At 45.6% G+C, this 57,671-nt stretch carries 43 protein-coding genes (1 of these 43 cut by a window edge); 42 read left to right on the top strand and 1 reads right to left on the bottom strand.

Annotation, left to right across the window (positions count from 1 at the left end; translation table 11 throughout):
* Positions 1–125: 125 nt before the first annotated feature.
* The 30 genes from spoIID (at position 126) to MHB49_RS31080 (ending at position 43,802) form a co-directional block, all read left to right on the top strand.
* Positions 126–1,472, top strand: coding sequence for a stage II sporulation protein D (spoIID, locus tag MHB49_RS31225; protein ID WP_405154169.1), 1,347 nt, complete (start codon positions 126–128; stop codon positions 1,470–1,472).
* A gap of 586 nt (positions 1,473–2,058) precedes the next feature.
* Positions 2,059–2,799 carry a M23 family metallopeptidase gene (locus MHB49_RS31220; protein WP_110000743.1) on the top strand — a complete coding sequence of 247 codons (741 nt, stop codon included), beginning with the start codon at positions 2,059–2,061 and terminating at the stop codon, positions 2,797–2,799.
* 171 nt (positions 2,800–2,970) lie between these two features.
* Positions 2,971–3,258: a sporulation transcriptional regulator SpoIIID gene (spoIIID, locus tag MHB49_RS31215; protein WP_024632710.1), complete on the top strand. Its 288-nt coding sequence runs from the start codon at positions 2,971–2,973 to the stop codon at positions 3,256–3,258.
* Between the two features lie 219 nt (positions 3,259–3,477).
* Entirely contained in the window at positions 3,478–4,476 is a 999-nt protein-coding gene (locus MHB49_RS31210; protein WP_076287598.1) for a rod shape-determining protein, read from the top strand.
* A gap of 103 nt (positions 4,477–4,579) precedes the next feature.
* Positions 4,580–5,464 carry a flagellar hook-basal body protein gene (locus MHB49_RS31205; protein WP_405154168.1) on the top strand — a complete coding sequence of 295 codons (885 nt, stop codon included), beginning with the start codon at positions 4,580–4,582 and terminating at the stop codon, positions 5,462–5,464.
* Between the two features lie 414 nt (positions 5,465–5,878).
* Positions 5,879–6,718: a flagellar hook-basal body protein gene (locus MHB49_RS31200; RefSeq protein WP_405154167.1), complete on the top strand. Its 840-nt coding sequence runs from the start codon at positions 5,879–5,881 to the stop codon at positions 6,716–6,718.
* A gap of 12 nt (positions 6,719–6,730) precedes the next feature.
* Positions 6,731–6,952, top strand: a complete 222-nt coding sequence (locus tag MHB49_RS31195; RefSeq protein WP_301880107.1) for a DNA-directed RNA polymerase subunit beta — start codon at positions 6,731–6,733, stop codon at positions 6,950–6,952.
* Between the two features lie 491 nt (positions 6,953–7,443).
* Entirely contained in the window at positions 7,444–7,875 is a 432-nt protein-coding gene (gene fabZ, locus MHB49_RS31190; RefSeq protein ID WP_024632705.1) for a 3-hydroxyacyl-ACP dehydratase FabZ, read from the top strand.
* Positions 7,876–7,932: 57 nt separating this feature from the next.
* Complete coding sequence (locus tag MHB49_RS31185; RefSeq protein WP_405154166.1) at positions 7,933–9,654, top strand: phospho-sugar mutase; 1,722 nt, start codon at positions 7,933–7,935, stop codon at positions 9,652–9,654.
* A gap of 238 nt (positions 9,655–9,892) precedes the next feature.
* Entirely contained in the window at positions 9,893–11,914 is a 2,022-nt protein-coding gene (locus MHB49_RS31180) for a DUF5693 family protein (protein ID WP_405154165.1), read from the top strand.
* Positions 11,890–13,044, top strand: a complete 1,155-nt coding sequence (csaB, locus tag MHB49_RS31175; RefSeq protein WP_405154164.1) for a polysaccharide pyruvyl transferase CsaB — start codon at positions 11,890–11,892, stop codon at positions 13,042–13,044. The genes MHB49_RS31180 and csaB overlap by 25 nt, the downstream gene beginning before the upstream one ends.
* A 6-nt stretch (positions 13,045–13,050) precedes the next feature.
* Complete coding sequence (locus MHB49_RS31170; protein WP_405154163.1) at positions 13,051–13,809, top strand: WecB/TagA/CpsF family glycosyltransferase; 759 nt, start codon at positions 13,051–13,053, stop codon at positions 13,807–13,809.
* Positions 13,810–14,221: 412 nt separating this feature from the next.
* Entirely contained in the window at positions 14,222–15,349 is a 1,128-nt protein-coding gene (locus tag MHB49_RS31165) for a glycosyltransferase family 4 protein (protein ID WP_247899608.1), read from the top strand.
* Positions 15,350–15,510: 161 nt separating this feature from the next.
* A complete protein-coding gene (locus MHB49_RS31160; RefSeq protein WP_405154162.1) occupies positions 15,511–19,401 on the top strand; it encodes an S-layer homology domain-containing protein in 3,891 nt (1,296 codons plus the stop codon).
* 207 nt (positions 19,402–19,608) lie between these two features.
* On the top strand, positions 19,609–19,950 hold the full coding sequence (locus MHB49_RS31155; protein WP_405154161.1) for a hypothetical protein: 342 nt from the start codon (positions 19,609–19,611) through the stop codon (positions 19,948–19,950).
* A gap of 516 nt (positions 19,951–20,466) precedes the next feature.
* Positions 20,467–23,556 carry an S-layer homology domain-containing protein gene (locus tag MHB49_RS31150; RefSeq protein ID WP_405154160.1) on the top strand — a complete coding sequence of 1,030 codons (3,090 nt, stop codon included), beginning with the start codon at positions 20,467–20,469 and terminating at the stop codon, positions 23,554–23,556.
* A gap of 131 nt (positions 23,557–23,687) precedes the next feature.
* A complete protein-coding gene (locus tag MHB49_RS31145; protein ID WP_405154159.1) occupies positions 23,688–26,330 on the top strand; it encodes a hypothetical protein in 2,643 nt (880 codons plus the stop codon).
* A gap of 166 nt (positions 26,331–26,496) precedes the next feature.
* Positions 26,497–27,090 carry a hypothetical protein gene (locus tag MHB49_RS31140; protein ID WP_405154158.1) on the top strand — a complete coding sequence of 198 codons (594 nt, stop codon included), beginning with the start codon at positions 26,497–26,499 and terminating at the stop codon, positions 27,088–27,090.
* A 146-nt stretch (positions 27,091–27,236) separates the two neighbouring features.
* Positions 27,237–27,509 carry an alpha/beta-type small acid-soluble spore protein gene (locus MHB49_RS31135; RefSeq protein WP_090903534.1) on the top strand — a complete coding sequence of 91 codons (273 nt, stop codon included), beginning with the start codon at positions 27,237–27,239 and terminating at the stop codon, positions 27,507–27,509.
* 257 nt (positions 27,510–27,766) lie between these two features.
* Positions 27,767–28,969, top strand: coding sequence for a methionine adenosyltransferase (gene metK / locus MHB49_RS31130; protein ID WP_405154157.1), 1,203 nt, complete (start codon positions 27,767–27,769; stop codon positions 28,967–28,969).
* A gap of 205 nt (positions 28,970–29,174) precedes the next feature.
* Entirely contained in the window at positions 29,175–32,972 is a 3,798-nt protein-coding gene (locus tag MHB49_RS31125; RefSeq protein ID WP_405154156.1) for an S-layer homology domain-containing protein, read from the top strand.
* 239 nt (positions 32,973–33,211) lie between these two features.
* The gene (locus MHB49_RS31120; RefSeq protein ID WP_405154155.1) at positions 33,212–33,613 is read left to right on the top strand and encodes a hypothetical protein; all 402 of its coding nucleotides are present in this window, start codon (positions 33,212–33,214) and stop codon (positions 33,611–33,613) included.
* A 324-nt stretch (positions 33,614–33,937) separates the two neighbouring features.
* A complete protein-coding gene (locus MHB49_RS31115) occupies positions 33,938–36,661 on the top strand; it encodes a stalk domain-containing protein (RefSeq protein WP_405154154.1) in 2,724 nt (907 codons plus the stop codon).
* Between the two features lie 47 nt (positions 36,662–36,708).
* On the top strand, positions 36,709–37,869 hold the full coding sequence (locus tag MHB49_RS31110) for a sensor histidine kinase (protein ID WP_062321763.1): 1,161 nt from the start codon (positions 36,709–36,711) through the stop codon (positions 37,867–37,869).
* Positions 37,870–37,873: 4 nt separating this feature from the next.
* Complete coding sequence (locus MHB49_RS31105) at positions 37,874–38,596, top strand: response regulator transcription factor (RefSeq protein ID WP_063567747.1); 723 nt, start codon at positions 37,874–37,876, stop codon at positions 38,594–38,596.
* Between the two features lie 325 nt (positions 38,597–38,921).
* Positions 38,922–39,302, top strand: a complete 381-nt coding sequence (locus MHB49_RS31100) for a hypothetical protein (RefSeq protein ID WP_405154153.1) — start codon at positions 38,922–38,924, stop codon at positions 39,300–39,302.
* 526 nt (positions 39,303–39,828) lie between these two features.
* On the top strand, positions 39,829–41,199 hold the full coding sequence (locus MHB49_RS31095) for an XRE family transcriptional regulator (protein WP_405154152.1): 1,371 nt from the start codon (positions 39,829–39,831) through the stop codon (positions 41,197–41,199).
* Positions 41,196–41,351, top strand: coding sequence for a hypothetical protein (locus MHB49_RS31090; RefSeq protein ID WP_247899597.1), 156 nt, complete (start codon positions 41,196–41,198; stop codon positions 41,349–41,351). Before MHB49_RS31095 ends, MHB49_RS31090 begins: the two co-directional genes overlap by 4 nt.
* Before the next feature lie 116 nt (positions 41,352–41,467).
* The gene (locus MHB49_RS31085; RefSeq protein WP_247899596.1) at positions 41,468–41,653 is read left to right on the top strand and encodes an aspartyl-phosphate phosphatase Spo0E family protein; all 186 of its coding nucleotides are present in this window, start codon (positions 41,468–41,470) and stop codon (positions 41,651–41,653) included.
* Between the two features lie 256 nt (positions 41,654–41,909).
* Positions 41,910–43,802, top strand: a complete 1,893-nt coding sequence (locus MHB49_RS31080; protein WP_405154151.1) for a helicase-related protein — start codon at positions 41,910–41,912, stop codon at positions 43,800–43,802.
* Between the two features lie 38 nt (positions 43,803–43,840).
* Here the strand turns inward: MHB49_RS31080 and MHB49_RS31075 are convergent, their stop codons facing one another.
* Complete coding sequence (locus MHB49_RS31075) at positions 43,841–44,062, bottom strand: hypothetical protein (protein ID WP_405154150.1); 222 nt, start codon at positions 44,060–44,062, stop codon at positions 43,841–43,843.
* Between MHB49_RS31075 and MHB49_RS31070 the strand changes: the two genes are divergently transcribed.
* From MHB49_RS31070 to MHB49_RS31015, 12 genes are all read left to right on the top strand, one after another.
* Complete coding sequence (locus MHB49_RS31070) at positions 44,063–44,821, top strand: ComF family protein (protein WP_405154149.1); 759 nt, start codon at positions 44,063–44,065, stop codon at positions 44,819–44,821.
* 328 nt (positions 44,822–45,149) lie between these two features.
* The gene (locus tag MHB49_RS31065) at positions 45,150–50,141 is read left to right on the top strand and encodes a fibronectin type III domain-containing protein (protein WP_405154148.1); all 4,992 of its coding nucleotides are present in this window, start codon (positions 45,150–45,152) and stop codon (positions 50,139–50,141) included.
* Between the two features lie 149 nt (positions 50,142–50,290).
* Positions 50,291–50,698, top strand: coding sequence for a TIGR03826 family flagellar region protein (locus MHB49_RS31060; protein WP_405154147.1), 408 nt, complete (start codon positions 50,291–50,293; stop codon positions 50,696–50,698).
* Between the two features lie 152 nt (positions 50,699–50,850).
* Positions 50,851–51,135 (top strand): flagellar biosynthesis anti-sigma factor FlgM, encoded by a 285-nt coding sequence (flgM, locus tag MHB49_RS31055; protein ID WP_405154146.1) that lies wholly within the window; start codon positions 50,851–50,853, stop codon positions 51,133–51,135.
* 11 nt (positions 51,136–51,146) lie between these two features.
* Positions 51,147–51,650, top strand: coding sequence for a flagellar protein FlgN (locus MHB49_RS31050; RefSeq protein ID WP_405154145.1), 504 nt, complete (start codon positions 51,147–51,149; stop codon positions 51,648–51,650).
* 19 nt (positions 51,651–51,669) lie between these two features.
* On the top strand, positions 51,670–53,226 hold the full coding sequence (gene flgK / locus MHB49_RS31045; protein ID WP_405154144.1) for a flagellar hook-associated protein FlgK: 1,557 nt from the start codon (positions 51,670–51,672) through the stop codon (positions 53,224–53,226).
* 25 nt (positions 53,227–53,251) lie between these two features.
* Positions 53,252–54,172 (top strand): flagellar hook-associated protein FlgL, encoded by a 921-nt coding sequence (flgL, locus tag MHB49_RS31040; protein ID WP_405154143.1) that lies wholly within the window; start codon positions 53,252–53,254, stop codon positions 54,170–54,172.
* A gap of 17 nt (positions 54,173–54,189) precedes the next feature.
* On the top strand, positions 54,190–54,759 hold the full coding sequence (locus MHB49_RS31035; RefSeq protein WP_379384292.1) for a DUF6470 family protein: 570 nt from the start codon (positions 54,190–54,192) through the stop codon (positions 54,757–54,759).
* Between the two features lie 103 nt (positions 54,760–54,862).
* Complete coding sequence (fliW, locus tag MHB49_RS31030) at positions 54,863–55,291, top strand: flagellar assembly protein FliW (RefSeq protein ID WP_405154142.1); 429 nt, start codon at positions 54,863–54,865, stop codon at positions 55,289–55,291.
* Between the two features lies 1 nt (position 55,292).
* On the top strand, positions 55,293–55,538 hold the full coding sequence (gene csrA / locus MHB49_RS31025) for a carbon storage regulator CsrA (RefSeq protein ID WP_405154141.1): 246 nt from the start codon (positions 55,293–55,295) through the stop codon (positions 55,536–55,538).
* A 143-nt stretch (positions 55,539–55,681) separates the two neighbouring features.
* Complete coding sequence (gene hag / locus MHB49_RS31020) at positions 55,682–56,503, top strand: flagellin Hag (protein WP_405154140.1); 822 nt, start codon at positions 55,682–55,684, stop codon at positions 56,501–56,503.
* A gap of 178 nt (positions 56,504–56,681) precedes the next feature.
* Positions 56,682–57,671, top strand: partial view of a glycosyltransferase gene (locus tag MHB49_RS31015; protein ID WP_405154139.1) — the 5' portion only. It continues 885 nt past the right edge of the window; only the first 990 of its 1,875 coding nucleotides appear in the window; it begins with the start codon at positions 56,682–56,684; its stop codon lies off the right edge, out of view.

Below are 57,671 nucleotides of genomic sequence, written 5' to 3'. Positions count from 1 at the left end.
TATGAATGCCTTCGTTTCTCTTAAATTAGGTTCTATCAGATCCACTAAGCTCATACCCTAAACTATGGATTTGAACAAAAGGACCGGCGCTTGACCGGCCATGGACAACGGAGGGTTATATTAAAATGAAAGAAGCCCGTGTGCAGGTTAAGGTACCTCTTGTCCCTCGTCCACTAGTGAAGGAGCCAGAAGAGGTCACTGGTTTTGGTGTGGAAAAAGACAAGCTATCTTCAACGAACATTAGAACTGTTCCAGATGAACCCATAAGAACATCTCCTGGACGGCCTGGCTCCAATCAGGAGTCAGCTCAAAGCACTGCGGCACGTATACACATACCTGTCATTGAATTAGACCAGTTTCGTCGTGTGAAGCGCCGCCGAATGCGTACGTTCGGCCGAGGGCGCAGATGGGGCAAGAAGAGCACTCGTTGGCAGCCTGCAGCGGCTGTATCCTCAGTACTGGCGCTTGCCTTGCTGATCCCAGCCATTCTGGTCTGGCCGCGTACGGATGATCCTGTCAAACCGATCCCTGTCCCTCCAGGTACAGGCAGTGTAACGACCCCTGCACCTTCTCCAGCTGTACCTGTTACCTACCCTGAACCTCAAGTAAGGGTGTACCTGTCTGCAAGCGGTACAACGATGAATCTTCCCCTTGAAGATTATGTTACCGGAGTAGTTGCTGCCGAAATGCCGGCTGAGTTCAGATTGGAGGCCCTGAAAGCACAAGCCATTGCTGCAAGGACATTTATTGTAAGGAGACTGGCAGCCAACGATACAAGTGGCATACCTTCAGGAGAAGCCGATGTAACGGATACGGTAAGTCATCAGGTATTTATACCACCGGAACAAGTAAAAGCGGACTGGACGCGTCTGGGGAAAGCGAAGGAATGGGAGAAGCTGCAGCAGGCTGTCCGCGAAAGCAAGGATGCCGTCATGACATATCAAGGCAAAGCGATTACCGCATCCTTTTTCTCTACAAGTAATGGATATACGGAGAATGCTGAGGATGTATGGGGGAACGCGGTTCCTTATCTGAAAAGTGTAGATAGCCCCTGGGACAAAAGTCTGGCTCCGGGCTTTAAGGAAACCATCACGTTGAAACGCAGTGAGATTCTCCAAAAGTTGAATCTGGGGGCGAATGCCATCCCTGTAAGTGCGCAGCAGAGCGGTGGCTGGATGGAAGTATTGTCAACTACACAAGGCCATCGAATCAAGGAGATGCAGATTGCTGGTAAAACGTTTAGTGGGCCGGAGGTTCGAAAGCTGCTTGGGCTGAGATCCAGCCAGTTCAGCTGGAAGACTGATGGAGATGAGGTTCAGATTACAACGTATGGATACGGTCACGGAGTCGGCATGAGCCAGTGGGGAGCCAACGGCATGGCACAAGAGGGTCACACCGCAACCCAGATTCTCAAACACTACTATACCGGTATCTCCTTTGGACAGGCATCCAAGATGCTGGCATCGAAGTAGTAGGGGAGATAAGTACTTATGGATAAATGGGAATTAACTCGAATGGATATAAATGCGTGTGTGAATATTTCATTATCTAATCAATCATGATGATAGATGGAACAGTCATTAGTGGCGTGCATCGCCAATCTCTAATCTCACATCTCGCTTTAACGAGCATAGAGCACCTTAAATCTGCATTTTCTAGTCACATCCTACATCATTTCGCTCTCAGCCGATAAATGCACTTCATAGAAGGATTGGCATCTACAGCCAATCCAGGCTTTACTACCATCCCCCATTCGGGAGCTTTCGAGATTCGGCTATATATGCCATAGAGTGCTAGCGTATGGGGAGCGCAGGGGACAGAAAAGGCCTGTAGAAGCGTAAGCGTCCGCCTTTACTCCCGGATTTCACCTTTGAAGAAGGTGATAGAAGAAATCTGGGAGTAACAGCCGGTCGAAAGGTTTTCTGGCCCCGAAGCGGCGCACACACTAAGCACATCCCCCGCATATATAGCACTCTTTGAAAGTTCCGTGAAAATAATTAGAGTCGCGCGTGTATAAAAGAGTTGCACCCGGTAACACTTGTTACTGAGGTGATCAAGATGAATGAACAAAACAAGAAAACAGTCCAAGAAGAAACTCCTAAAACAACTCAAGGAGTACCGGCTAGCCAGCCCTCTTCATGGAAAAGAGCAATGTCCAAACGCTGGGTCTTCCCGGCAGCCTACATCGCAGCAGCAGGCATTATACTAACCTTAGTGTGGGTCTATCAGGGCACAGGCGACAAAACGCTGAACTCGGACCCTGCTAACGGGGTAGTAGAAACAGGTGCATCGGCGGGTACAGAAGGAACAGCGGTTAACGGAGAACAGGAAAGTGTGGAAGTTGTTGCAAAGTCGGAGAATTTTGTATGGCCGGTAGCGGTGCCGTCCGAAATTTCGGTAGTCAAACCTTTCTATGACAACGAAGCTTCAACCGAGGAACATGAAGCAGCGATGGTGCAGTACAATGACACATTTATTCCGAACACGGGTGTAGACTTGGCACGCGGTGATAACAAAACGTTCGAAGTCAAAGCAGCCCTCGGCGGCAAAGTGACCCGCGTTGAACAAAACCCGCTGACAGGTCAGGTTGTGGAAATCACACATAGTGATAACCTCAAAACCGTATACCAAAGTCTGGCTGACGTTAAAGTAAAACAGGATGATGAAGTGAAGCAAGGAGATGCAATTGCATCAGCTGGCGTTAACGAACTTGAAAAAACGCTGGGCAACCACCTTCACTTTGAAGTTTACGAAGACGGACAACCGGTTAACCCGCAAGGATATCTTCCGGAAAAATAAATGATTTTTACCGCAGCAACATGACGGGCAGAGGGAAATCTCCTCTGCTCTTTTTGTGCTTTTCAGAAAATAATGGGACCTTCGAAGCTTGTCACACCTTTAAACCGCGAATATATAGGCATGCTCCTCATATAATGTACCAAACTATCCACACAGTAGGGAGGCGGGAGCGTGCACGATTACATCAAGGAACGGACCATCAAAATTGGTCGCTGCATTGTAGAGACGAGGAATACGGTCCGTACCATAGCCAAGGAATTCGGCGTGTCAAAGAGTACTGTGCATAAGGATCTGACGGAGCGTCTGCCGGAAATTAACCCTGATCTTGCTGACCAGGTGAAACACATTCTGGAGTATCACAAGTCCATCCGTCATTTGCGGGGCGGTGAAGCGACCAAAATTAAATACAAAAAAACAAGTGGTAAAAAACGCGAGGTGCTGGCTTCCGCTAAATCGTAGGGACCTGCGGAAAGACGTAGGCCAAAAAGCTCACACATGCATTGAATCCCTCCCCTGAAGTATGATATGTTAAAAGCTGGTACAGGATCGAATTATGACATCTTATCAGCCCGATTTTTACATATATATGTTGCACTTTGTCGAACGAGCGGTGACGTGATAAGGGACTCTTTTTCACAGGATACGCTGACCAAATAATATCACTTTGGGGGCTCTTTTATGTTTAGCAAGGATATCGGTATTGATCTTGGCACGGCGAACGTGCTTATTCACGTGAAAGGAAGTGGGGTTGTCCTCGATGAACCTTCCGTCGTGACCATTGAAAGCGATACGAAGCGGGTCCTTGCTGTTGGGGAAGAAGCGCGTCGTATGGTGGGGCGTACTCCAGGTAACATTGTTGCCATTAGACCGCTGCGTGACGGTGTTATTGCGGACTTCGAGATTACGGAAGCAATGCTTAGACATTTCATTAATCGTGTGGGGGCAAGAAGCTGGTACAGCCACCCGCGTATTCTGATCTGTGCACCAACCAACATTACTTCCGTGGAGCAGAAGGCTATCCGTGAAGCTGCTGAGCGCAGCGGTGCCAAAGAAGTATTTCTGGAAGAAGAGCCGAAAGCGGCAGCGATCGGTGCGGGAATGGATATTTTTCAGCCGAGCGGCAATATGGTCGTGGATATCGGCGGCGGAACGACTGACGTTGCAGTCCTGTCTATGGGCGACGTAGTCACCGCCTCTTCTATTAAAGTCGCAGGGGACAAGTTCGACGAAGCAATTATCAAGTTTATCAAAGCCAAATACAAGCTCATGATTGGTGAACGTACAGCCGAAGATCTCAAGATTGCGATTGGTTCCGTGCATCCGGGCGGGCGTCAGACGGAGATGGACATTCGTGGTCGGGATATGGTATCCGGTCTGCCTGTTACCGTAACGGTGTCGGGGAATGAAGTGCAGGAGGCGCTATGGGATTCCGTGCAATCCATCATCGTTGCAGCCAAGTCGGTATTGGAGCGGACGCCACCGGAATTGTCGGCGGACATTATTGATCGAGGTGTCGTGTTGACAGGGGGAGGCGCTTTGCTGAACGGACTGGACGAACTGTTGTCCAATGAACTGCATGTACCGGTATGGGTTGCAGAGGATCCGATGCATTGTGTCGTGAAGGGAACAGGCATTATGCTGAATAATTTGGACCAGGTAGTTAAGAAAAAGTTCTAATCTGCCGATATAAAAAGCAAAGGTTCGCCCAAGCTCGGGAAGCAGAACGGACAAGCAGCCATCCTGCAATGCAGGACAAGCGCTTGAGGAGAGGGGTTAATACATGTTAAGAGGTCTGTACACCGCTACCGCGGGAATGATTACGCAGCAACGCCGCCATGACACTGCAACACAGAATATCGTAAATATGAACACAACGGGATATAAACAAGTGAACAGCGTAAGCCGTTCTTTCCCGGAAATGCTCATTACTTTGGTAGGCGGAGATGCCAATGTTCCAACGAAGCGGCTGGGCAAGCTGAACACAGGTGTGTTCGCAGAGGAAAGTTTGTCCATGAATTTGCAGGGAACCATTATGGAAACTGGGCAAAAGAGTGATTTTGCCATTTCGTCCAATCTGGCCGTGAATGATCCACAGACAGGACAACCTGTCCCATTTGACGGCTCGGGCAAATTTGTACGGGCTGATGGCACGGTAACCTACCAGCCTCAGGCGTATTTTACAGTACAGGATGCAGCGGGCAACACAAGATATACACGTGATGGCCACTTCGAGGTTACAGGAACTGGACAGCTGCTCAGTTCAACAGGTTCACAGGTTCTGGATAATAATGGACGACCTGTTGTGTTGACAGGCTCGGTCGACCAATTTAAAGTGGATGATCAAGGACGTCTTGTCAATGCAGAGACTGGCGCACCGACAGGTGTTACATTGGGAATCAGTGTCATCGATCAGCCCAACCAACTGGTACGCCAAGGCGATGGTAATTTCAGCCTGAATGATCAGAACGGAGCAACGGCTCGTATGCTGGCTGCAGGTGATAATGTGCAAATCCGTCAGGGCTACCTGGAAGGTTCGAATGTGGATGCTTCACAGGCAACTGTAGATATGAACGCAGCATTCCGTGCATATGAAGCGAACCAGAAGGTCGTACAATTCTACGACCGCAGTCTGGATAAAGCCGTCAATGAAGTTGGGCGTGTATAACGCCAACGTATAATATAGCCGTGTAGCGGAGAGCCAAACGCCCTTTGCGAAGCAAAGCAGAGAGGTTCACGCGGAGCGCAAGCCTAAACGCAACCGAGCTTATGCGAGGATTGCGGAGCATTACCTCAAGCGCAGCGACGGTCTCGACAGCCCTTTGCGAAGCAAAGCAGGGAGAGACCACGCGGAGCTACCCGCCGCACAAAGAGCGTGCCCAGCTAATATTCAGCCATGTGGGAACCATGGCGTAAATATTAGCTGGGCAGTCGCGGCGCACACACACCACCGTCACTTAGCAAGATCGTACCCCACGCACCCTCTCCGCCTGTTTTCGGGAGTCCAGAGGGCAGCGCCATCTGGGGCCCTCCCTACCAGGGAGGGTTTGGGAGGGTAGAACCAGGGGAGGGTAAACACCGAATGAATAATTCCATGATTAGTGCAATGGTCTCCATGACCGGAATACAGCAGCGTCTGGATGTCATTTCCGATAATATTGCCAACGTGAATACGGCAGGCTATAAGAGTAAGCAAGCAGCTTTCGAGGATGTGCTGACCCGAGTGCAGCAGCAGCCGGACAAGTACAAGCTGGATGGACGCTCGACTCCGATGGGTTACAACCTCGGATTTGGCGCGCGTTTGGCTGATGTGACGAAGGATATGTCTCAGGGTTCGTTCAATGAGACAGGCAATCCAACAGATCTGGCCATTGAAGGTAATGCGATGTTTGCCGTAGAAGCAAATGGTGAGAAAATGTGGACGCGTCAGGGTGCATTCCATTTTATCCCTGACACGAGACCCAAAACGAATCCCAATGCACCAGACATGATGGTATTGGTCAATGGCGAAGGCCACTTTGCATTGGATCGTCAGGGCAATCGCATTACGGCACCGAATAACAGCAAAGTAGCTTTTGATGAAAAAGGCAATCTGTTGATCCGTCGCGGAAATGCGGCTAATGCAACAATTGGAGCCCAACTGCAGCTCGTAGATATCGAACGCCCGGAGGGGCTTGTGCAGTATGCAGATAACCTGTTTGGTCTGGGTGCCGGTCTGACTGAGAATGATGTATTTGGAGCCAACGCAGCTACACGTGAAGCCACTGCCATGATTCGTACCGGTTACCTGGAGCAATCCAATGTGGATTTGACACAGGAGATGGCTTTGCTGATGCAAGGACAGCGGACTTACCAATTGGCGGCACGTGCGCTGACATCCAGTGATTCCATGGCGGGTCTTGCCAACAATATGAGAGCATAAAAGGTGAATGTGATGACAGATACACAGCAGCAGAACAGCAAGCCGGATAAGACGAAAGTCAAGAAGAAGAGTGGATGGCGCATCGCGAGATGGTTTTTGGTTCCGGTCCTGCTTGTTCTTGCCCTCGCTGGCGGATTGGTGGCTGGCTACGTGGTACTGGGCAAACAGGATATCGGTTCCGTATTGCAGTGGAGTACATGGGAACATGTATATGATCTGGTGTTCGCTCCGTAGATAAACGATATATGCGATATGCGAAAACTCCTGCACAGGCAGGAGTTTTCTTTTTGGCGTTGAAAACAGTATAATGATGGATGACGTTTGACGTCAAAAGAGGCCTCCCCTGCGAAAGACATTCGTCATCGCGAAGAGAGACCCCTTATCTCAACCTTCACTACTGCAGTCATGAAGGATATAACTAGTGTTAACCGAAAATATGTTTTTCATACAAAATTAAAAATTAAAAACCCTTTTATATGAGGTTTTGACTTTGTCATGTTGAGGTTGACCTTGCAGCACGGAAGTAAGTGGAGGGAACGGAAACGTTCAGAAGAAGCGAAGCGCTCGCCTTTGTCACCGAATTTAGACCTCTTTGAGGTTGATCAAAAAAATTCGGGGACAACAGCGATCAGAAGGACGATCCGTAACCGTAACGACATCGTAGCGATAAGAGTCAATCCATGATGAAAAGTTCTCATATAAACATCCCGAGAGGAGATTACACTGTGCTCGATATCAAACAGATTCAAGAAATTATTCCGCACCGTCCCCCGTTTCTGCTGGTGGACAAGATTGTAGAGTTAGAGGATGGCAAACGTGCCGTTGGATTAAAAAATGTAACCATTAATGAACCTTTCTTCATTGGTCATTTTCCAGAGTATCCGGTTATGCCAGGAGTATTGATTACAGAAGCACTTGCACAGGTTGGTGCTGTAGCCATTCTTAATCTGGAAGGCAACAAAGGTAAAATCGGCTTTTTGGCGGGACTGGACAACTTCCGATTCCGTGGGCAAGTTGTGCCTGGAGATACATTGATGCTGGAAGTGGAGATTACACGCCTCAAAGGTTCAATTGGTAAAGGCAAAGCTACAGCCAGAGTGGGCGACAAAGTGGTAGCTGAAGGCGAGATCATGTTTGCACTGTCTGACCCAAGCTAAATATTGTTTAGTTCAGTACTTGATTGAATTTTATATAGAAGGAAGGGGCTTGCAGGAATGGAACAGTTAAGCACAGCAGCAGCACAAACATTGCAGCAGTGGTTGGAGGATGCTTCGATTGATGAAGCGACGAAACAGGAGCTTCGTGATTTGCAGGATCAGCCGAAAGAGCTGGAGGATCGGTTTTACAGAAATCTGGAGTTTGGTACTGGTGGACTGCGTGGTGTGATCGGAGCGGGAAGCAACCGGATGAACCGTTATACCGTGGGTCGTGCAACACAAGGCTTTGCGCGTTATTTGCTGGAGCAGCATGGCGACAAAGAAGGTAAACCTTCTGTAGTGATCGCGCATGATTCCCGTCATTTCTCACCTGAATTCACATTGGATGCGGCCCTGGTTCTGGCTGGGAATGGCATTGTGGCTAAGCTGTTTACTTCCCTGCGTCCTACGCCTCAGCTTTCCTTCAGTGTACGTCATCTGCAAGCAACCGGTGGTATTGTGGTGACCGCGAGTCATAATCCACCTGAATACAATGGCTACAAAGTGTACAACCACGAGGGTGGCCAACTGGTACCACATGAAGCGGAGAAAGTCATTCAATACATTCAGGAAGTTCCATCCCTCGCAGATGTGAAAAAGCTGACGCAAGAAGAAGCCGAAGCCCAAGGATTGCTCGTATGGCTTGGGGAAGAGGAAGATCAGGCATTTGTTGATACAGTTGCCAGCCTGAGTCTCAGTCGTGATCTGATTCAATCCGGCGTTGGCCGTGATTTCAAAATCGTATTTACTCCACTGCACGGAACAGGAAATGTGCCTGTACGCCGTGTGTTGGAACAGATCGGTTTTGAGCAGGTTCACATTGTGTCAGAACAAGAACAACCTGATGCTGAATTCTCCACAGTGAAATCCCCTAACCCGGAAGAGCGCGAAGCATTCACACTTGCAATGAAGCTGGGTGAATCCGTGGGTGCGGATATTCTGATCGGTACAGATCCGGATGCAGACCGCATGGGTGCGGTAGTGAAAAACAATGATGGCAAGTATTTCGTACTATCTGGTAACCAATCCGGAGCTATCATGGTGCATTATGTGTTGAGCCGCTTGCAAGAGACAGGCAAACTGCCGAAAAATAGCGCGGTTATCAAAACGATTGTAACAAGCGAGATGGGCGCGGTCATTGCCGAGCATTACGGTGCAGAAGTGATGAACACCCTGACAGGCTTTAAATATATCGGTGAAAAAATGAACCAGTTCGAAGCAACCGGCAGTCACACGTTCTTGTTCGGTTATGAGGAAAGTTATGGTTACCTGGCAGGCAGCTACGCACGTGACAAGGATGCAGTTCTGGCGGCAATGCTGATTGCTGAAGCAGCTGCTTATTATAAGAACCAAGGCAAAACGCTCTATGATGTCCTGCAGGGGCTGTACAGCCAATTCGGATATTTCCTGGAGAAGCTGGAGTCACGTACGCTCAAAGGCAAGGATGGCGTAGCTCAGATTCAGGCGAAAATGACCGACTGGCGTTCTAATCCGCCACAAGAAGTAGCCGGCATCGCTGTACAAGATGTGCTGGATTACTCCCTTGGCTTGGATGGCTTGCCGAAAGAGAATGTTCTGAAATTTATTTTGGCAGACGGATCATGGTTCTGCCTACGTCCTTCGGGAACAGAACCGAAGATCAAAGTATACTTCGCCGTGCGTGGAGAGAACTTGGAAGACGCCGAAAGCCGTATCGAACGTTTGGCTACTACGGTAATGACGCGTGTAGACGCACAATAAATACGAATGCAGTACTGAGCAAGAACATGAGAAAGCCTCTCCGCACCGTAAGGTTGGTTGGCGGAGGGGCTTTTCTTTTAGGTAAAAGGGTGAATTCCTACGTCTATTTTGGATGAATTGCGGATAGATGCACGTTTGTTGACACAAGCTGTGTGTATCCGGTATTTATTCACTATTATGCAATGAAAATCATGAGCTGAACGTGCATTTGGTTCCAACACTTGAGGAGGTACATGTAGTGCGTCAAAAATGGCTTTATTGGAATACCGCTTCACGGAAGTGGCTGTGGATTGTTGTCATTATCGGTTTGATTGCTTCCATCCCTGTTATCAGTGATCGGGTGCAGACGGAATCTTCCGCCAAAAAGGTGGAGCTTGTCTTCAATTATCGGGGTCTATTGGATATCTCGGCTTATCAGGCCCATCCCCAAGATTTCATGAATGAACAACTGACTCGTTTGAAAGATGCCGGAGTGACAACCATGGCGGTGTTCGAAAGTACACTGGATGAGTTGAAGAAGTCACGTCGACTAATGGTATATAGCGGGCAGGATCTTGCGAACATGACCAAAAATGTCATTCCTGCTAACGATAATTACACGTATGTGCTGTTCACAAATGAAGAAAATGCACAAACGTATACCCCTATCATTGAACAAACGTTCGCCGATCGGGAGATTCCTGTGCTTCCATGGGAATACGAAGGTCGTAGCGGCTTAATATTGCAGACTCCACCGGAGAATGCGAACATGCAGCCTTTGCAGCCAGATCCGGTTGCCGTGAAGATGCTGCGTGATAAAGGATTTTACATTTTGCCACGGATCGCAGACAACGTTCCTTACAGTCAGGAATCCATGGAACGCCTGCTTACCTTCTTCGAAGAGAATGGGGTAAAGCGCATCTTGTTTGATGGTGATGCTGTGAAAGGGTACAATGATAATGCAGAGATGAGAAGTCTCGACCAGTTCGCCCAGTTGCTGAACAAGCATCATATAGGACTAGCGGCTATTGAGAATTTGAAGAAACCACAATCCGGTTTTGAGACTCTCTCCTATAAAATTGACTACAATGTAACTCGTCTGTACTCCTTAAGTGACGGGGATGCCAATCTGGATGTAGACACCATTGCTGACCGTTTTGTTTTGGCTACCAAAGACCGCAACATTCGGATGATTTATATTAATGCTTCGCCAAGTCGGAATACGGCCAAAGCCATGATCACCAATCCGATTGATAATCTGATCAACAGTTTGGGTGAGCCAGGTCATGCGATTGAACGTATGGGCAAACACGGCTTCGAACTGGGACAAGCTGAAGCGTTCACGGTGAAAGATTCCTCCATTCAGCGTTATGCCAAGTTGGTTGCCTTGATTGGTGCAATCGCAATGATTACGCTTATGGTTTCATATTTTGTTCCACTGCTGACATTGCTGGTATTTGCGCTGGCTCTGGTGGGCAGTGCTGGATTGTTCTTACTCAAACCGACGTTGCTTGAGCAGGGAATTGCCTTGCTGGTCGCAATTAGTGCGCCAACCATTGCGATGGTGCTGGCCGTTCGTACGGTGAACTATCAGCAGCAGCGTCAGCCAGACGCGCCTGCGGGTCGCCGGTTGGCACAAACGATATTCTTATATGTAAGAACATCAATTCTTTCGTTCCTGGCGGTGCCTTTTGTCATCGCACTGCTGAACAGCATCACGTACAGTCTGGTCATCAACCAGTTCCGAGGCGTGAGCCTATTGCACTTTGCACCTATGGCGCTGGTTGCGATTTATATCTTGTTTTACCGTGGTTCGGGTACGTTCTCTATTAAACAAATTAAGGATATTCTTCGTACTCCGATCACCGTTGTGATGGTTGTATTGGCACTTGTTGCTGCCGTTGTTGGGTATTACTATTTGAGTCGTACAGGCAACTCGGGTTCGGTTACGCCTTTCGAGATGTTCCTGCGTGTTGTGTTGGAAGACACGTTCGGCGTGCGGCCAAGATTCAAAGAATTTATGCTGGGACACCCGCTGTTTATCGTTGGCGTGTTCGCCGCTTTAAAATATCGTAAAGTCATCTTTGTGCTCATTATTGCAGCGATTGGACAATTGTCCATGGTGGATACGTTCGCGCATATCCATACGCCAGCTGTGTTGTCACTCATTCGTGGAGTGATGGGATTGGGACTTGGCTTAATCTTCGGTATCGTTGCTGTGGGTGTGTGGCAAGTAGCGGAAGGATGTTGGAAAAAATGGTCACCACTTCTCAAAAGTTAGTCATCTCGGGATATTACGGATTCAACAACAGCGGGGACGAAGCGGTATTAAAGTCAATTTTGACGGCGCTGGAAGAGGAGAGTCATCGGTCGAACATTACGATTGAACCGATTGTGCTCTCCGGTGACCCGGAGTGGACTACTTCAATGTACGGTGTACGTGCTGTACATCGTATGAAGTTGAAGGAGGTTCGCGAAGCGATCAAGGAAAGTGACGGTTTAATTAGCGGAGGAGGAAGTCTGCTGCAGGATGCAACCGGACTAAAATCCATCCCTTACTACCTGGGTGTCATCAAACTGGCCCAATGGTTAAAGAAACCAACATTTATCTATGCTCAGGGCATTGGACCTGTAAACCGCAAAATGTTCAACCCAATGATTCGTTCGGTCTTCAAGGCCTGCAAGTATGTATCCGTGCGTGATGAACAATCCGCTGAATATTTGCGCGGGCTCGGATTGCAGTGGAATCAGATTCATGTGGTCCCTGACCCGGTGATGGGTCTGCCGCTGCCTGAAGCCAAAGCGGAAGACGTAAGTTCAGTCGCGGTTAATGCTCAAACAGCAAACGTTCATACCGAACTCCCGGTGATCGGCGTATCCGTACGTTTCTGGGAGTCAGATCGTAAAGAACTTACAGCCATCGCTGCCGGATTGAAGAAGCTATGTTCCAAAAAGGCCGTTCACTTGCGTTTTTTACCCTTTCACTTACCTCTTGATGAGCAGGCTTCACGGTTTGTCATGGAAATGCTCGGTGATCTGGGTAACAAGGGCAGCGAAGTAAGCATTACCAAGGATCTTACCGATCCGCAGCTGATGCTGCAGGAAGTCAGCAATTGTGATGTCGTTATCGGCATGCGTCTGCACAGTCTGATCTATGCAGCTTCGCAGTATGTTCCTCCTGTTGGTATCTCGTATGATCCGAAGATTGATCAGTTCATGCTGCGTCTGGATAGTGAATGCGTGGGCAGTACAGATGCGCTGGATGGGGATAAACTGGCGAAGACGGTGGCTAACTTGTTGGATCAGCGTTCTCAGTGGTTGAAGGAGCATGAAGATAGCATTACTGAATTGAAGCAGGAAGCCAGAGTGCCTGCTCAGCAAATTATTAAATATTTAGGCCGCAAAGGGTGAAATAAGATGAATCAGACCGGACCAATACCTACCGTTTCGATCTATGGTATTCCTTTTTCCAAACTAACGATGAAAGAAACGGTGGAGGTTCTAACCGAAGCAGTACTCACAAAGCAGCCGCACCAGGTCATTACAGCCAATCCCATTATGGTTATGGCCGCGCTGGAGAATCCAGCGATGATGAAGGTTATGCAGTCTGCGGAGATGATCGTTCCCGATGGAACAGGCGTTGTATGGGCTGCCAATTATTGTGGGCAGCCTGTGGCAGAGCGGGTGCCTGGATTTGAGCTTTTACATGAATTGCTGCGTGTTGGAGAAAACTATCGGTGGGGCGTGTATCTGCTCGGTTCCACACCTGAGGTGATTCAAGAAACGGCAGTTCGGTTACAAGAGCAATATCCGGCGATTCGCATTGTAGGTTATCGCGACGGTTATTTTGGTCCGGCTGAGGACGAGCAGGTTGTCGCTTCCATCCGTGAAGCTGCACCTGACTTACTGTTTGTTGCACGTGGGGCAGACACGCAGGAACCGTGGATTCACAAGTACAAAGATGCGCTTCAAGTTCCCGTTACCATGGGGGTTGGAGGCAGCTTTGATGTGATTTCGGGGAAAACCAAACGTGCACCCAAACTGTTCCAAAAGTTAAGACTGGAATGGTTTTATCGCCTGCTTCGCGAACCTAGTCGGGCTGGCCGAATGCTTGCGCTTCCGAAATTCGCTGTCAAAGTGATGCGGGACAAAGAAAACGTGACTAAAGTCCGTTAAAATTAGGCTATTACGAGTAAAATGCACGTTTTTGCTAAAAATTGAGGTTGGCATTTCGCCTGTGATCAGCGTATAATTCATTCCGGATTACATGTGTCGTACTGCTTGAATTAAAACTTACACTGAACAACTACGATAGCAAGGCAACCTTTCGATTGCTGTTATCCCCAAATTTCTTTTATTTCCTTTATATAAAGGGTGAAATGTGGTGATAGCGTATGCTTTCGAAGTAGCTTTCTTTCAGAAAGCTTTTAGGCAACCGCTACGCTTCTACAGGTTTTCCTTGCCCTCTCCGTTATTGTGTAACGAGATTTTTTATCAAAAGTGACTAACAAATAATTTTTATATATAGAAAGAGATCAGGGGATTTATAATTTCTTACAGGTATTATAATTGGGGGTCGAATGTTCAAATGGTAGCGATCTTTATCATTGGATTTATCGTGTCAATGGGACTGGCTCTTGCCCTGACACCGCTTGTCAAAAAGTTCGCAGTCAGAATCGGAGCAATGGATACGCCGAATGCACGTAAAGTGCACACTCGGATTATGCCACGTCTTGGTGGTTTAGGAATTTTCCTGGCCTTTATCATAACGGTTGCTGCACTGCTTCCTTTTGTGTCGGCATGGTTTACGACAAGAGATATGAGCTTTGTCAGTGCTTTTCTGATTGGTGGATCAATCATCGTTCTGATTGGTGCGTTGGATGATCGTTTTGAACTGTCAGCCAAAGTGAAGCTGCTTGGACAAATTGCTGCTGCTGCTGTAGTCGTATTCGGATTTAATATCCGTGTAGACTTCGTCAATATTCCTTTTCAGGATGCATACTCCTCACTGGAAGCTTGGGTATCCATTCCGCTGACAATTCTCTGGATTGTTGGTGTAACGAATGCGATTAACCTGATTGATGGTCTGGATGGTCTGGCTGCCGGTGTATCCGGTATCGCCATTGGTACCATTGCCGTGATGTCCTTCCTGATGGGTAACATGATGATTGCTTTGATGTGTCTTGTACTGCTCGGTAGTATTGTTGGATTTTTGTTCTTCAATTTCCACCCGGCCAAGATCTTCATGGGGGATACGGGATCGCTATTCCTTGGTTTCTCTCTGGCGATGCTGTCCATGCTTGGATTCAAACAAATTGCTGTCGTGTCCTTCATTACACCGCTGATTATTATCGGTGTGCCGCTCTCGGATACCTTCTTTGCGATCATTCGTCGTGCGGTACAACGGAAACCGATTTTCTCACCGGATAAAGGTCACTTGCATCACTGTCTGCGTGAACTCGGATTCAGTCACCGTCAGACAGTTCTGATCATCTACGGTATTGCCGCATTCTTCGGTGTACTGGCGATTATTCAATCTTCCGCTGCGATGTTCGAAGCCAACTGGGTAACGTTCGTCGTGATCTGTATCATGATGTTCTTCCTCCAGGTCGGAGCAGAAGTCATCGGACTTGTAAGCAAAACCAGAAGGCCGGTCATTAACTTCCTGTTGCGCATGCGCGTCAAGTTGAACCCGGAAACCCGTTCGAAATCCTAAATAGAAACGCTCGTTTACTGATCTTATTGAATATTCTATCAACCCAAACCTTGTCCCTCGTGGACAAGGTTTTTTGTTTATTTTGCTGTTTTTACTAAATAATTGGAACCTTTCAGCCGATATATAACGGTAACTGACTTAAAAAGAGGAGAGATGATTGCATGCAGCGTACGAAGAAGCCGATGATTTGGCTGATGATGGTGGCACTGGTTGTATCTCTAATACCAGCAGGCCTTGCACCAGTCGCGTCGGCGGCAGGACAGACGAGTTATTTTACTCCGGATAATGCTGGGAACGTCCAATTGAAAGATACAGTAGGTCTCAAAATGAGTGGAACTGGCACGGATGTGCTATCGCGTTCAACTGCATTTGTTGTAACTAACAATGAACAGGCCGTAACGGGTACGTTCACTAACGTAACAGGCTCTACATTGGGTGCCAACGTTCAACTGATGAATCTGAAGGATGGCACTTGGGTTCCAGACAGCACGCGGGTAGCACCAGCGGTTGTAACGGTTGATCCAGATCGACCAGACAATCGTTTTAAAGCAACACTTACATTGTTTCCCGGAATGAACAAAGTAACGTTTACGGGTTCCCAGGGACCAAGCGAACGTTCTGAAAGCTTCTATATCTTATATGACTCTGTACCATACATTGAAAAGCTGCAAGTTTTGGGTGGAGCCGATAACCTTGATCTAAATGAAGGATCACAGGTTGTTGTAGATACGGGTGATGTGACTATTCAAGGTGTAGCCCACAACTCTTCTAAAGTAACAGTAAGTTTGAATAATGGTGAGGCATTACCAACATCATTGTCTCAACAAGATGGCACATTTTTCTCGCCAATGCTTCGATTGAAGGCAGGCAAGAATGATGTGGTCATCACTATTGAAAGCGGCGTGGACAAAAATAAATACACTTATTCTCTTCTCTACTATGATGAGGAAAATCCGTTCTCTCAACTGGATTTGAATGAGGGATCAGGTGGACTGTCGCAGAGTATGCTCTCGGAAAGACCTACTTATGGAGGTGACCCTTCACAAGCCAGTGTGACTGTTCAATTACTTTTGCCGGATGATAAAACAACGGCTGTTCCTGAAATCTCGGTGGATGGCGCATTGAGTGGCATTGTTCCGAAGATTGAACCCATTCCTAGTGTGGGAATCAACACGCCTTCATATGCTCTGATTTCGTTTGAAATTCCAACATTGAAATTTACAGAATCAGGAACTGCCCCTGATACTACGATCGATCGCTTGCAAAATCATTCGTTGACTGTGAAGTATGGAAAAAACACAGCAAGTGTAAATATGAATTTCCAATATCTAGAGAATGAAACGGTTATTACGGATTTAAGGTATCTTAAAGACTACAGTGGTACTGGTGTAGCACCAGCAGGAGTGCCTCTTTCGGGTTCTAGTGTCACTTCTGCGGATTTTTATATCCTCGTAGAAACCAGCAGAAATCCTAATGGAAGTGAGTTGACAGCTGAGTACCTTCCAAGAGGTACAAGTGCAATTGAGCTCTCACCACCGATACAAGTATCACCAACTAAATACATCTATCAAATCAAAGGCTTCAAAAACGGAAATCAAACCGTTCAGTTCAAGTTTGCTGGATCAACATCAAGTCGTAATGCGACGATCTCATTTGCCTCCAAAAACTATATTTTTGTGAGCAACCTGACGGATGGTCAGACATATGACATGAACTCCAAAAAAACAGATAAATTGTTGGTTGAAGGTAAGTACGTTGACTTTGCAACATTAGATAGCAACTACTTTGTAGCAGAGATTTTCGCAAATGGTGTAAAAGTGTATTCGACACACCCTGCAGCGAACACGACTCAAAAAAAGTTGACTTTGGGCGATGATGGAAGCTTTAAAGACGTTGAAATTGATATTGACGGAGATAATGGACCTTTATTCTTTGGGGAAAACCGCATCGTATTAACGGGTACAGGGACCGGAGATAAAGGCCAGCTGAATGAAGTAACCAAAGAATTGCGCATTTACATTAATGATAATAATGTATCGACAATCAACAATTTTCAGCCGGCACCAAGTAAAAATCGCTCCACATTTCTTGATCCGTATAACCCGGATGATCAATGGGTGAAAAACCTGTTTAACCTGTCCACGGATTTCACATTTGCAGACAAGAAATACACGACCAGCCTTAAAAATTTTGACTTGGCAATCCGTGGTGCAGGGGCTATTCGAATGAGCCTGAGTATGGGTACTCAAACTATTTTTGACGTGAATATACCAGAAGGATCGGCAGGTAATACAACTTGGGAAGATCCAACAATTTCTCCTGAGTATGCCCTGAACAATGGTAATGTTATTGTGGATCGTGCCGGAAATCAAAAGGACTTTGTTGTACGGTTAAGAGATCTGAAAGCTGAGACACCAGGGACATACATCTATACACTGGACCTTTATAACAAAACTGGAGCAAAGACAAGTCAGAAGGTAGAAGTGGTCAGAGAAGCTGCAGGTTATCGTATTATAGCTCCGCAACCTACTTCAGGTAGTCAAATTGTTGTCAACAAAAACTTTGTTCATTTTGATATTGAGGCAGAGGGAGCAACGTCCGTTATTATTGATAAAGAGACAGCTAAAAAGCTTCAAGGAACAGAAACGGACCGTTTTGCTCTTGATTATGTTGGACTCAAATCCGATAAAGTGAACAAAATTAAACTAACAATTGATCGTAATGGTGTAAAAACAACGAATACAATTGAGGTGTACTATACTAGTGCTACCGGAGTGGATTCACAGTATATGGCTCCTAAAGTAGCCACTAAGTACTCTGCGTTCAATAAACAGCTTGAGCTAAGCTTCCCGAAAGGGACGGTAATGGAAAGTTTAGACACCAGTGGAATCGCAAAGTTCTATCCGAATAACAAACTGTTGTTTGGTATTGCAGATCCGAATACCGGTATTGTGGAACGTCGTAACGATTACGGAAGTATTGTTGGTTTCAAAACAGAAGAAGGAGATCCCAATCCATTAAGCGTACCGGATGATTATTACAGAAGGTTCTCGGCGATCACGGGAGATTCTGTGAACTTTAGTCCGATTTCAGACATTTACTGGATTAGTGGAGGTTTAGGGGAGTCGGGCACAAGAGGCACTGACAACTACAAAGAGCCAACAAATGGCTTAGGTCCATACACTATAGATTCATTGTATGGTAATCCATTAACTCCTGCTGAGCGCAAAATCAAACCATCTCAACGTGGTACATTGACATTGACTTACGATTCTAATGTGGTAGATGACGCGGGCTCCACAATCTCGGTATTCTACTACTCTTCAAGTAGAGAATGGAAACGCATTGGTGGAGAAGTGGATTCCAAGAAGCATACAGTAACCGTTCCGTTCGATAATTTCGGGTACTATAAAGTCATGAAGCTTAGAAGAAGTTACAACGATATCACGAACCATGGTTGGGCCAGAAATATTCTTAATGCATTATACGCCAAAGGATTTATGGCACCATTGCGTTTTGAACAATTTGGAACAGATGATCGGACCTCCAGAGGAGAATTTGCCACGCTTTTGGTAAAAGGATTGAATCTTCCGATTACTTCTGATAGCAGAAGAACATTTACAGATGTGGCGCCTGGAACAAGTTCATATACATGGGATTATGACAGTATTGAGACCGCCGCCAGAGCAGGTATCATTACAGGATTGACCGATGGTGTGTTTGGGCCGGATCGTCCTCTCACACGTGAACAGGCAGCGGTCATGATAGCGAGAGCACTTGAGCTCAAGTTAGCTGCAAATGACAACAAGCTCCAAAGTGCATTGGCCAAGTCTTTCATCGACTCAGGCAGTATGGAGAACTACGCGGGTCCTGCTGTGCAAGCCGTTACCAAAGCGAAGATCATGGAAGGGTCTCCTGTAACAGTTGCCGGTCAAAGCAAACCACAGTATGCATTTAACCCGAAAGGAAACCTGACTCGTGCGGAAGCAGGTAAGATCGCGGTTGAATTACTCAAGAAGAGTACCAAAGTATTCCCTAAAAACTTGAGTTAATTTATGTGATAGCATGGATGCATTTTAGGAAGGACCTGTCCCTTGCACTAAAGGGGCAGGTCCTTTTTATGAGTGTTATGTAACTGATAAAGGACACTTTTATAATAGTAGAAATAAGTTTTTTACCAATAACTATTTTTGTAATTTGCTAGAGTTTAAGATACAATAACGGTAAATACACAATGATCTAGAGGGTGAAGTTAGCTAATGAAACCGATTTATTCGAAGGCCCAGCTGGGCTACATGAAAGCAAAGACACAGTTCGAGAAGCAGGCAGTCATTCTGGAGAAGAAAATAGAAGATACACGTAAGACACAGGAAGTTTCCCAAGAAGTGATGGAAGGGCTTGTTCAGGCGACTGGCTTCCATGATGCGTATAACAATTTGGTTCTGGCTGAGAATGATTTGATTGAATGGTCTCACACGACAATGAAGCATGAAAAGACGTACAGGGAAAATAGACAGCCGATTGATGATATGTATCTTAGATTGAACAGCGATCCGCAGATGCGTGCTCAAATTATCGATCTTGCGATGAAAATTCGCTAAACTATATAACTGAAATGTACGAAAAGCATCCCAGAGTGGGATGCTTTTTATTTTGTTTTTTGTAGAATTTGTCGCTTCATAGTGTGAAACTCCGGGTATAAATAAACGTTGGCAGCATAGAAGAAGCACCCTTTATATTTCAAAGAACACAGTCGCATCAATGTTTTATATGGGTTTTGAATGGCTATCTTACCCGCACTGTACCTATACATAAATAAATTCAAAACTTTTTTTGTGAAACCCGCAACTTTTTGAAATCTGCTGCGTTTAAGATGTAGAGTCAAAAACATTGGGCCTGTTACCAAGATTGACCTCGTGAAGAATCTTGTCTATTTATTAGAAAAAATTGCTTTACGACTCGGAAGACCCATTGTATAATACGTAGGTAGGATTAGGAAACTACTCTATTTTCGTATGGATCTGCTTTACAACCTAGTTTACAAGTTTCTGTGATATGCTCACAGACATCATTTATATTAACTTGCTCACAACTCTGGAAAGGGGGTGCAACAATATATGAGGAATACGAGCGACCCTATTAAAGAAAATTCAAATGTTATGAACACCCAAGGAGGAGAAAAAAAGGTTATGAAGAAAATTTTATCCGTAGCATTGTCTACAGCAATGGCATTCTCGATGTTTGCATCTGTAGCATTCGGTGATACAGCAGTTTCACCACAACAACAGTTTGATGCATTAAAAGCAAAAGGTGTTTTCTCTGGTTACCCAGATGGAACAGCTGGTTTGGATAAAGACATGACTCGCGCTGAGTTCGCGAAAGTTATCACTAAATTGCTTGGTTTGAAAGAAGTTACTGGAGTATATTCTTACAACGACAAAAACTACAATGCTAAAAACTGGGCTGCTCCTTACATCGAGGCAGTAACAGCTGCTGGCATCATGGAAGGTAAAAACGTTGAGAAGAAAATCTTCGACTTCAACGGTAAAGTAACTGTAGAAGAAATGGCGAAAGTTTTGTCCATCGCTTTGGAACTTGATGTTCCAGCTGAAACTGACAACACTGCAACAGCTTGGGCTAAAGGTTATGTTCAAGCGGCAATCAACGCTGGATTGCTTGATTCCAAATTGAACTTCCAAGCTAACGCTTCCCGTCAATTGCTTGTAGGCGCAGCTTACGCCATTGACCAAGCGCAAAGCTTGAAAGTATCTTCTTATGAAGTTACTGAAGCTGGTAAAATTGTTACTTTCAAAATGAGCGATGGCGAATCCGTTAAAGTAACTTTGGATAAAGCTCTTGAAGCTAACAAAGAAACTGAAGTGAAATTTACTTACAAAGATAAATCTTTCACTGAAAAAGTTACTTATAAAACTACAGTTGCTCAAACAGTAGTATCTGCTTCTGCTTCTAACCTGAAAGAAGTCGTTGTTAAATTTGATGGTACTGTAGATGCAGCTTCTGCAGAAAATGAGAATAACTACATCATTGAAAACAGTGCTAATTCTGACGGTAAAACAATCGAATCCGCTACATTGTCTGAAGACAAAACAACAGTAACATTGTTGTTGGCAGATCGTACTTCCAGCTTATTGCCTGGTCAAGTGGAGAACGTATTGCCTAGTCAACGTGAAACGTTTGTACAAGTGAACAACGTTAAAAACGCTGACAGCACTAAAACAATTACTCAACGTGTTGCTTTCACACCGCTTGATGTGACAGTTCCAGAAGTTAAAGAAGTTAAAGCTCTGGGAACAAAAGCATTTAAAATTGAGTTCAGCGAGCCAATCGTAAATACGAATCTTACTTCTAGTAACTTCCGTATCGACGATAAAAACATCGCAGCTTCCCTTACTTATGTGTATCCTAATGTAATTATTGCTGAAACTAACTTGACTGAGGGAGAACATACACTGCGTGTGAGCAACGTCAAAGACTTCTCTGGTCTGACTGTAGTTCCGGTAGAAAAATCCTTCACAGCTACTTCCGACACTGCAGCACCTAAAGTGGTTTCTGCAAAAACGAACGACTTGCAAAAAGTTGTAGTTGAGTTCGACGAGCCTGTTAAAGCAGTATCCGGCGCTTATGCTAACGTTTCTTCCGTAAAACCAACGAAAACTGAAGTTAGTGGAAACAAGGTAACTCTTACATTTGGTGAGAAAGCACTTAGTTACACTGATAATAAAATTTTCTTGACTGGTGTTAGAGATTACAGCGGTAACACTGGTAATGTAGAACATGATGTTACTTCTACTTTGGATTCTACTCGTCCAACAGTTGTAACTTCGAAGTTCTATCAAGAGGGTGTGAGCGGTGACTACATTGCTGAAGTACAATTCAGTAAAGCACTGGCTACAAGCAGCATCGAAGATCGTTCTAATTATGTTCTCAAAAATGCTGATGGAAAAGTTCCAAGCGCAAACGGTCTGAATGCTAGTGGTAATCCGATCCGCACACCACAATTTGTGGCAGGAAGTGGAAACAAAATTGTTAAAATTAATTTTGGTTCTAACTTGAAAGATGATAACTATAGCTTGACTGTATCTGGTCTGCGTGATACTGCGTATGCAGCAAACGTTCTGTTGCCTGTAACTATTAATTTGTCTGTTAAAGATGCTGCTTATGGTGAAGTAGTTCGTGCTTATACTGATTCAAATTCAGTTGCTGATGGCCGTGAAGTATACATCCAGTTCAATAAGTCACTTGCTACTACAGGTGAAGGTAATGCTTTGAAAGCAGAGAAGTATGTTGTTAAAAAAGCAGGCGGAGGTTTCTTCCAATTGACTCCGAATGATTCCGATGTTGAATTGATTTCTGCTGACACAGTACGTATTACTAAGAGAAATAGCAACTTTACTTTAGCAGCTGGAGATCAAGTAGTAGTAAGTTATATTGCTGACACAACTGGTAAATACCTTGATAACGGAAACTACAACTACAATGGCTCCACTGGAGTGAACAGATATGTTCTTGAAAAAACAATTGTGGGTCGTACTGAAGCTATTAAAGTAGATGTTGCATCTATTGAGGCTACTAGTGGAACTGAACTGAAACTTGAGTTTACTACACCATTGTCTAATGTATATGCTCGGGACTTCTCAGCTAAATACTCTGTAACAAATGCAACTTATGCTCCAAATGACGCAGTTCTTTCTGCTAATGGTAAAACTCTGACTCTGAAATTTGACAGCAACAAACTTCCTTTGGATTTTGCTGCTAACACTTTGGCAGTTGGAACAGTAAATGGAACAACTTACACTCAAGATACTTATGGTAACTTGGTGAAAATTGATCCTGCACAAACTGTGAAAAATACTATCAAACCTGAATGGGATGGATTGCGTCCAGCTATCGCACCTACAGCGAATGCAAACGAGTATACTGTCACATTTAGAACTACTAAAAATGTCCAAGATAACTCGGGAGCTAATTTCCCATCAACAAACTTGTTCAAAGTAACTTTAGGAAACTCTTCTACAACAGTAACTAAAGTGGATATTACTGGCAATGTTGTAACTTTGACAGTAACTGCAAACACCCCTAGCGCTGCGAACACTTCAGTTTACAATGTTCTCTTCAGTGGCAATGATGCTAAACTCATCACTGATACTGTTGGCAACAATCCTCTTGCAGGATTCGAAGCTAAATAATTAATTTAATTAAAAAACCTCTCTCACCTAGGTGAGAGAGGTTTTTTAATTAAGACAACAACATCGTAACTTTCTCCCTCTCTCAAACGTTTATACTATAAAGCAACAAGCAACTTATGGGAGGTTTGGAAGTGGATCATAAAAAGGTCATGATGACTTTAATGGCAAGTATGATGTTGATCAGTTCAAGTGGAGGTATCGCAGCAGCTGAGAATACGTCGACGAGTTCAAATAATACATCGAAGAACAGTGCAGATAACAATACAACGAAGAAAGAACAAACATCCATAGCTAAAAAGGTAGTACATACATTGGCCAACGTACCTGCGGTGAAAGTGACGGCACGGAGTACCGTGAAATTAACGGATGTGAATCTCTTGTCTCAAGACGACGGGAATACAGTGACGTATACGCTGACGTATCAAAATAATGACAGCGAACCAATGATGATGCTCGATTATTGGAGCAAAGTGAAGACCAAAGGAGGGACAAGCTTCTCTCCCAAACTGATCACCAAGGATCAGGAGAAGAAGACGGTGTCCCCGGGTTCCACAGTAGATCTAACGTACGTCATGAAGGTTGGACGTGAAGTGAAGCTGAGCGACCTGAACTTCCTCATCGTAAAATGGGATTTTAGTAAACCCAACTATGAAAGCGCATTGGGGAAATTCAACGTTCCAGCTTCCTACAGTATTACCACACCCGTAGGCAACACAAAAACGGTTCGTTTGAGTGATTCAGCGGTCAAAGTTAAGGTGTCTGGGATCAAAGTATATCCGGGGGAAGATAAGAAGCAATACGTCAAAGTTGGCGTGAACCTCAATAACATTAGTTATAAGTTGTTGGATAATCCGAATATCAAGTGGATTTTGCGTACACCTAATGGGATGAATTATCCATTAACGCCGGACAAAGACAGTACAGGCATTAGCATTCAGGCACAGGCCAACAAAACGTTGAGTTTAATGGCCTCCTTGCCCACAGCGTTGAAACTTGAAAAGTCCGAATTGCTGCTTGTGGAAGAACAAGGTGAAGAGAAAATAGCCCTGCCTGTGGCGGCATTACAACTGCCAGAAGCTAGTCAATCTAATGTGGATACGGCAGCGAATCAACCAAATATCATTTCGATTGATGGACAACCTGTATCCACCCTTTTGGAATCCACGCGTGTTCGTACAGAGGATGAAGAGTACGATCTGACGATGCAAATGGTCATTAAAAACCAAGGTAAGAAAGAAGTTAAGGTTCCTAAATATGCATTAGAGATTCGAACAGCAGATGGTACAGCATACCCGATTGAGACGAAGGCATTGGATGATCTGAAGTTGAAGCCAGGTGCAACGAAGACGATTAAGCTGATCACTACCATTCAAGGTGATGGGGATACCAGCAAAATCAAACTGTATGCCATGACTCCGATAACGAAGGAAGAGGGCAAGGAAGGAAATACGAATGCTAGCAGCTTTGAGTTCTCCTATCCTGTGGGAATCTATGCTATTCCTGAGTTCGTCACAAGTGGAGATGGGCTTACTACTGAAACGGTGATCAAGAACAGTAAAGGCACATTCGGAGTGTCGGTCGGCTCTCTCCAACGCCTGCCATGGACAGACAGTGATATTATTGCTGCCAAGGTGACCATTCGTAACGCATCGGCCAAAACGGTTCAATTACCTGAACTGGAGGCGATGTTCACCATTGATTCCGCACGGATTGATGGAGATACGAAGCTGATTCGGGCGCAAGGTGGTAAGCTGCTCGGCCCAGGTATGACAACAGAAGCTTATCTCTTGACCAAAATTCCATCCGAGCTCAAAATGAGTCGTCTGGAAGTGACTTTGCTGGAGAAGGTAGGCGAAGAGGAAACGAATGATTGGATTACTCTCAGTACATCCGGTATAATCCAGCCACTTTCGTATGTAGGAGCAGGGAAGACCTTTACTCAAGGTACTTCAGAGAAAGAAACAGAGCTTGGTGTGCGCAGAACCTATGTGTATCCGGGATCTTCGTCCGATATTGTCTATACTGAGTTCGAAATGACGAACAAATCATTGCGTCAGAGCGGTCTTGCAAAATTAGTAGGATACTACAAAACAGCAGATGGCCAATATTATAAGGCAACAGCTAAACAGGCTGATCGTGTACCAGGACCGGGTCAGAAGAGTGTTGTGACCTTCTGGGCCAAAGTACCGAAGAGTGTAAAAACTTTATCTGATATGCGTTTGATTGTAGGTGAAGGGGTTGCTGATAATAAATTTATATCCGGTGAAGGCGAGGCAACGGCTTATGTTAATGCCATGTCATTCGAAGTGCAGCCAACATCATTATCTGTTCAGTCTTCTCTTAATGATATAGACTTGTATCCGTACAAATTCTCTGGCAGCAATATCAGAGCGTATCTCACAGGTGGTACAGCGGTACAGATTGAGATGATCTATTCGTTAACCCAGGAAGAATCCGTCGATAGCGGTGAATACGGACATAAATTGATTCTTTCGCTTACGGACGGATCTGGTAAAGTGTTTGATAAAGAGCTCACGCCGGGAACTGATCTGAAAACGGGTATTAATCAGACGCTGAACTGGAGTATAGATGACACGGTCTTCGATAAAATACGCGGGGGCTCATATCGTGTTGCATTGTATGATGTGTTTGAGGGCCATCGGATTCGCCTTGCAGAACAAGGCTACAGTTACGATGTGTCCAAACTGCCAAAAGAAGAACCTGTGTTTCCAGAGTTCCCGGAATTCCCGGTATTCCCAGTATTTCCGGAATAGGGTTCCTGGACATTACAAAATAACACGTAGGTTAACTAACGACTATACTCAGAATGCATACTTAACCTCGTTTCCGAGAAATCGGGAGCGAGGTTTTGCTTGTCCCCACAGCATTTTTTCTCTATAGTTAAAGTTAATAGATTTCCAGAGGAGGAAAATAAAATACATGAAACCTTATATGAAAGTATCCCTGGCTGCGTTGGCGATTGGTGTTGGCGTGTGGGTTGGGTCTGTATACAGCAATACGGCAATAGGTGCAGGCACAAGTCAACCCGGAACAGCAGATGATCCGGTAGTCACCAAAAGTTATGTAGATCAACAAATTCAGCAGGCGCTGGGGGGCAAAATTTCTACGGGCAGTGGTAATACCAGTAGTGGTACAGACAGTAATGCAGGCAATGGTAGCAATACCGGCTCAACTGGAACTGGAAATTCAAGTAACACAGGTGGTGATAACACGCTTCCTCCATTAGTATCCGGTGCGACAGATGCGGTTGAGATCGTAACCGTAAAGCCGGGTCAACAGCTGATCGGTAAATCCGGCGCGGAGTTCATTGTACGCAGCGGCAAAGCTGTAATCGTCAGTGAAGGTACGAATGGTGTTGCTGATCTGACGGACGGAATTGACCTGACGAATGGACAGGCAGCGCCGACCAATCACTTGCTTTCTTTTCCAAGGGATGGACGGGGTATAACGGTATTGGATGGTAACAAGTACAGTCTGACCGTTATGGTTCGCGGTGGATATTCTTTGAAGTAGTTTGAGCATTGTAACCTGAAATTATTCAATATTACGTAATAAGTTGCTGAGATTACCCAGTTCTAACAAACATTAATACGGCTAGCCAGACTTGTTCCTGCTCACTCTATAACTGTACACAACCAATAACCGGAGGTGCAGGAATCATGGCTAGAAACAACCGCAAAGTGGTACCGGAAAGTCGTCAGATGCTGGATCAGATGAAATATGAAATTGCCGCCGAGTTTGGTCTGAATGTGGGGTATGGTGGTCGAGGTCTTGCTGGTGCAGATACCGAATTTGGTTCTGAACTGGGTGAGGTGAGTGATCACTCTTACGGCCAGTATAAAGGTTGGGGTCATCTGACTTCTCGTGAGAATGGATCGGTCGGTGGAGAGATTACCAAAAGGCTGATTCGCCAGGCAGAGCAGCACTTATAGGATGTTTTCCTTATCCCCGTTTGTTTGACACCTCTTGACAAATACGTTAAGATGGCAGTTGAGGTACACAGCCTTTTCCGCTAGGGAAAGGTTGATTTTTTGTTGAGGCCATTACCTGAAAAATCCTTATCTTCGTAACTGCGGACCCTGCGTCCTTATTCCTTCCGGAAAGCTTTCGAGGGTACAGTGAACGAATCAACGTAAATGTTTTGTTCGGGCAATCGCCATACTACTCGTTATGGGAGGTTTAAACTTCAATGTCTATTAAAGGCCGACATCTATTCACATCGGAGTCTGTAACTGAAGGACATCCGGATAAAATTTGCGACCAGATCTCGGACGCCGTGTTGGACGCGTTCCTGGCGAATGATCCAAACGCTCGTGTAGCGTGCGAAGTTTCCGTAGCTACAGGACTTGTACTTGTCATCGGTGAGATCAGCTCAGCGTCTGAATATGTTGACATTCCGTCCATCGTTCGTAATACGGTTAAGGAAATCGGGTACACTCGTGCCAAATACGGTTTCGACTATAATACTTGTGCAGTCCTCACTTCTCTGAACGAGCAGTCTGCTGACATTGCACAAGGTGTTAACGCAGCTCTGGAGAATCGTGACCCTGAACAAATGGCTCGCGAAACAGAGAACATTGGTGCTGGTGACCAAGGTCTGATGTTTGGTTTTGCAACCAATGAAACACCTGAACTCATGCCTTTGCCAATCGCATTATCCCACCGTATCGCTCGCCGTTTGGCTGAAGTGCGTAAAGACGGTACATTGGAATATCTTCGTCCAGATGGTAAAACTCAAGTAACGATTGAATATGACGGTGACAAACCGGTACGTGTCGATACCATCGTCGTGTCTACTCAGCATGCTGAAGAGACCACGCTGGAGCAGATCCAAAAAGACATCAAAGAACATGTAATTTTGCCTGTCGTTCCAGCTGAATTGCTGGATGAGCAGACAAAATATTTCATCAACCCAACGGGACGTTTCGTTATTGGCGGACCTCAAGGAGATGCAGGCCTGACTGGACGTAAAATCATCGTAGATACTTACGGCGGTTATGCACGTCACGGCGGTGGCGCGTTCTCTGGTAAAGATCCAACAAAAGTAGACCGTTCCGCAGCTTATGCAGCTCGTTATGTAGCCAAAAACCTCATTGCTGCAGGTCTTGCCGACAAAGTGGAAATCCAGCTCGCTTATGCGATTGGTGTAGCCAACCCGGTATCGATCAACGTAGATACATACGGAACAGGCAAAGTCAGCGAAGAGAAATTGGTTGAGCTTGTACGCAATAACTTCGATCTTCGTCCGGCTGGCATCATCCGTATGCTGGATCTGCGTCGCCCAATCTACAAACAAACGGCTGCTTATGGTCACTTCGGCCGTACAGACCTGGATGTACCTTGGGAACAAGTGGACAAGGCAGACGTTTTGAAAGAGCAAGCAGGTCTGTAAGTTAACGATAGAGTCATGATTAGAAGTCCTTGGTTCCGATATGGAATCAGGGATTTTTTTGCATACATACATGTAGCACGATACATAAGTATTTTTAAATCCCTTTTATTTCCTTTTATCTAAAGAAAAGAGATCAGTTAGCCGACATACATAATGAGGTCTGTACATCAGACAGGAGCAGAAATATAGATAAGGGGGAAGATCAGTGAATTTGAAGAAAATTGCGAAAAAGGGCATACTCGGACTCTTGATTGTCATGCTGACGGCGCAAGGCTGGCTGACCGGTTGGAGTGGAGTAGAGCAAGGCGCTTACGCGGCTAATGAATTGATTGCTAACGGAATTATAAATACAATTCCTGCTGTGAAGGGGGAGCATATTGATGCGTCAGCGCCATTAGTTATTGAATTTGCTAAACCCGTTCAAAAGGCAGCAGACACCCAGAGTGTTATATCCATTAAACGGGTTAACGATGATTCATTGGTTTCTTCAGTAGCTGTATCCAGTCCAAATGTAACTGTTGGAAATACGGGGCCGATTACAGATCCTGCGATACCGCCTGTGGAAGACGGCACAACTACACCTATCGCAGGTGCATATGTAACGATTCAACCAGAAGCTCCTCTTCCAGGGGGAACCTATTACGTTCAGATTGACGCAAAGTCATTCGTTTATGCAGATGACAATGCTGTATTTTTTCCTGGATTAAACAAAGAGTGGACCTTTAGAACGTCGGGTATAGGTTCTACTTATATTGTAAGCAAGGTTCCTCAAAACGCAGCTAATCAGGTAACACCATCATCCAGTCTGACAATGACATTTAATCAGCCGGTAGATATGGGCGCAGGTAAACTTCAGATTTTTCAAGGGAACATTTCGGGCACGCCATTTGAGGAAATCCCTATAACGTCTGGTGCACCGCGAATTACAGGACTGAAATCAAGAATCATCACGATTGATCCTGTGAAAAACTTCAATAGCAATAGTACATATTACATCGTGATGCCTGAAGGATTTTTGCGGGATATGAACGGGAATGATATAAGTGCAATTAGCGGTATGGATTGGGGTTTTAATGTGCTGTCTGACCCTACGTCCCTCACGGTGTCCAGTCTCTCTCCCACAAATGGTACCACCAATGTGTCATTGACGGGAACTCTAACGGTTACTTTCAACAAAGAACTAGACTTGAACTTTACGGGCAAAGCAGTTCTTAAAAAGGCGAATGGGGCGATTGTTGAGTCAACGACGAATATCAACAGCTCCAACAACAGACAGTTGCTTATTACACCAGTAAGCGCATTGGATAGCAATATGAATTATGTTGTGGATATCCCAGCGAATACTTTTCGTGATAAAGCAGGGAATACATTCGCGGGTTTGAATGGTTCTACTTCATGGGCATTCAAAACATTAAGCAAAGATACAACAGCACCTGTGCTAAAGAACGCGAAAATGCATAGCAATAACACTATTCGTCTAACGTACGATGAATGGTTATACAGCACTAATTCACTCAGTAGCAGTTACACAGTCACCGTAAATGGAGAAAATCGGAACGTTAGTTCCACCTATATTTCAGGTGATAGTGTATATGTTGTATTGGATACTGGTGTAGCGGTAGGCCAGGTCGTGCGGATTGCTTATGCGCCGGGTACAGGTAATCGGCTTACAGATCAGTCTCTGAATGCTGCAGCTGCTTTTGGTGCACGGGATGTGGAGAACAGTTTAGACTCCGTCATGTCCAAGCCGCGAGAAGGTAGCGTATATTACAGTACAATTACGTTGTATTACCCTGAGACGGTATACATTACCTCAAGTGATGCAGTGAGACAATTCAGCGTAACTGCTGATCAGTCAGCTGTAGGCATTAATAGCATATCGGTCAATAATAGTTCTGTTGTGACATTGAATCTCAGTCGGTCTATTACAGATGGTGAAGTCGTTCGTGTTGCGTACACGCCAGGTTCATGGCCTGTAAAAGATACTCGTGGACAGGCTCTTGCTGGATTCAGCGGCTTCTATGTCCGAAATACGATTGATACCAAACCGCCTGAGTTCAAGAGTGCTGAGGTCAGTGGGAATAAATTATGGATTCGATACAATGAACCACTGAAAACGACGAATAAGCCGCTCAATAGCCAATATTCGGTTCTTGTGGATGGCAAGCCACTCTACGTAACGGATTCCATCATTGAAGATGATCTGGTAACGTTAACACTGGCATCCGCCGTGAAGGATACACAAAATATATCTTTATCGTATGTACCTGGAGCCCTGCGATTAACGGATCTGAATAATAACCCTGCGGGCTATCTCAATCTGACTCCAGTAACGTACACCTACGGAAATGGTAAAATTCTGTCGGCCACGCTCCAAGGAGACACCGTTCAGATAAACTTCCGTGATGCAATTCAGTCTCAGGCGACATTAACGGTAGGTCAGTTCAGTGTGGTGCTTGGCAATTCATCCACAACGGTATTGTCAGCTTCAGCTTCTGGATCAGTGGTGACGTTGAAATTGGATACCTCTACTTCATCAGGAGCAACGACAGCTGTTCAGACGGGAACAGTGAGTTATGTACCCGGCGCAGTACCATTACGGGATTCGTCGAATGTTACTATAGCGGCATTCGGTCCTCTTACGCTGCAACAATCGAGCAATAGTTCGGGTAGTGGTGGTCAAACGGGGACACGTCCTGCTTGGTTGGAGGAATTAGATTCTTCGAGTTATGGTCAGTCTTTACTTGTGATGAACAACAATACGGCTTCTGCCGTATCTGCGGTGTCACGTAATAATCGTTCGACTCGTCAATTTAATGTGGATGCGACCAAGTTGATCCAGACTTTTGAATATGCTTCAACCGTCGGGAAATTGAGTCAGCCTGTTGTGATTGAGATTCCAGATAGCGAATCCTCTGCGTATGTTGGGTTCCCATTGAATGCACTTATTCAGATTGCGGCAAGTCATCGAACGGGTACAATTGGTGTGAAATATGGGGATCGGCTCTGGACTGTACCGCTGTCTAATCTGAATTTAGCAGTTATGAGCCAGAATGTTGGAGCGCCAATCAACACAAGTACAACGACAGGAGCTGCAGCCCCATCCTTGTACGTTCAGTTAGAAACGGTTCCTGTATCTTCATCAGGTTCAATCGAAGGTTTGATTGCAGGTGCAGGGGCGCAGAAGCTTGGCAATTATACGGATGTATATGTGTTTGCTAGTAATGGAAATGCTGATCAACGTGTGGAGCAGAATATCAAAAGTCAGTTGGCCATGCAATTGTCTGCAAATACACCTAGATTAACATCCGGATTTACGTATATTGATCCAGTTACCTTTATGTTATCTAATGTACCAAGTTCTTTTAAAAGTACTGCCGGGGGTGTGGTTGTCCAAGGACAGTTGAATGGCAATCAGTCAGTAGTTCCTGTTAACCACATCGTTAGTTATCAGGATACGTATTCACACTGGGCTAGTGAAGTTATTAATGAGCTCTCTGCTAAATGGATTATTAGTGCATCGAATGGTTCCTTCTATCGGCCAAATGAGAACATTTCACGTGCAGAATTCGCAGAGTTGGTAGCTAGAGGTCTGGGGTTGAAGGGAGAACAAAACGCAGCAAGTCGTTTCCGGGATGTACGTAGTGGCAGTGTTACCAGTGCCTATATCGGTGCTGCAGCTGAAGCGGGAATCATTACAGGCAATACCGATGGGACCTTCAAGCCGGATCGTCCAATCACGCGAGAGCAGATGGCAATCATGATGGTTCGTGCCTTGAATTATGGTGGTCAACCAACTACATTGAATTCTTCAGCTGCTTCAACATTAGCTAAGTTTAAGGATAACAAAAAGATCCAGTCCAAGGATTCTGTCGCCAAAGCGGTGCAGGAAGGCATTATTCAGGGAATGACGTCAAAGACATTTGAACCTCAGGGGAATGCATCTCGTGCACAAGCAGCGGTAATGCTGAAACGTGTCTTGGATAAGTTGGGATATTTGTAAAAACGAAACGACATATTAATAGCACTCATTCTGTTCATGAATGGTCAAGATAACGGTGTGTAACAAGGTTGGAACATTTCAAGAAAGTTCATTTCTTGAGGTGTTCCTTTTTTTTAATTACAAGGAGGAAAATGTTTACATTATTTTAGTTGGAGTGGTACGCTAGTCAATAGTGAGAGAATATATATGTGAAATTACACAGTGTTGGCATACGGAACTGATAGGGAGGTAAGGATACAATGAAAATAAAGAAATCTCTGATAGCTGTATTAACTATAACGGCTGTTGTAGTAATTATTTCGGGTTCTATTTATATCGACTCTGCTAATTCTGCATTGAATGAAGATGGAGCGAAAGGAAGTAACACCACCTATCCAGTAAACCAGGCAGGGCAGACATATGGAAAATTTGGAGATTATGGCAAGGGGCTTGTAGGTCCAGATTTGGTATTGGCTGAAGCCACTAATGGGGCTATCGGTTATGTGCTAGAGGCGGATTTACAAGGACCAGATCACAGAACCCCTGAAGAAGCGTTGCAATGGCAGAGCCAGCAGAAGATGGATCGAAGCATACCTGTGTACGAGAAAGATGGAACAACAATTATCGGTGAATTTATCATGTCGAGACTTTCAGGGGAATAATAGCATCATATCAAATGGAGTTACATGTAAGAGTCGATTGAGTTCCGGCAATAGTTTCATCAGTCAAATCTAATCCAGGCAGACTTCTGATGTGCTGAACTAGGCATAGCGGAAGTCTATTTGCTCTATACGTTATTCGTATAACATAATCATAAGATGCCGTATAACCCAATAAATACCTGAATTCAGGCTCGGGGCGTAACTTTTTCCACAAAAAGTAGTCTATTAATAGAAGAGTATACTAGAAATCTCGCTGTCTGCTGCCACGTGGCAGAGATCGTGATCTCTAAGATTGATATACAAGATGGGAGAGACGTTTCAAACATGCTGGGGAAACAAGGGAAACGGCTGAACGACGTTAAGGGTAGCAAGGCGAAGAAATGGGCGATTGTGACGCTGGCAGGCGTGATCTGGATTGCACCGGTTCTGGGAGCGGGACAACAGGTGTGGTCGGGTACTTCATGGCAATCGGTGGCGGCAGCAGCCTCTACAACAACAAGCAAACTGAGTGAAGAAATTCTGACTTCGGGTGCGAAGTTAATGAAATACAATTATACAACAACACGTTCCGGCTCCAAGGTGAACGTATTGGCGGACGTCATTCAAGTGGATTTGCAAAATCCCTATGTGAAGCTGGATGTCATGACAGGCAAGGGCGGTAATCTGAATAGTAAACAAAGCACGGGTGGCATGGCTAAGGAAAATGGTGCAGTAGCCGCCGTGAACGGCGATTATTTCAATGTATCCGGGGAACTTGCCCCGATTGGTGGACAGGTCTCGGATGGGGTCCTCGTATCCACTCCATCCGAACTGTCAGGGATGTATGCCCTCACCGTAACCAAGGACGGCAAGCCGATGATTGATGAATATTCATTCGATGGCACCGTGAAGGCAGATGATGGTTCAACGTTTGCTTTGCGTGGGATAAATAAAGAGGACTACACGGTCGAATCAGGCTCGGTGAAATACAGTCACGCCAACTCAATGTATATTTATACACCGGCATGGACGTCCACGAAGCGGCCAAATGACCCTTCCACAACGCCGACCGAGGTACTTGTGCAGAACGGTGTAATCACCCAAATTTCGGATAAAAAGGCGTTGAATATGACGGTGCCGGCGGATGGGTACATTTTGCGTGCGCATGGAACGGCAGCGACATGGATTATGACTCACCTGGCGGTAGGACAGACGCTGAGTACGGATTACAAACTGAAAGCCAAAACGACGGGGGAGACCGTTGACCCAAGCAACCTGCAGATGATGATTGGTGGTCATACCATTCTGGTGAATGGTGGCAAGGCGGCTACGTTTTCCCGTGATATCGCTGCTTCCGGTATCGGTGGCATTCGTGCGAGAACAGCAGTCGGCTACTCTCAGGATGGTCGTTATGTCTACATTATTGCAGCGGAGAAAAACAGTAACAGCAGCGGTTTGTCGTTGACTGAACTGCAATCCTTCATGACCAGCATTGGTGTATGGAAAGGCATGAACCTGGACGGAGGCGGCTCCACAACGATGGTAACTCGTCCGCTTGGTGAGGAGACAGCAGGGCTTACGTTCAACACGGAGTACGGTACAGAGCAGCGTCAGGTCGTAAACACGCTGGGCGTGTTCTCAACGGCTCCGGAAGGCAAACTGAAGGGCTTTGCCGTGAGTGGCAGCCAAACGCTGCTGGTAGGCCAAGAGGGCAAGTACACCGCCAAAGGATATGACACCTACTACAACCCGATTGCCACAGGCGATATCAAGATGACGTGGAAATCGAGCAACAACGGCATTGTGAGTGTAAGCAATGGAACGATCAAAGGTGTGAAACCAGGTACAGCGACGCTGACTGCAACAAGCAATGGTGCTTCATCTTCTATTAAAGTGACCGTACTGGGCGGTAGTGAACTGGCTTCGTTGACAGCAGGGTCTGGATTGGGATCGCTCCAAGCGGGCACAACGATCTCCATTCCAGTGACGGCGAAGACCAAAAGCGGACAAAGTGTGACGGTTCCGGCGGACTCGCTGACATGGGAATTCATCGGATTCAAAGGTAAAGTGGTTGCAGACCAATTAACCATATCCTCTGTGAACTCCGGCGCTCAAGTTGGTTATGCAATCGGTCGTTATGACGGCTACAGCACAGTGGTTGTGCTCTCTGCTGCGGGAAGTGAAACGATATGGGAGAACTTCGAGAATGTAAGTTACCCGATCAACTTCACGACCAACGCATCAGGTGTAACTGGATCGGCATCCGTGACAGCGGGAACAGGTGAAAAAGCCGGTTCCAAGGTGCTGCAGCTGAGCTATGATATGACCGCAGGAATAGGTAAAATGTATGCATATGCCCAATTGAACGGTTCCACTGGCAAAGAGGTATCTGCAACAGCGACATCCATGTCGATGGATGTTATGGGAGATAAGAGTCTGAACTGGCTGCGTGCCGAATTTACCGATGCCAATGGCAAAACGGTATATGCCGATCTCGCCAAGGCGATTGATTGGGACGGTTGGAAAAAACTGAACGTAGACCTGAATGGGCTGAACATTGCTTATCCGGCGAAGCTGAAACGGGTGTATGTGGTGAATGTGGAAGAAGGTCAGGATGAGCGTGCGAAGACAGGCACGGTTGCTTTTGACAACATTGCTTTCACCATGCCATCCAAATCCAGTGAAGTGGGCTTGCCTACAGGAACTGCTTCGTTGGTGCTTGGACAGAAATCCATGACCGTAAACGGAACGAAAAAGGCAATCGATGCTGCGCCAGTACTGAAAAATGGTACAACATATGTTCCAATCAAACATGTATTGGATGCTTTTGGCGGACAGGCGACCTGGGATAGCAAAAATCAACGGATTACCGTCGTGCGTGGTGGCAAGTTGATTGATCTGGTCGTAGGTCAGAAAGAATTCATCATCAATGGCAAAAGACAAAGTGCAACAGTAGCACCTTACGTATCTGGTGGTAGGACTTTAGTCCCTCTCAGACTCGTTTCAGAGCAGCTTGGACTGACTGTAAAATGGGAACAGAACACGAAGACCGTTACCATCTCATCGTGATATGGTATGATATATACCGGAAACGATAGAAATGGAGTCGAACAAACGTGGATTTACAAGCCGATGCCATAGACCGCGTCATAAAAAACGCCATACAAGTCATGGAAAACAGTAAATATCAAATGTTTGAGATTATGGACTCGACTCGGAATGAGCTGAAAACGCTGAACGAGGAATTGAAGTCGGTTCTGAAGGAGACGGCGGAAACGATCGAGAAAGTAGATCAATTGGAGCTGAACTACCGCCGTTCCAGGATCCGGCTAACTGAGGTTAGCCGCGACTTTGTCCGTTATTCCGAGCATGATATCAAGCAGGCGTATGAGAAAGCGACGCAGTTACAGCTGGATCTGATGATTTACCGTGAGAAGGAAATGTATCTGAAAGCCCGTCGGGATGATCTGCAGAAGCGTGCCAAAAATGTGGAAGCTTCTGTGGAGCGCGCCGAAACGATCGGTTCCCAGATGGGGGTTGTACTGGAGTATCTGTCGGGTGAGCTGGGTCAAGTGACCCGCATCATTGAATCCGCCAAAAATCGACAAATGATTGGTTTGAAAATAATTTTGGCCCAGGAAGAAGAGCGGAAGCGTATTGCCCGTGAGATTCATGACGGACCTGCGCAGATGCTCGCAAATCTAGTACTTAGGACGGAAATTGTAGAAAGAATGCTCATAAAGCAGGATTTTAAGATGGTCCAGGCCGAAATAGTAGATTTGAAAGGCCAGGTTCGTTCGAGTCTTGGAGAAATGAGAAAAGTTATTTTCAATTTGCGTCCTATGGCACTGGATGACCTGGGATTGATTCCAACGCTTCGGAAGTACGTGCAGGATTTTGAAGAAAAAACAAAAATCCGCTCGCTTTTTGAAACGAGAGGCAAGGAACACCGTTTGTCTTCGGCAATGGAGGCTGCGATCTACCGCCTAGTGCAGGAAGGTCTGTCCAATGCTGCAAAGCATGCTTATCCCACTTATGTTGTGGTGGAAATTACATACCAGGCTCAGTTGGTCAAAATTGTCGTGCAGGACAATGGGCTTGGGTTCAAACCGGAGCTTCTTGCAAAGAAGAGCAAGGATCATTCCCACTTCGGTCTGATTGGGATGAGAGAGCGGGTTGAACTGTTAGAAGGAAGAATAGAGATCGAATCCGCGGAAAATCAAGGAACCAAAATAGTGATTCATATCCCGACAAACGTGGATAAGGGAAAGGAGTAGCAGGATGGAAAACCGTGATACTGGCAAGACATCGATTAAAGTTCTTTTGGCTGATGATCATCAGCTGTTCCGTGAAGGTTTGAAACGCATTTTAAATATGGAGGACGACATTGAGGTCATCGGCGAATGCGGTGATGGAATTCAGGTGCTCGAATTCTGTAATCAGGATAAACCGGACATCGTATTGATGGACATCAACATGCCGGTGGAAAACGGGGTTGAAGCGACAGAGAAATTACGTGAGCTTTTCCCGGACGTCAAGGTGATTATCTTGTCTATTCATGATGATGAGAGTTATGTGTTTGAGACGCTGCGTAAAGGTGCGAATGGCTACCTGCTGAAAGATATGGAGGCCGAGTCTCTGATCAATGCGATTCGTTCCGTTCATGAAGGGCATGCATTCATCCACCCTAAAGTAACGGGCAAACTGATCATGCAGTTGCGTCGGATGACTTACCTTAATGAGACAGGGGCAATGAGCGAGGGAGCTTCGAAGGAAGCAGGCGTTAAATTTGTCGCTGGTGACAATAATCCGCTTACTCGTCGTGAGGCTGAAGTTTTGCGTTTGATGGCTGAAGGTAAGAGCAATAAAATGATTGGTGAGTTCCTGTTCATCAGTGAGAAAACAGTAAAAAACCATGTCAGCAGTATTCTGCAGAAGATGGAAGTGGACGATCGTACGCAAGCGGTTATCAACTCGATCAAATATGGTTGGGTTACCCTTTAATATACGATTGTATTTAGATGCAATTGATTTTAGCCATTATAGGATTCTGTTTACTCGCGCCCATTCCACAATGTTGGACTGGTTAGCGGGTTGATGGACTTTATTACTGCAAATGAGCAAAGTGCGAAGTTAGGTGAACTTATGTTTAAGCTTCGGCATGAATGAGTGAACGACCTGGCCTGTCTTCTTCGTCCGGTGTCGATCAGAATGGGATATGAACGTTTGGGATTTGCAAGTGTAACCCTTCGGGGAATGCAGCATATACTGCTGTATACAGGGATGTTCGCCATGGGTGAGCATGACCTTCCGAGGAGGTGCAGTTGCCATGGTTGCTCATCTGACTATGATTCTGCTCATATACTTCCTGGCGGCAATGGCCGTTCATGCCATGCACCAGCGCCATCTTTCCCGTCCGGACCCCGAAGGCTACGAGCAAATTATGCTCATTCCTTCCAATCAGGAGCAGCGGATTGAAGGTATTGTAAGAGCGCTTTGCCGGGAATTGTTTTACCGTGGAAAGAGCTTCACATTGACAGTTGTCGCTGATCGTACGGAAGCCGAAACGGTTCGTATTATTGAAAAGCTTATGCTTAGGCAAGGAATGGAGTTATCTTACTTGTCTGCTGTCCCTACCGATATGGAACAGGGGAACCAGAGTGGGAATCATTCTATTCGCCTTATCGATTTACGTGAGCCAAAGCAGTAGATGCTTTTTTGCAGCAGTTGGGCTCATTCATCGTGCAAGCTGCTGAGACAGACTGGCTAAAGCGTGTCATCAGTCAGAATGCACTTTCAATGAAGTCATGCCAGCTTGCCCAAATAAGATTGGATTTCATCATATTCGAGATTAAAGATTACAGCTTATGCTGTAGTCTTTTTTTGTCATTGTAGCCAAGCTTGCTGTTAAATTAAATATGGGTTTTTATGCAATCTATGGTTATTGCCACTTTTGGAGCCTTATTGGGATTACCGAACAAACCTTTTTGAAATCAGAACTCTTAAGTTAAAAGTATAGACGAAGCAGATTGGAAAAAGTTTCGCATGATCAAAGAAAGATTAACGGTAATTATTGAATGGCTAAAAAGGGCCGTCGAGTGGAGAAGACAGCATCAAATTGTGTGATCAGGAATGATCGTATACCTGTATTGACCATGGGTTTAATAAATCCTATAATTCACTAAATACTGTATTTATGAATTGGAAATGGATTTTTCGGAAGGGGGTATCTTTACATGGAGCTATTGCATAAGACAATCCGTTCGGAATTTTTAAGTTATATCAATGAAAACAAGATTCTGATCTATCATTTTGCAGAGAAATCAGGTATTAATTCTGGAACTTTAAGTAGAGTCATTCATGGTTCCCAACCCTTTTCCGTTAAAATTCTGGATATAATCACTGAACATATGGGGCTTGATGAAGGGTACTTCTACGACCAGTATGTGGATGAATTGTTCAATGATTCTTCAATTAATTGGAGACGGCTTCGTCCGTTTATGATGCGTTGCTCAGAACTTGGAAAAAATGATTGTTTTGAGCGGACGGTAGATATGATGATGGAGAATGTGGCTTATATTAAACCACTATTTGAGTTTGCAGAATTATTGAATAGTGAAGGCAGAGCGGTAAGCGCTTTGATTATATATAGGAAAGTTTGTGAGGCAGAACGATATCAACATGCGGAAAGATTGGCCATTTGTCAGTATCGGATTTTTAAATTATCTATTAGTGATGATCAACACAATAATCTGGAATGTGCTGTACAATTTGAACCCTTTGTCGCAAGACTTAATGAGGTGGACCAACTGGATGCGTTGAAGGATCTGACAAATACATTTCTTTCATTAAGACGATGGGACAAGGCGAGCAAGGTTGCAGAGGAAATGGGCAGACTCGCACGCATTCAATATGAGATAAAACATAAACGAATCCGAATGGGTAAGAGTTATAATGAGCCGGCTAAACCGTTATTTGGTTACATTCTGTATGCCCACCTTATTCTCGGATCCATTGCAGAAGAGAAAGATGACTACCAGCAGGCGCTGTACCATGTATCCTGCTATGAAAACCATGATTGGATCAAAGAGAATGATACCGCAGCGGAGAAAACGAAGAGTCAATTTCGTGAATGGGCAAAAGCGAATAAATATCTGTACCAACTTGTGTCGGGAGAAGTTCATATCCTGGATGAATATGTTGAATATCTGGCTACCAAAGAAAACGAGATACTGCGTGGATTATTCAAAATTATGAAATCAGCACTAACATATAACTTGAACGTTGATCATGTGTTGGAGCGATTTCAGGACACAATAACCTCCTATATACAAGAACGAGTAACGATAGGATCCTATACGGATCAGATAATGGGGGATCGTTTTGTTCATTTTCTGGCTGATGTAGGAGATTATTACTTAGATACAGATCGTGCTCATGCTGGGATTCAATATGTTTTAAATAGTTTGGCAATCTCAGCTAATATAAAAAATGAAAGATGCATGCTTAGATGCATCTGTGCATTTGATACAGTTCGGCATCTGGCAACGGGAGACGAGCTTCATCAATATACTACAATTCTAAGAGAGGTTCGGAAGAAAAAATGAAGAAAAAAACAGTAATTCTGACTGCAATCCTTGTGATAGTTTTGTTGCTTGGTGTACCCGTGAGTACAACATCATTTGCAGAAGAGGTAGAACCTACAGCGCCAACTCCAATCGTAACAACGACAGATTCACATGGCGAAGGCGGATGGTAAACATTGCAGGGCACAATTTTGTTGTTCAAATACAACAGAGTTGTGTTTTTTGTATTTTTTGCAGAAACCTATGTTTTTACATAAAAGGTTAAACTATTCATAGAGGTGAGATTTCTATGAGATATTCTGCGAATGATAACGAAGATGATCTGGAACGTGAAAGGAAGAGTCTATACGAGCTAGTAGCAGTTTACGGATTACAGCATCCTTTAGTGATTAAGCAATCCGAGATATTGGATGAAATCATAAACCGATATAATAGAATGTTTCTTAGCCGACTTAAACAAGGTGGTACAAACTAGATTCAGAATAAAAGCATAAGAAATGCGTTTTACATAACCGATGCAAATTTAGATTGAAAGAGTAGAGCAATAGAAATAAAAAGAGATGTTGTTGTTAGTAGAACTTGTGGGAAGGTTCCACTATTGATATAGTGATAATACGAGTAGATATTGAACTGAATGAGATATGGACATGAAGCACATGCTCCGACGAATAGTCGGTAGGCATGTGCTTTTTTGCGTTTCGGGACAGCTAGCATTAAGGGAGGAGAGCAAAATGAAGGTTGGCTTATATGTGTGCCGATTGAGAGAAGAGTGGAAGATGGTGCTTTCACTGGATATTCGAGTGGATGTGGCGTGGTGGATTGAGGGGGTGAGTGGACAGCGGGTGTATCGATGGTTACTACTATGCTGGGAGTTACCTTTAAGTCAGGCCACGTGGATGATAGAGAATTTTGAGATGGAGCGAGGGATGGATCAGTGGGCAGAGGAGCATTGGCAGGTGTATATGCAGCGCAAACTGGAAGAGTACGAGCGGGCCTCCGGGGAACTGGAGGCTAGGGTAGAGATGGCGGGCAAAGCGGGGATGACTACTGAGAGAGAAGCAGAGGTGGGTGGGATGCCAGAGTCGTATCCCGCCGGGGAGTGGGCTCAGCTGGAGCGGGGCGCAGCCCTGCTGGCTGAGCGGCTTTGCGGCCGCCAATTGCTGGCGGCCGAGGCAGAGGCGCTGCTGGCGGACACGGCGCCGCAGCTTGCCTCGGTGTGGCGAGCGGCTGCGCAGCTCGCGCACCTGCGTGGGCGGCTGAGCATAGCAGCCGCCCTGGAAGGGCCTGCCACGCGGCGGCAACGCCTCCCGTGGCTTGGCCGCGCGCACAGCGCGCCCCGCTGCCGCCGATGCGGCAGCTTTGCCGGGCAGCGCGTGCCCTGCGCTGCCTGCGGCCTAGCGGCGTGCGCCTACTGCGAGGCCTGCCTCGCGCTGGGGCGCAGCCGTGCCTGCGCGCTGCTGCTGCGCAGTGCAGCGCCTGTGGCCGAGCCACGACGCGGCGAAGCATCGCGTGGCTCGGCCGTTGCCCCCACCAAGGGCGGACTTGCCCGGTGGGGGCTTAGCCCTGCGCAGAGCGCGGCGGCTGCCGCGGCGCTGGCGTTTTTGGCCCGGCCATCCGCAGGGGATGGGCCGGGGCGGTTTTTGCTCTGGGCCGTGACCGGGGCCGGCAAAACCGAAATGATTTTCCCGCTGCTCCAATACATATTGGAGCGTAGTGGACGAGCGCTTGTTGCTACGCCGCGCCGGGATGTCGTACTGGAGCTGGCTCCTCGCCTGGCAAAGGCATTCCCTGGCATCTCACTCGCTACGCTATATGGAGGCAGCACCGAGCGTTGGAAAGACGCACAGCTTACACTCGCGACCACACACCAACTGATGCGTTTTTACCAGGCATTCGATCTGGTCATTATTGACGAACTCGACGCATTTCCCTACCACAATGATCCCATGCTCGCTCATGCAGCTGCATCTTCATGCAAGCCTGATGGTCATTTTGTTTATCTGTCCGCTACGCCACCAGCCAGGCTGCAGCGGGAAGCGGCACAAGGGAAACTCACTTACGCCAGAGTTCCGGTACGCTTCCACCGCTATCCTTTACCCGTGCCGCGTTTACTGAAAATGCCTACTGTCGCCGAGTGTATTCGGAAGCGAGATCTGCCCCCCACACTAAAAAAGAGTATTCAGACTTCCTTGCAACGAGAAGCCCAGGTGTTTGTATTTGTGACACGAATCGCTCAGATTGAGGCATTTGTAAATCTCATGCGTCGCATGTTTCCGCAAATCCATATCGAAGGAACATCATCCCAAGATCCTGATCGTGCGAGTAAAGTTATTGCTTTTCGCGAACGGACCATACATCTGCTCGTAACCACCACTATCTTGGAGCGGGGCGTCACCATTCCGCGCAGCGATGTATTTATTCTGGATGCCGATAATGGTCTCTTCGACGAAGCTTCTCTGGTACAGATGGCGGGTAGAGCAGGTCGGTCCATGGATGATCCGGCAGGAAGGGTCGTCTTTGCATCATCCCGGCGTACACGTTCCCAGGTAAAAGCAGTGGCCCAGATCCAAAAAATGAACACCATCGCCCGCCGCAAAGGCTACCTTCACCCGCCAACAAATTAGTAGATACTAAGGGAGGTAACAATTCAATGTCGAACTGGCTAACTAGCATCACGGACCACTTGCACCAACTCACCCATCGCCTGCATAGTTTGCTCGCCCCACCCGGAGCGACTTGTCTGACCTGTGGTACCCGAGCAATATTGTCTCCGATTTACCCCGCCATCTGTCCGCGTTGTGTGCAGCAAATTCCATGGATTCGTTCCATTCGCTGTCTGCGCTGTGGTCGGGGGATCGGCTGCCCGGACTGCGTTCGCCCACACATGCAAAACCGTTCTTTCATCTTCAACCGCAGCGCCGTCCAGTATAACGCTCTAATGAAGGAATGGATTGGAATGTACAAATTTAGAGGACACGAGCGCTATGCGCCGCTGTTAACAGCTCTTATGATTCAAGCATTTCAAGCAATGAATGAAGAACTCAACCCTGTGTTGGCAAAAGAAACCCCCGCCCCGGTGGCTCATCCCGATGCAGCGCCGCACCACCGCCAGCCGCTGCTCCAAAACAATAAGCCGCGATGGCGGCCAGACGCGGTGACCTACGTCCCCGTCAGCAACGAACGCCTTGCCGAGCGCGGCTTCAACCAGGCCGAGCGGCTCGCAGCAGGACTCGCCGCAGCCGTTCGCCTACCAGTTGTTGATCTGCTGCAGCGGCGGATCAACACCACCAAACAAAGCTTCAAAACACGCGGCGAGCGCATTCAGACGATGCAGGATGCTTTTGCAATGCAGCCAGATGGACTGGAGTTGATGCTTGATCTCTATCAAGCCAACGCACAATTCAGGCATAAGGACATGCATTCACAGCCAGCAACAAATTCATACGCCATTGGAAAAGGAGTCTCTTCACATATCTCATCAACAACACAGGGCTGGCAGGCTTCTCCCTTACGCTTGCTAATGATCGATGATATCTACACAACCGGTAGCACCTTGGATGCCTGTGGACAGGTAATCTTAAACGCAGGATACTCTATGAACATTCCAATTGAAATCTACACGCTGACTTTGGCCAGATCCTGACCTGGATATTTGTATATTCACTTAATAGATGGCTATCTAAATGACTATTACACGCATGTCACATGGTGATATGTATTAACACTTTTATATTGAAAAGAGAACATACGTTCTTGTATGTATAGCGTTATCAATTTTGCGGGTTTTGATATACATGCATATGATTATATATTGGTTGTTTGACGAGATTATGAATGTGAATTAGACAAGAATATTTTTACATGTTAAAAAGAGGAATATGTTCTGCCATGTAGAATAGATAGTTCTGCCGTTCACCAAAGGTGACAGCACAGGGAGTGGCACAACATTTCTTTTGAAGGGGAGAACAACGGTGGTTGCAGGAAAAAGAAAAAATGGGTTTTACTTATGGACCGTCCGTTTACTGGTGCTGATGCTGGTATTCGGGCAGTTTGGCGTGTACGGGGGGAACCGTGCAGATGCTGCAACGAGTAATAGTATTGTTTCATCAAGTAATGATTATCAATATGTAATGACGAATAACAACGGTAAATTACAGGTAAACCAGAAAGATGTTGATCTCAGTTGGGTTAGATCCTACAACATTTCAACGACAGGTTACTCTTTTACAAGAAGGCAGTCCATCTTGGGATTCACCAGTGATATTACGAATATAAGCTTCGGATCGTATACATCCAAGTATAGTGGACAGATCGACAATGCATTTCTTATTGATCTAAGTAAGGTTCGTGAGAACTTCACTGAGATGACGTACAGACAATCCGGCATGGAAGTAGGGCAGTGGACGATCTCCAACTATAATGTTCTCGGTCAGCTTACACCGGTTGATGTATACAATTATGATGTTAGGCAGTTAAGTTTGGTTGTTAATGCGGATACGGGGGAGGTCGTGGACTTCTATTCTGAACTGAACCCATATTATACACGTAAAGCGGAACCGGCCTCTTTTACCAAACAGTTGGTGGACCCGGTGACGATTGACAACATGCCAGCGATTCCAGCTGGGATCACAGCAAAACAAAGTGAAAGTACAGTTAACTTGAAATGGCAGCATGCGCAGCAGGCTGTGCAATATGAAGTTGAGGAGAATGGAATCATTAAGGGGCCTTACTATGGAACAACTTTTGGTAGTGATGCATTGTTGCCTGATACGTTGTATTCCTATAGAGTACGTGCTCTAAATCAAATAGGCACTAGTGATTGGAGCCCTTTGTATGAGATCAAAACTTTGCTCCAACAGCCGGTGATTTCGGCAAGCTCCCAGGAAGGTAAAAATATTATCCAATGGAATGCGGTTGATCAGGCTGATCATTACCAATTAAAGATTGATGATGAAGCGCCTATTGAGCTTGGCAATGTGACCTCTTATGAGCATGAGGGTCTCGCGGCAAATTCAAGTCATACGTATACGCTAAAAGCTCTGTCTTCCAACAATGAGAGCGATTGGAGTAAAACTATAACGCAACTGGTCGTTCCGGACTCCGTCAGTGGTTTGAAAGTAACAGAAGCAACATTTAATAAAGTTGCTCTATCCTGGACCGCTGTAAAAGGTGCAACAGGTTACGATTTGGAGATTGACGGTAACATCGTCGCTGTGACGGGTACCACATATAGCAAAACAGGACTCATTCCTAATACAGAACATACTTTCCGGTTAAGACCTAAAAATACAGGCGGGGCAGGCAGTTGGTCTGATCTGTTAACCGTGTCTACTCAATTGAGTACACCCGTACTGAAATCAAGCCCTTCGCAGGAAGAAATTGTCCTCGTTTGGCCTTCCATTGACGGTGCTACCTCATATGAAGTGGAGGCCGATGGCGTAATTGTTGGTAATGTTGTAGATCCGACATTTACGCATACCGGACTTGCACCAGCTACTGCTCATAAATATCGTGTGCGTGCTTTGACAGATACCAATACAAGTGCGTGGACAGCCGTACTGACTCAAAATACGTTACCAGGTTCTGTTGCAGGATTAACAGTGAATTCTGTAACCAATACGGCTATAGCGTTAAAATGGACAACTGTAACTGGAGCTACCGGATACGATTTGGAAATTGACGGCACAGTTGTCGCTGTCACCGGCGCTGCCTACACGAAGAGTGGTCTTACAGCCAACACAGAGCATACTTTCCGCATCCGCTCCAAGAATGCCGCGGGAGTAGGGACGTGGAGTGATGTGATTAGCGGAACTACGCAATTGAACACTCCTGTATTGAAAGCGACGTCGGAAGAAACGGCTATTAATCTGACGTGGGCAGAAATCGCCGGCGCTACGAAATATGAAGTAGAAGCCGATGGCGTGGTAGTGGGGACGGTGAGCGAACCTTCATATACGCACATCAGTCTGCTCGCAGGGACAGCACATAAATATCGCGTACGTGCTTTGACCGACACCAATACAAGTGCGTGGACAGCTATTTTGACACAAAGCACAATCCCAGCTTCCGTTACTGGACTTACCATAAACTCCGTAACCAATACGGCTATTGCCTTGAAATGGAACGCAGTAACCGGAGCAACGGGTTACGATCTGGAAATCGACGGTACAGTTGTCGCTGTTACTGGCGCTGCCTACACGAAGAGTGGTCTTACAGCAAACACAGACCACACCTTCCGCATTCGTTCCAAGAATGCCGCAGGTGTAGGAACATGGAGTGATGTGATTAGCGGAACCACGCAATTGAGCACTCCTGTATTGAAAGCGACGTCGGAAGAAACGGCTATTAACCTGACGTGGCCAGAAATCACCGACGCTACGAAATATGAAGTAGAAGCTGATGGCGTGGTAGTAGCGACAGTGAACCAACCTTCGTACACACATAGCAGCTTGCTTGCAGGAACAGCACATAAATATCGTGTACGTGCTCTGACAGACACCAATACAAGTGCATGGACAGCCATTTTGACACAAAGCACAATCCCAGCTTCCGTCAGCGGACTGACTATTAACTCGGTAACAAATGCAGCAATAGCTTTGAAATGGAACGCAGTAACCGGAGCAACGGGTTACGATCTGGAAATCGACGGCACAGTTGTCGCTGTTACTGGTGCTGCCTACACGAAGAGTGGTCTCGCAGCAAATACAGATCACACCTTCCGTATCCGTTCCAAGAATGCCGCAGGTGTAGGAACATGGAGTGATTTTATTAGCGGAACTACGCAATTGAACACCCCAGTGTTGAAAGCGACATCGGAGGAAACGGCTATTAACCTGACGTGGCCAGAAATCACCGACGCTACGAAATATGAGGTGGAAGCCGATGGCGTGGTAGTAGCGACAGTGAACGAACTATCGTACATGCACAGCAGCTTGCTGGCAGGAACAGCACATAAATATCGCGTACGTGCTTTGACAGACACCAATACAAGTGCGTGGACAGCTATTTTGACGCAAAGCACAATCCCAGCTTCCGTTACCGGATTGACTGTTAACTCGGTAACCAATACGGCTATTGCCTTGAAATGGAACGCAGTAACCGGAGCAACGGGTTACGATCTGGAAATCGACGGAACAGTTATCGCTGTTACTGGGGCTGCCTACACGAAGAGTGGTCTTACAGCAAACACAGACCACACCTTCCGCATTCGTTCCAAGAATGCCGCGGGAATAGGAACATGGAGTGATTTGATTAGTGGGACAACCCAACTAAACACTCCGGTGTTAAAAGCAGCATCCGAAGAAACGGCTATCAAGCTGACATGGGCAGAAATCACCGACGCTACGAAATATGAGGTGGAAGCCGATGGCGTGGCAGTGGCGACAGTGAACGAACCTTCGTACACACATAGCAGCTTACTTGCAGGAACAGCACATAAATATCGTGTGCGTGCTCTGACAGACACCAATACGAGTGCATGGACAGCTATTTTGACGCAAAGTACAATCCCAGCTTCCGTTACTGGACTTACCGTAAACTCCGTAACCAATACTGCTATTGCCTTGAAATGGAACGCAGTAACCGGAGCTACTGGATACGATCTGGAGATCGACGGTACAATCGTCGCTGTTACAGGCGCTGCCTACACGAAGAGTGGTCTTGCAGCCAATACAGATCACACCTTCCGCATCCGTTCCAAGAATGCCGCAGGAGTAGGGACATGGAGTGATTTGATTAGTGGGACAACCCAACTAAACACTCCAGTGTTAAAAGCAGCATCCGAAGAAACGGCTATCAACCTGACGTGGGCAGAAATCACCGACGCTACGAAATATGAAGTAGAAGCTGATGGCGTGGTAGTGGCGAAAGTGAACGAACCATCGTATAAGCACAACAGCTTGCTTGCAGGAACAGCACATAAATATCGTGTACGTGCTTTGACCGACACCAATACAAGTGCGTGGACAGCTATTTTGACGCAAAGTACAATCCCAGCTTCAGTTACCGGATTGACTGTTAACTCGGTAACGAATGCAGCAATAGCATTGAAATGGAACGCAGTAACCGGAGCAACGGGTTACGATCTGGAAATCGACGGTACAGTTATCGCTGTTACTGGCGCTGCCTATACGAAGAGTGGTCTCGCAGCCAATACAGATCACACCTTCCGCATTCGCCCCAAGAATGCCGCAGGAGTAGGGACATGGAGTGATTTGATTAGTGGGACAACGCAACTAAACACTCCAGTGTTGAAAGCAGCATCCGAAGAAACGGCTATCAACCTGACGTGGGCAGAAATCACCGACGCTACGAAATATGAGGTGGAAGCCGATGGCGTGGTAGTAGCGACAGTGAACGAACCTTCGTACACACACAGTAGTCTGCTCGGAGGTACAGCACATAAATATCGCGTACGTGCTTTAACCGACACCAACACAAGTGCATGGACAGCCATTTTGACACAAAGCACAATCCCAGCTTCCGTTACTGGACTTACCGTAAACTCCGTAACCAATACGGCTATTGCCTTGAAATGGAACGCAGTAACCGGAGCAACGGGTTACGATCTGGAAATCGACGGTACAGTTGTCGCTGTTACTGGCGTTGCCTATACGAAAAGTGGTCTTGCAGCCAACACAGAGCACACTTTCCGCATCCGCTCCAAGAATGCCGCCGGAGTAGGAACATGGAGTGATTTGATCAGCGGAACCACGCAATTGAACACCCCTGTAGTGAAGGGAAACCCAGACAGGACCGGCATTCTATTAACATGGGATGTAGTCATTGGTGCCTCTACTTATGAAATTGAAGCGGATGGTCAAATCGTAGCGACTATAAATGATACAACCTTTATTCATTCCGATTTGCTTCCATCAAGCCTTCATAAATATCGCATTCGTGCATTGAATGACCAAAATATAAGTGCATGGACTTCTGTACTAAGCATCAAAACATTGAATTAAGGATGTAGATCAGGGGTATAGGTTGCGCATACATGCACCCTATACCCCTTTTTTATTCGCAAAGAGGCTATGGACTTGAAGTGAGAAAATAAGGTAATGTATAGTTATTATCCATTCGGAAGAGGAAGTTTGAGAGGGGCGTTTTAGCGATGAATCTGGGTAATTGTCCGCGTTGTGGCAGATTATATGCGTTGAATTTTCGGGATGTATGCTCGAACTGTATCAAGGAAATTGAACTGGAATACCAGACTTGTGTGGATTATCTACGCGAGAACAAAGGCACTAATATACAGGAACTATCCGATGCAACGGAGGTTTCAATTAAAAACATTACGAAGTTCATCCGGGAGGGACGGATTTCCATCGAAAACGCCCCCAATATGATGTATCCTTGTGAAGTATGCGGAACCCTTATTCGTGAAGGGCATATGTGCGACTCCTGCCGGAATCGTTTGACGAAAGATTTGGCTGGAGCGGCTCGGGAAGTAGGCCAGAAGGATAACGGCAATATAGGCGGCCGAACCTACAATGCTGTCGACAAACTGCGCGATTCATAGGAATGAGGGCTTAAATACAAGTTTTGCTATAACAAATGTTTTGGAACGTACCGATAAACTTATTAAAGATTATCGGTTTTTTTTATTATCCTAATCGTTCGAGAACATAAAGATAATGTGAAAATCCTAAGGTGGAAGGAAGTGCAATTCGTATGAAAATCAATGAACCTAATAGAATTGGTGCAATCAATTCATATCAGAGGAACGTTGAATCCAATCAGCAGGCTGATGCCAAAAAGAGCCGCCGTAAGGACGAGGTATCCATTTCTCCGGAGGCGATGAAGATGCTTGAGGAACAAGCTCGTACACAGGATGCAGGACGTTTACAACGGATACAGGAACTGAAAGAACAGGTAAGTTCGGGAACTTACCAAGTGGACAGCAGCAAGCTTGCTGACAAGTTACTGCCATACTTTAAGTCTTTTGATAAGGAATAGGTGATCACGTAATGGCAGCACTGGACAGATTAATTGCAGTTTTGCAGCAAATGGAACAAAGTCACCGCGAGATGCTGGCACTCAGCGAGATCAAGAGACAGGTTATTGTCAAAAACGATGTGGACCAACTCATTTCTCTGATGAATAAGGAATCCAAGTTTATGAAACAGCAGGAGCCACTTGAGAGCGAACGATTGAGTGCAGTTCATGAACTGCTTCAGGAGCGGGGCATCAAGTCGATGCTTAACCTGAATATCACAGAGATCTCCAAGCTGATCTTTGATCCGGCTGATAAACAGCGATTGCTTGAAGTCCAGAAACAGCTAGCGGGAACATTGCAGGAATTGAAAGAAATTAATCAATTGAATCAAAAACTGATCGAGCAGTCATTGATGTTTATTGATCTCTCAATGGACATATTTGCTTCTCGGCCGGAACAGGATGCCACATATCAGCATCCTGCTGATAAGAACGGTAATCCAGGGCGAATCGGTCTTTTTGATACACGTGCCTGATTAATTAGGGGGAAACAAGGTGACATCTACTTTTCATTCAATCGAAACGGCTAAACGCAGCTTGTTCACGCAGACGACAGCGCTTAGTACAACAGGACATAACGTGGCAAATGCCAACACCGAAGGGTACTCCCGGCAAAAGGTAAACATGCAGGCATCTATTCCTATGGAGCCGTTTGCATTTTTACACAGTACAACACCAGGACAACTCGGAACAGGGGTGGAGTTCGATTCCATTACCCGTGTGCGAGAGAAATTCTTGGACGATCAATATCGCAATGAAAATACCAACTTTGGCAGTTGGACGATTCAGCGAGATACCCTTGAGAAGCTTGAAGCTATTGTAAATGAACCATCCGATACCGGATTTCGGACAGTTATGGATAACTTCTATAAATCCTGGTCCGACCTGAGTAAAAATCCGGAGGATGTAACGGCACGTCGTATTGTAAAAGAGACAACACTTGCTCTGACAGATGCGATGAATCAGATTAGCCGCCAACTGGATGCACTCAGCCAGGATTTGGATAACAATATTGCGGTCAAAGCGAACGAGATTCAGGGTTACCTTGGTAACATTGCCAACCTCAATAGTGCGATTGTGAAAATTGAGTCGCTGGGTGACAATGCCAACGATTTGCGTGACCAGCGTGATCTGATGTCAGACAAGCTCTCCAAAATCATGAATATTACCGTTACAGATTCTCCGCAAGGATACCAGGTTCAGATGAATGGTCAGGCACTCGTTACAGGCGGTGCAGTACAAGTAGCGGTAGATCCTGCTTTTCTGAATGCTGCGTATACAGCAGGCACGCTCACCAACGGCGAGGTTCACGGCATGATCAAGTCCCGAGACACTTTGGTGAGTGATTATCAGAAACAAATGGATGACTTAGCTAATACGCTTGCCAACGGTGATATTGAGATCACCCTTCCAGCAGGCTCAGTCCTGCCAGACAATACTGTTCTGGGTGGGGTGACATATACAGGGGCTGCACGTACCCTGGCAACTGATCTGAAGGTTACAGTCAAAGGTCTGAACGGTCTGCACCAACTTGGGTATAGCATGGATGGAACGACTGCGCCAGGAATTCCATTCTTTACCGCTTCGGGTGGTGGAACAGCAATTACAGCTGGCAATATCTCATTAAATGCCGCAATTCTCGCTGATCCGAATAAGATTGCAACATCTTTAAGAACAACTATCGATTCCTCGGGAACAGAGACCGTAATCAAGGGGAATAATACGCTTGCCAATCTGCTTGCCAACCTTAAAGATACGCCGATGAAATCAGCTGACGGTTTGCGTAATGCGACGGTTGGTGCTCAGTTCAGTGCCATTGTGGGACAACTTGGGGTCCAATCTCAGGAAGCGGCACGTCAGACATCTAATTCGGAGTTTCTTGTAGAACAAGTAGATACTCGCCGACAATCGGTTAGCGGTGTTTCCTTGGATGAAGAGATGGCAAACATGATCAAATTCCAGCACGCGTACAGTGCGTCTGCACGTTTTATGACCACTTACGACCAGTTGCTTGATAAATTGATTAATTCTACTGGTACCGTTGGCAGATAATAAGAGGGGACTGACATAGAAGACGATGAGAATTACAAATAATATGCTTAGCTCACAGTTGGTGCTCAACTTGAATCGCAATGCACAGCAAATGAACAATACACAAACTCAACTGGCAACAGGCCGTAAAATCAATAAACCTTCTGATGACCCTGTAGGGATAACTTACTCTCTTCGTTATCGTGCTGAACTTTCTTCCAATGAGCAGTATCAAAAAAACGTGGATAGCACGATTTCATGGTTGGAATTTAATGATACGGTGATGGACCAGACGGGAAGTGTCATTGGACGTCTAAGGGAGCTAACAGTGCAGGCAGCTACCGGAACTAATCCCCAAGAGGCACTGGATAGCATTAACGAAGAGGTAAAGCAACTTAAGGCACAACTCGTTGATATTTCAAACAGTAAGCTGAATGGGAAATACATTTTCAATGGCGAAACCTATGATCAAAAGCCTTATGATTTTCCAGCAAGCGCGGATGGTTCATTTGATACAACCAATGCAGCTGCGGTAATAACCGACCCTGGCAAAATCAACTTCATCGTTGGTGAGAGCATACAAATGCCGATTAACGTAACCGGAAATGAGTTTTTTGGAAACTCTACAGAAACAGACAATTTATTTGTTATCTTTAATACGATTAGCCAAGCTCTTACAGACGGAAACTTGGGTGAATTGTCTAATCAGCTTGATGCGATTGACAGTCGTACAGATAAAATTTTGGCTATTCGTGCTGAGGTTGGGGCTAAAACGAACAGGGTTGATCTCATGCAAGGAAGATTGAGTGATCTTGAGGTTAATCTGACCGACCTGCAATCGAAAGTGGAGGACGCAGATTTTGCCGAGTTGTCTATCCAATCCAAGATTCAGGAAAATATCTATAATGCTTCGTTATCTACAGGTGCCAAAATTATTTCTCAATCTTTGGTTGATTTCCTTAGATAACTAGGAAGGGTGATCCTTTGAAAACTCTCCCTATCCTACAGATTCATACAACACCTTCTGTGTTGCAAATTGATGCCGATCTAGGTCAGTATTCCATTCGTCAGCCTAAGGCAGATGTTCAAATGACGACACGTCCGTCGAAGCTGACCGTGGAGAGCCATCCGATCCGATTCGAGGTAGATCAGAGTAGGGCGTTCTCCGCCTATACGGGTGGAAACATGATTGATATGAACGCACGCATCTATTCGGGGATCGAGAAAATATTTCTTGAAAACATGGCTGAACGTGTTGAGCAGGGTAATGAATTGGCTGCTATTCATAAACCGGGTAATACGATTGCCAACATTGTAGGTACTAACTGGAAATCAAAACCTTTTCCTGAAATAAGGACGCCTGCTTCCATGGATAACGTCGATATACGAATTGAGACTCGAGCGCCGAATATTCGTTTCGAATCGGCTGTCTCTGAAATGAACGTTACCGTGAACAAACCAGAGATTGAGTACCATCGGGGGAAATTGGATATCTATGTGAAGCAGTATGCTTCAATTCAATATACTCCGCCTGCTATAGATATAGGGATGTAGTAGTTATAATAGAGCTATAGACGGTCTTCATTGTAGACTTCTATGGCTCTTTCTGTATAAAATCTTCGCCAAGGAGGCGCTTATTATTAATATTCAGACAAGCATGTGGGGAGAACTTGATGTTAGAGAAGAAAATATATATCACTTTTCGAAAGGTTTGCCTGGATTCGATGAAGAGACTCAATTTGCATTAATTCCATGGGAGGGGACTCCCTTCATCTACTTGCAGTCTATAAAGGAACCTGACTTGTCTTTCTTGCTAGTAAGTCCTTTTGTTTTCGCACCGGACTATAGTTTTGAGCTTCCTGAGGCAGATCGTGCTGAACTAGAGATTAGTGAAGAGGTTTCCGTATACTCAATCGTAACCATTCAATCAGAAGTGAGTAGATCCACGATGAATTTACTTGCACCCGTGGTACTTAACCCGAGTAAGAGAACAGGAAAACAAGTGGTTCTTCACCAGTCATCATATGCAACACGTCATCAGATCTGGCCAGCCAAAGATACAAATTCAGTGAAGGGTGGGGCTTGAGATGCTGGTATTGTCACGCAAAAAAGGAGAGTCCATTATCATCCAGGATCATATTGAAGTGACTGTACTGGCCGTAGAAGGGGATACAGTGAGGATTGGCATTTCCGCTCCTAAGCACATCGATATTTTCCGTGAGGAGGTTTACGCGTCTATCCAGGAGGCAAACCGCGAGTCTGCGACACCCCTTGCACCTAACGTCAAGGCATTTATGGAATTACTCCGTGAAACGGAAAATAAAAAAAAATAAAAAAATTCCAATTTGCTATAAACAGTTCCTCACAATCTGTCGATATATAATTTAGACGCTGCTTCGGCAGGGCGGCCGACCTTAATGTCGCGGCGTTTACCACAAGGATGTGGAACTAACTTATTTCAGGGAGGAAACACTCAATGATTATCAACCACAATATCGCTGCGATGAACACTCATCGCCAACTGAATGCAAACACAACTAACACAAACAAAGCTATCGAAAAATTGTCTTCCGGTCTTCGTATCAACCGTGCAGGTGACGATGCAGCAGGTTTGGCAATTTCCGAAAAAATGCGCGGACAAATCCGTGGTTTGGACATGGCTTCCAAAAATGCACAAGACGGTATCTCTTTGATTCAAACTGCTGAGGGTGCCTTGAACGAAACGCACAGTATCCTGCAACGTATGCGTGAACTTGCAGTTCAATCTGCGAACGATACTAACACAGATGCTGACCGTGTTGAACTTCAAAAAGAAGTGACAGAACTGACTTCTGAAATTGATCGTATCTCGACAACAACTGAATTTAATACTAAGAAGTTGTTGGATGGTGCTGGTGCGACTGCTGTAGTGTTCCATATCGGGGCTAACACAGGTCAAAGTATTACTTTGAATATTGGTAACATGGGAGCTAGTTCTCTGGGCGTTGCTGCTGCATCGGTAAGTATCGCTAGTCAAACAGGCGCGAACGCTGCGATTGGTACCCTGGATGCAGCAATTGCATCCGTATCTGCTGAGCGTTCCAAATTGGGTGCGAACCAAAACCGCTTGGAACACACAATCAACAACCTGGGAACGACTTCCGAAAACCTGTCTGCTGCAGAATCCCGTGTTCGTGACGTAGATATGGCGAAAGAAATGATGAACCAAACGAAAAACAACATCCTTGCACAAGCTTCCCAAGCGATGTTGGCGCAAGCAAATCAACAGCCACAAGCTGTACTGCAATTACTTCGTTAATCTTATATTGGAGAGCCGTCGAGAATTATCTCGACGGCTTTTTTGCAGTTATTAGCCAATCTTTTATAGGAATTATTTGCTTGTTCTAATTCCTTCCAGAATTCTAAATATTGTAGATACTTTTACCGATATACATAGTTATAGATTTAATTCGTAATTGCGAAATGAGAGGGAACAAATGTCGAAAACTATTGGATTATGCATGATTGTTAAAAATGAGCAACAATTTCTTAGACGTTGTTTGGATAGTGTGAAAGATAAAGTTGATCAGATTGTTATTGTTGATACAGGTTCCACAGATAATACACTCTCGATCGCTAGGGAGTACACAAAAGATATAGTTCAAATGGAATGGATTAATGACTTCTCGGCAGCTAGAAACGAGTCTATAAAACATGCACACACTGATTACATTCTTGTACTGGATGCTGACGAATATTTGGAACAAACGACGAATTTGGCAGAGGAGCTACAATCCGGCGCAGACTATTATTTTACAAGAATATTTAATCTTATGTCAGGTGATCGGGGAATGACCCATCTGGCTATCCGTATTTTTAAGAATAAAGTAGGGCTTTATTATCAGAATCGGCTTCATGAACATTTGAACACGAATGAAAAAGAAGATCAATTAAAAGCGGGATACGCCAATCTTACGATTATGCATACTGGCTATACTGACGAGATGATGGAAAGCAGAGAAAAAGCTCAGAGGAATCTTGCGCTCATGCTAGTAGAAGTTAAGGAAAATCCGTCTGTCTATAACTTCTTTAATATGGGGAGAACCTATATGTGGCTGAATGAGCACGAAAAGGCTATTAAATATTTAAAAAAGGCATATCCATTGAGTAAAGACCTCACGATTGCTCCAGAATTGGTTGCATCGTTGTGCAGGAGTCTTGGTGAATTGAAAAGATATGAAGAGGCTCTTACCGTTTTGGAACAAGCTGTGGATGTATATCCAGCAGAAGTTGATCTGCTTCATTTGCAAGCACTATTCTATATGGAGATTGGTTATTATAAAGATGCATTTGCTTGTATGAACAGATGTCTGGAGATTGGTGACCAAGGTATTTCATTCACAGAAGGTAATGGTACGTACATCGCACATTTAAGACTTGCAGAGTGGTATACATCCCGAAATGAATATATAAAGGGATATGGACAT

The organism is Paenibacillus sp. FSL K6-0108 (assembly GCF_045040695.1).
Lineage (GTDB): Bacteria > Bacillota > Bacilli > Paenibacillales > Paenibacillaceae > Paenibacillus > Paenibacillus pabuli_B.
The sequence above is the reverse complement of the archived record's forward strand: the minus strand, read 5'-3'. Positions and strand labels throughout refer to the sequence as shown.

What these genes read in the sequence shown, in the direction of transcription:
- spoIID (WP_405154169.1), top strand. Translation starts at nt 126, where the DNA reads ATGAAAGAAGCCCGTGTGCAGGTTAAGGTACCTCTTGTCCCTCGTCCA.
- MHB49_RS31220 (WP_110000743.1), top strand. Translation starts at nt 2,059, where the DNA reads ATGAATGAACAAAACAAGAAAACAGTCCAAGAAGAAACTCCTAAAACA.
- MHB49_RS31210 (WP_076287598.1), top strand. Translation starts at nt 3,478, where the DNA reads ATGTTTAGCAAGGATATCGGTATTGATCTTGGCACGGCGAACGTGCTT.
- MHB49_RS31205 (WP_405154168.1), top strand. Translation starts at nt 4,580, where the DNA reads ATGTTAAGAGGTCTGTACACCGCTACCGCGGGAATGATTACGCAGCAA.
- MHB49_RS31200 (WP_405154167.1), top strand. Translation starts at nt 5,879, where the DNA reads ATGAATAATTCCATGATTAGTGCAATGGTCTCCATGACCGGAATACAG.
- MHB49_RS31195 (WP_301880107.1), top strand. Translation starts at nt 6,731, where the DNA reads ATGACAGATACACAGCAGCAGAACAGCAAGCCGGATAAGACGAAAGTC.
- MHB49_RS31185 (WP_405154166.1), top strand. Translation starts at nt 7,933, where the DNA reads ATGGAACAGTTAAGCACAGCAGCAGCACAAACATTGCAGCAGTGGTTG.
- csaB (WP_405154164.1), top strand. Translation starts at nt 11,890, where the DNA reads ATGGTCACCACTTCTCAAAAGTTAGTCATCTCGGGATATTACGGATTC.
- MHB49_RS31170 (WP_405154163.1), top strand. Translation starts at nt 13,051, where the DNA reads ATGAATCAGACCGGACCAATACCTACCGTTTCGATCTATGGTATTCCT.
- MHB49_RS31165 (WP_247899608.1), top strand. Translation starts at nt 14,222, where the DNA reads ATGGTAGCGATCTTTATCATTGGATTTATCGTGTCAATGGGACTGGCT.
- MHB49_RS31160 (WP_405154162.1), top strand. Translation starts at nt 15,511, where the DNA reads ATGCAGCGTACGAAGAAGCCGATGATTTGGCTGATGATGGTGGCACTG.
- MHB49_RS31155 (WP_405154161.1), top strand. Translation starts at nt 19,609, where the DNA reads ATGAAACCGATTTATTCGAAGGCCCAGCTGGGCTACATGAAAGCAAAG.
- MHB49_RS31150 (WP_405154160.1), top strand. Translation starts at nt 20,467, where the DNA reads ATGAGGAATACGAGCGACCCTATTAAAGAAAATTCAAATGTTATGAAC.
- MHB49_RS31140 (WP_405154158.1), top strand. Translation starts at nt 26,497, where the DNA reads ATGAAACCTTATATGAAAGTATCCCTGGCTGCGTTGGCGATTGGTGTT.
- MHB49_RS31135 (WP_090903534.1), top strand. Translation starts at nt 27,237, where the DNA reads ATGGCTAGAAACAACCGCAAAGTGGTACCGGAAAGTCGTCAGATGCTG.
- metK (WP_405154157.1), top strand. Translation starts at nt 27,767, where the DNA reads ATGTCTATTAAAGGCCGACATCTATTCACATCGGAGTCTGTAACTGAA.
- MHB49_RS31120 (WP_405154155.1), top strand. Translation starts at nt 33,212, where the DNA reads ATGAAAATAAAGAAATCTCTGATAGCTGTATTAACTATAACGGCTGTT.
- MHB49_RS31115 (WP_405154154.1), top strand. Translation starts at nt 33,938, where the DNA reads ATGCTGGGGAAACAAGGGAAACGGCTGAACGACGTTAAGGGTAGCAAG.
- MHB49_RS31105 (WP_063567747.1), top strand. Translation starts at nt 37,874, where the DNA reads ATGGAAAACCGTGATACTGGCAAGACATCGATTAAAGTTCTTTTGGCT.
- MHB49_RS31100 (WP_405154153.1), top strand. Translation starts at nt 38,922, where the DNA reads ATGGTTGCTCATCTGACTATGATTCTGCTCATATACTTCCTGGCGGCA.
- MHB49_RS31095 (WP_405154152.1), top strand. Translation starts at nt 39,829, where the DNA reads ATGGAGCTATTGCATAAGACAATCCGTTCGGAATTTTTAAGTTATATC.
- MHB49_RS31090 (WP_247899597.1), top strand. Translation starts at nt 41,196, where the DNA reads ATGAAGAAAAAAACAGTAATTCTGACTGCAATCCTTGTGATAGTTTTG.
- MHB49_RS31085 (WP_247899596.1), top strand. Translation starts at nt 41,468, where the DNA reads ATGAGATATTCTGCGAATGATAACGAAGATGATCTGGAACGTGAAAGG.
- MHB49_RS31080 (WP_405154151.1), top strand. Translation starts at nt 41,910, where the DNA reads ATGAAGGTTGGCTTATATGTGTGCCGATTGAGAGAAGAGTGGAAGATG.
- MHB49_RS31070 (WP_405154149.1), top strand. Translation starts at nt 44,063, where the DNA reads ATGCAAAACCGTTCTTTCATCTTCAACCGCAGCGCCGTCCAGTATAAC.
- MHB49_RS31060 (WP_405154147.1), top strand. Translation starts at nt 50,291, where the DNA reads ATGAATCTGGGTAATTGTCCGCGTTGTGGCAGATTATATGCGTTGAAT.
- flgM (WP_405154146.1), top strand. Translation starts at nt 50,851, where the DNA reads ATGAAAATCAATGAACCTAATAGAATTGGTGCAATCAATTCATATCAG.
- MHB49_RS31050 (WP_405154145.1), top strand. Translation starts at nt 51,147, where the DNA reads ATGGCAGCACTGGACAGATTAATTGCAGTTTTGCAGCAAATGGAACAA.
- flgL (WP_405154143.1), top strand. Translation starts at nt 53,252, where the DNA reads ATGAGAATTACAAATAATATGCTTAGCTCACAGTTGGTGCTCAACTTG.
- fliW (WP_405154142.1), top strand. Translation starts at nt 54,863, where the DNA reads ATGTGGGGAGAACTTGATGTTAGAGAAGAAAATATATATCACTTTTCG.
- csrA (WP_405154141.1), top strand. Translation starts at nt 55,293, where the DNA reads ATGCTGGTATTGTCACGCAAAAAAGGAGAGTCCATTATCATCCAGGAT.
- hag (WP_405154140.1), top strand. Translation starts at nt 55,682, where the DNA reads ATGATTATCAACCACAATATCGCTGCGATGAACACTCATCGCCAACTG.